44 protein-coding genes (1 of these 44 only partly in view) are annotated in these 57,297 nt (G+C 70.2%); 18 read left to right on the top strand and 26 right to left on the bottom strand.

The features are described 5' to 3' along the window. The first annotated feature begins 37 nt into the window (after positions 1-37). Positions 38-3,298 carry a cadherin-like domain-containing protein gene (locus D9R14_RS00005; RefSeq protein ID WP_210210788.1) on the top strand — a complete coding sequence of 1,087 codons (3,261 nt, stop codon included), beginning with the start codon at positions 38-40 and terminating at the stop codon, positions 3,296-3,298. A 71-nt stretch (positions 3,299-3,369) separates the two neighbouring features. Here the strand turns inward: D9R14_RS00005 and D9R14_RS00010 are convergent, their stop codons facing one another. The 3 genes from D9R14_RS00010 to D9R14_RS00020 all read right to left on the bottom strand — a co-directional run bounded on the left by D9R14_RS00010 (position 3,370) and on the right by D9R14_RS00020 (position 8,868). After that, positions 3,370-4,698, bottom strand: coding sequence for an HlyD family type I secretion periplasmic adaptor subunit (locus tag D9R14_RS00010; protein WP_121621253.1), 1,329 nt, complete (start codon positions 4,696-4,698; stop codon positions 3,370-3,372). Next, complete coding sequence (locus D9R14_RS00015) at positions 4,695-6,473, bottom strand: type I secretion system permease/ATPase (RefSeq protein WP_121621254.1); 1,779 nt, start codon at positions 6,471-6,473, stop codon at positions 4,695-4,697. Before D9R14_RS00015 ends, D9R14_RS00010 begins: the two co-directional genes overlap by 4 nt. 373 nt (positions 6,474-6,846) lie before the next feature. After that, positions 6,847-8,868, bottom strand: coding sequence for an aq_1923 C-terminal domain (locus D9R14_RS00020; RefSeq protein ID WP_121621255.1), 2,022 nt, complete (start codon positions 8,866-8,868; stop codon positions 6,847-6,849). A gap of 264 nt (positions 8,869-9,132) precedes the next feature. Between D9R14_RS00020 and D9R14_RS00025 the strand changes: the two genes are divergently transcribed. Both D9R14_RS00025 and cysG read left to right on the top strand, forming a co-directional pair. Beyond that, on the top strand, positions 9,133-11,415 hold the full coding sequence (locus D9R14_RS00025; protein ID WP_121621256.1) for an NADP-dependent malic enzyme: 2,283 nt from the start codon (positions 9,133-9,135) through the stop codon (positions 11,413-11,415). Between the two features lie 470 nt (positions 11,416-11,885). Continuing rightward, positions 11,886-13,379, top strand: coding sequence for a siroheme synthase CysG (gene cysG, locus D9R14_RS00030; protein ID WP_121621257.1), 1,494 nt, complete (start codon positions 11,886-11,888; stop codon positions 13,377-13,379). A 3-nt stretch (positions 13,380-13,382) separates the two neighbouring features. Here cysG and D9R14_RS00035 read toward each other — a convergent pair whose 3' ends face one another. The 4 genes from D9R14_RS00035 to D9R14_RS00050 all read right to left on the bottom strand — a co-directional run bounded on the left by D9R14_RS00035 (position 13,383) and on the right by D9R14_RS00050 (position 19,116). Further along, on the bottom strand, positions 13,383-14,381 hold the full coding sequence (locus D9R14_RS00035) for an MBL fold metallo-hydrolase (RefSeq protein WP_121621258.1): 999 nt from the start codon (positions 14,379-14,381) through the stop codon (positions 13,383-13,385). 255 nt (positions 14,382-14,636) lie between these two features. Further along, complete coding sequence (locus D9R14_RS00040) at positions 14,637-16,712, bottom strand: FAD-dependent oxidoreductase (RefSeq protein ID WP_121621259.1); 2,076 nt, start codon at positions 16,710-16,712, stop codon at positions 14,637-14,639. Positions 16,713-16,714: 2 nt separating this feature from the next. Then, entirely contained in the window at positions 16,715-17,923 is a 1,209-nt protein-coding gene (gene pcaF, locus D9R14_RS00045) for a 3-oxoadipyl-CoA thiolase (protein ID WP_121621260.1), read from the bottom strand. A gap of 44 nt (positions 17,924-17,967) precedes the next feature. Next, positions 17,968-19,116: an acyl-CoA dehydrogenase family protein gene (locus D9R14_RS00050; RefSeq protein WP_121621261.1), complete on the bottom strand. Its 1,149-nt coding sequence runs from the start codon at positions 19,114-19,116 to the stop codon at positions 17,968-17,970. A gap of 185 nt (positions 19,117-19,301) precedes the next feature. Between D9R14_RS00050 and D9R14_RS00055 the strand changes: the two genes are divergently transcribed. From D9R14_RS00055 to D9R14_RS00065, 3 genes are read left to right on the top strand one after another with little or no spacing between them, the layout of a single operon-like run. Then, positions 19,302-21,419, top strand: a complete 2,118-nt coding sequence (locus D9R14_RS00055; RefSeq protein ID WP_121621262.1) for an acetate--CoA ligase family protein — start codon at positions 19,302-19,304, stop codon at positions 21,417-21,419. Beyond that, on the top strand, positions 21,416-22,357 hold the full coding sequence (locus D9R14_RS00060) for a CoA transferase subunit A (protein ID WP_210210789.1): 942 nt from the start codon (positions 21,416-21,418) through the stop codon (positions 22,355-22,357). The genes D9R14_RS00055 and D9R14_RS00060 overlap by 4 nt, the downstream gene beginning before the upstream one ends. Beyond that, positions 22,354-23,118, top strand: coding sequence for a CoA-transferase subunit beta (locus tag D9R14_RS00065; RefSeq protein ID WP_121621263.1), 765 nt, complete (start codon positions 22,354-22,356; stop codon positions 23,116-23,118). Before D9R14_RS00060 ends, D9R14_RS00065 begins: the two co-directional genes overlap by 4 nt. 13 nt (positions 23,119-23,131) lie before the next feature. On the opposite strand, the gene D9R14_RS00070 is transcribed toward D9R14_RS00065, so the two are convergent. From D9R14_RS00070 to D9R14_RS00085, 4 genes are read right to left on the bottom strand one after another with little or no spacing between them, the layout of a single operon-like run. After that, positions 23,132-23,926 carry an enoyl-CoA hydratase-related protein gene (locus D9R14_RS00070; RefSeq protein WP_121621264.1) on the bottom strand — a complete coding sequence of 265 codons (795 nt, stop codon included), beginning with the start codon at positions 23,924-23,926 and terminating at the stop codon, positions 23,132-23,134. Next, on the bottom strand, positions 23,916-24,827 hold the full coding sequence (locus tag D9R14_RS00075) for an IclR family transcriptional regulator (protein ID WP_121621265.1): 912 nt from the start codon (positions 24,825-24,827) through the stop codon (positions 23,916-23,918). Before D9R14_RS00075 ends, D9R14_RS00070 begins: the two co-directional genes overlap by 11 nt. Before the next feature lie 7 nt (positions 24,828-24,834). Beyond that, positions 24,835-25,632, bottom strand: coding sequence for an IclR family transcriptional regulator (locus tag D9R14_RS00080; protein WP_121621266.1), 798 nt, complete (start codon positions 25,630-25,632; stop codon positions 24,835-24,837). A 19-nt stretch (positions 25,633-25,651) separates the two neighbouring features. After that, positions 25,652-26,434 (bottom strand): enoyl-CoA hydratase/isomerase family protein, encoded by a 783-nt coding sequence (locus D9R14_RS00085; protein WP_121621267.1) that lies wholly within the window; start codon positions 26,432-26,434, stop codon positions 25,652-25,654. 223 nt (positions 26,435-26,657) lie between these two features. On the opposite strand from D9R14_RS00085, the gene D9R14_RS00090 reads away from it, so the two are divergent. Beyond that, positions 26,658-27,644, top strand: coding sequence for a TAXI family TRAP transporter solute-binding subunit (locus D9R14_RS00090; protein WP_121621268.1), 987 nt, complete (start codon positions 26,658-26,660; stop codon positions 27,642-27,644). Positions 27,645-27,675: 31 nt separating this feature from the next. Further along, positions 27,676-29,655, top strand: a complete 1,980-nt coding sequence (locus tag D9R14_RS00095; RefSeq protein WP_121621269.1) for a TRAP transporter permease — start codon at positions 27,676-27,678, stop codon at positions 29,653-29,655. Positions 29,656-29,712: 57 nt separating this feature from the next. On the opposite strand, the gene D9R14_RS00100 is transcribed toward D9R14_RS00095, so the two are convergent. Genes D9R14_RS00100 through D9R14_RS00115 form a run of 4 tightly spaced genes read right to left on the bottom strand, consistent with a single transcriptional unit; the run spans position 29,713 to position 33,276 of the window. Further along, positions 29,713-30,843 (bottom strand): oxidoreductase, encoded by a 1,131-nt coding sequence (locus D9R14_RS00100; protein WP_121621270.1) that lies wholly within the window; start codon positions 30,841-30,843, stop codon positions 29,713-29,715. Position 30,844: 1 nt separating this feature from the next. After that, positions 30,845-31,993: an acyl-CoA dehydrogenase family protein gene (locus D9R14_RS00105; protein ID WP_121621271.1), complete on the bottom strand. Its 1,149-nt coding sequence runs from the start codon at positions 31,991-31,993 to the stop codon at positions 30,845-30,847. Beyond that, positions 31,990-32,475: a MaoC/PaaZ C-terminal domain-containing protein gene (locus D9R14_RS00110; protein ID WP_121621272.1), complete on the bottom strand. Its 486-nt coding sequence runs from the start codon at positions 32,473-32,475 to the stop codon at positions 31,990-31,992. The genes D9R14_RS00105 and D9R14_RS00110 overlap by 4 nt, the downstream gene beginning before the upstream one ends. A gap of 21 nt (positions 32,476-32,496) precedes the next feature. Then, on the bottom strand, positions 32,497-33,276 hold the full coding sequence (locus tag D9R14_RS00115; RefSeq protein ID WP_121621273.1) for an enoyl-CoA hydratase/isomerase family protein: 780 nt from the start codon (positions 33,274-33,276) through the stop codon (positions 32,497-32,499). A 262-nt stretch (positions 33,277-33,538) separates the two neighbouring features. Between D9R14_RS00115 and D9R14_RS00120 the strand changes: the two genes are divergently transcribed. The 4 genes from D9R14_RS00120 to D9R14_RS00135 are packed head-to-tail and all read left to right on the top strand — an operon-like array spanning position 33,539 to position 38,875. Next, positions 33,539-34,903, top strand: coding sequence for an acyclic terpene utilization AtuA family protein (locus D9R14_RS00120; RefSeq protein WP_121621274.1), 1,365 nt, complete (start codon positions 33,539-33,541; stop codon positions 34,901-34,903). A gap of 4 nt (positions 34,904-34,907) precedes the next feature. Beyond that, positions 34,908-35,240 (top strand): AtuA-related protein, encoded by a 333-nt coding sequence (locus D9R14_RS00125; RefSeq protein ID WP_121621275.1) that lies wholly within the window; start codon positions 34,908-34,910, stop codon positions 35,238-35,240. Beyond that, on the top strand, positions 35,241-36,875 hold the full coding sequence (locus D9R14_RS00130) for a carboxyl transferase domain-containing protein (RefSeq protein WP_121621276.1): 1,635 nt from the start codon (positions 35,241-35,243) through the stop codon (positions 36,873-36,875). Positions 36,876-36,877: 2 nt separating this feature from the next. Next, entirely contained in the window at positions 36,878-38,875 is a 1,998-nt protein-coding gene (locus D9R14_RS00135; RefSeq protein ID WP_121621277.1) for an acetyl/propionyl/methylcrotonyl-CoA carboxylase subunit alpha, read from the top strand. A 9-nt stretch (positions 38,876-38,884) separates the two neighbouring features. Here the strand turns inward: D9R14_RS00135 and D9R14_RS00140 are convergent, their stop codons facing one another. The 7 genes from D9R14_RS00140 to D9R14_RS00170 form a co-directional block, all read right to left on the bottom strand. Next, positions 38,885-39,628, bottom strand: a complete 744-nt coding sequence (locus tag D9R14_RS00140; RefSeq protein WP_121621278.1) for an SDR family NAD(P)-dependent oxidoreductase — start codon at positions 39,626-39,628, stop codon at positions 38,885-38,887. A 54-nt stretch (positions 39,629-39,682) separates the two neighbouring features. Then, complete coding sequence (locus D9R14_RS00145; RefSeq protein ID WP_121621279.1) at positions 39,683-40,099, bottom strand: VOC family protein; 417 nt, start codon at positions 40,097-40,099, stop codon at positions 39,683-39,685. A gap of 73 nt (positions 40,100-40,172) precedes the next feature. Continuing rightward, the gene (purF, locus tag D9R14_RS00150) at positions 40,173-41,651 is read right to left on the bottom strand and encodes an amidophosphoribosyltransferase (RefSeq protein WP_245420498.1); all 1,479 of its coding nucleotides are present in this window, start codon (positions 41,649-41,651) and stop codon (positions 40,173-40,175) included. A 223-nt stretch (positions 41,652-41,874) separates the two neighbouring features. Next, a complete protein-coding gene (locus tag D9R14_RS00155) occupies positions 41,875-42,465 on the bottom strand; it encodes a CvpA family protein (protein WP_121621281.1) in 591 nt (196 codons plus the stop codon). Positions 42,466-42,597: 132 nt separating this feature from the next. Beyond that, positions 42,598-44,076: a DNA repair protein RadA gene (radA, locus tag D9R14_RS00160; protein ID WP_121621282.1), complete on the bottom strand. Its 1,479-nt coding sequence runs from the start codon at positions 44,074-44,076 to the stop codon at positions 42,598-42,600. 92 nt (positions 44,077-44,168) lie between these two features. Next, complete coding sequence (locus D9R14_RS00165) at positions 44,169-45,149, bottom strand: magnesium transporter CorA family protein (protein WP_121621283.1); 981 nt, start codon at positions 45,147-45,149, stop codon at positions 44,169-44,171. A gap of 142 nt (positions 45,150-45,291) precedes the next feature. Next, the gene (locus D9R14_RS00170; RefSeq protein ID WP_121621284.1) at positions 45,292-45,504 is read right to left on the bottom strand and encodes a hypothetical protein; all 213 of its coding nucleotides are present in this window, start codon (positions 45,502-45,504) and stop codon (positions 45,292-45,294) included. Positions 45,505-45,820: 316 nt separating this feature from the next. Between D9R14_RS00170 and D9R14_RS00175 the strand changes: the two genes are divergently transcribed. Then, positions 45,821-46,423: a L,D-transpeptidase gene (locus D9R14_RS00175; protein ID WP_184759574.1), complete on the top strand. Its 603-nt coding sequence runs from the start codon at positions 45,821-45,823 to the stop codon at positions 46,421-46,423. A 300-nt stretch (positions 46,424-46,723) separates the two neighbouring features. On the opposite strand, the gene D9R14_RS00180 is transcribed toward D9R14_RS00175, so the two are convergent. Next, positions 46,724-48,187 carry an extensin family protein gene (locus D9R14_RS00180; protein WP_170168425.1) on the bottom strand — a complete coding sequence of 488 codons (1,464 nt, stop codon included), beginning with the start codon at positions 48,185-48,187 and terminating at the stop codon, positions 46,724-46,726. Between the two features lie 276 nt (positions 48,188-48,463). Here D9R14_RS00180 and D9R14_RS00185 point away from each other — a divergent pair, with 276 nt between their 5' ends. Then, positions 48,464-49,165 (top strand): HAD family hydrolase, encoded by a 702-nt coding sequence (locus D9R14_RS00185; RefSeq protein WP_121621286.1) that lies wholly within the window; start codon positions 48,464-48,466, stop codon positions 49,163-49,165. Between the two features lie 166 nt (positions 49,166-49,331). Further along, a complete protein-coding gene (locus D9R14_RS00190; protein ID WP_121621287.1) occupies positions 49,332-50,114 on the top strand; it encodes a DUF1499 domain-containing protein in 783 nt (260 codons plus the stop codon). Positions 50,115-50,239: 125 nt separating this feature from the next. Here the strand turns inward: D9R14_RS00190 and D9R14_RS00195 are convergent, their stop codons facing one another. After that, positions 50,240-51,868, bottom strand: a complete 1,629-nt coding sequence (locus D9R14_RS00195; protein WP_121621288.1) for an acyl-CoA synthetase — start codon at positions 51,866-51,868, stop codon at positions 50,240-50,242. Between the two features lie 326 nt (positions 51,869-52,194). Between D9R14_RS00195 and D9R14_RS00200 the strand changes: the two genes are divergently transcribed. Next, positions 52,195-54,111, top strand: a complete 1,917-nt coding sequence (locus D9R14_RS00200) for a propionyl-CoA synthetase (RefSeq protein ID WP_121621289.1) — start codon at positions 52,195-52,197, stop codon at positions 54,109-54,111. 116 nt (positions 54,112-54,227) lie between these two features. Here the strand turns inward: D9R14_RS00200 and D9R14_RS00205 are convergent, their stop codons facing one another. Both D9R14_RS00205 and D9R14_RS00210 read right to left on the bottom strand, forming a co-directional pair. Further along, positions 54,228-54,497, bottom strand: coding sequence for a hypothetical protein (locus D9R14_RS00205; protein WP_394096730.1), 270 nt, complete (start codon positions 54,495-54,497; stop codon positions 54,228-54,230). A 460-nt stretch (positions 54,498-54,957) separates the two neighbouring features. Further along, the gene (locus D9R14_RS00210; protein WP_245420439.1) at positions 54,958-55,287 is read right to left on the bottom strand and encodes a hypothetical protein; all 330 of its coding nucleotides are present in this window, start codon (positions 55,285-55,287) and stop codon (positions 54,958-54,960) included. A 484-nt stretch (positions 55,288-55,771) separates the two neighbouring features. Here D9R14_RS00210 and D9R14_RS00215 point away from each other — a divergent pair, with 484 nt between their 5' ends. Next, positions 55,772-56,500, top strand: coding sequence for an outer membrane protein (locus D9R14_RS00215; protein ID WP_121621292.1), 729 nt, complete (start codon positions 55,772-55,774; stop codon positions 56,498-56,500). A gap of 226 nt (positions 56,501-56,726) precedes the next feature. Beyond that, positions 56,727-57,297: the 5' portion of an MBL fold metallo-hydrolase gene (locus D9R14_RS00220; protein WP_121621293.1), read on the top strand. It continues 344 nt past the right edge of the window; only the first 571 of its 915 coding nucleotides appear in the window; the start codon lies at positions 56,727-56,729; its stop codon lies off the right edge, out of view.

Below are 57,297 nucleotides of genomic sequence, written 5' to 3' on the forward strand. Positions count from 1 at the left end.
CACGCTCACCTTCACGCTGACCGACAAGGAGGGCGACGTGACCCGCGCCTCCGTCGGCCTCACCGTGGCGCAGCCCAACCGCGCGCCGGTGGCGACGGACGACGCGCGCACCACGGCGGAGGACACGCCGCTCGTCGTCTCCGCGGCGGACCTGCTGGCCAATGACGGCGACCTCGACGGCGACACGCTGAGCATCATCGGCTTCGGCGGCGCCAGCGGCGGCACGCTGGTCTATTCCGGCGGCACCTTCACCTTCACGCCGGATGCCGACTATAGCGGCCCGGCCTCCTTCACCTACACGGTATCGGACGGCAAGGGCGGAACCGACACGGCGACCGTCAACGTCACCGTGACCCCGGTGAACGACGCGCCGGTGGCGGCGGACGATGAGCGGATCACGCTGGAGGACAGGCCGCTGGTGATCCCGGTTTCCGACCTGCTGGCGAACGATGGCGATGTGGACGGCGACACGCTCTCGGTGACGGGCGTCGGCGGCGCGGTGGGCGGGACGGTGTCGCTCGACAACGGCGCGATCACGTTCACCCCGGATGCGGACTTCAACGGCGACGCCTCCTTCACCTACACCGTCTCGGACGGAAAGGGCGGGACCGACACTGCGACGGTGGCGGTGACCGTCACGCCGGTGAACGATGCGCCGGTGGCGGTCGGCGACACGGCCACCACCGCCGAGGACACGCCTCTGGTGATCGCCGCCGCGGACCTGCTGGCGAACGACGCGGACACCGACGGCGACATGCTCTCGGTGACGGGGGTCAGCGGCGCGGTGGGCGGCACCGTGGCGCTGGACGACGGCGAGATCACCTTCACGCCGGATGCGGATTTCAACGGCCCCGCCTCCTTCACCTACAACGTCTCGGACGGCAACGGCAGGACCGACACGGCGACCGTGAACATCACCGTCACGCCGGTGAACGACACGCCCTCCGATCTCGCGCTCTCCAGCAGCCAGATCGCGGAGAATCTTGCCGGCGCCACCATCGGCACGCTCAGCGCGAGCGATCCGGACAGCGGCGACACCCTGACATATTCCATCCAGCCGGGCGGCGACGGCGCGCTGTTCACCATCTCCGGCAACGAGCTGCGGGTGGGCGAAGCGGGGCTGGACTATGAGGTGTCGGCGACGCGCTCCGTCACCGTGCGCGCCACCGATTCCAAGGGCGCCTATACCGAAGAGACCTTCACCATCGACGTGCTCGACCGGCCGGAGACCGTGCTCACCACCGGCGCGGACGTGTTCGAGGGCACCGCGGCGGATGAGCAGGTTTTTGTCCCATACTTCTTCGCTAATTACACACTCAATCCCCAAGACCGGCTCTCGGGCGGGGACGGCTACGATGTGCTGATCCTGGACGGGTCGGGTCAGTTTAATCTTTCCACTCTGGCGGAGTTCACGGGATTCGAAGAAGTGCGGCTCGTCAACAATCCCTTCGGAACTCCCGCCAGCGTGTTCCTGCGCGACGGCGTAGATATCAAGGTCAATGCCATCGATCGCACCAATTTCTATCTTTCAACCGGGCTTGAGACGATCACGGCCGGATCGATGGGCGGTTATTTCTATGTCGACCGTCCGGTCGAACTCTCGGCAGGCGATGTGCTGCATGGAGGCGGCGGTCAAGATTTTCTCTATTTGTCGGGTGGCGATACCATCGACCTCAGTGCCTCTGAGATCCGCTGGATCGAAACTCTCTCCATTCAGGGTCCGACCACAGCAATCGTAGACGACGCCGTCCTCGTCGATTTCACCGCCGTGGAGGGCTCGGGAAATGGTGCGAAAGTCGTCACAGGCGCTTCGAGCCTCGACCTTTCCGGCAAGGCGCTCGCGGCGGTCAGCGTGCTGAGTACTAACGCCTCCGGCACAACGTTCACCATCACCAGTCCGGCGGCCGGCTATTCCATCCTCGGCGGCCCCGGCAACGACACGCTGGTGGCCAACGGCTTTGCCTACACCGCCGAGCAGCGGGCGGTGATCCTCGCCGCCACCGGCATCGACAACATCCAGGACAGCAGCGGAACCTATATGCAGCCGGCGCGGCCAGTCGGAAGCTCCAGCCTGACGACAGCATCTGATGTCGTCACTGCCAGCGCCGACGACCAGACCGTCTACGGTACGTCAGGTACTCTCAATCCTGGAGATTCGCTCGCCGGCGGCGGGGGCACCGATGCGTTGGTCCTCCTGGGCGACGGGGTCTTCGACCTCGCCTCACTGGCGGCATTCAGCGGTTTCGAGGAGGTGCGGCTCGTCAACGACTTCAACACCGCGGGCGCCAGCCTCAAGCTGCGCGACGGCGTCGATCTCTCCGTGACCGGCAGCGCATCCGACGATGTTTTCATCCTCTCCACGGGCGCAGACAAGATCGACGGCGGCACGGGCTTCGATACATTCCGCATCGAAAGCACGGCCGATCTCACGACGGCAGATCAATTGCGGGGCGGCGACGATTTGGACTATCTTCTTCTGAGTAGCGACGAAACATATGATCTAACGGATATCGACTTCGAGGGCATTGAAATCCTATCATTACGTAATTATGCGACAGCCGTCGTTAACAATGACGTCCTCGCGAAGTTAAGCCTAGTGACCGTAGACTACTCCGGCATTTTTGGTGGAACGCTCAGCACGGCTGACTCGACGCTCGATCTCTCCGGCAAGGTCGGGAACGTCCCCTACATCGTCAGCACCAACGCCACCGGCACCACCTTCACCGTGGATACCGCCGAAACCGCGCGCTTCGTCAAAGGCGGCGCCGGGATCGACACTCTGGTCGTGTCCGGCCTAAGCCTCACGAACAGCCAGCGCCAGTCCGTCTTCGACAACGGCTCCGTCGAGATCATCCGCGACGCCACCGGAATCTATGGCGACGAGACCGCCAATACGCTCGTCGGCACCACCGCGAGCGAGATCATCAGCGGCGGCGGGGGCGCCGACGTGCTCACGGGCGGGGCGGGGGGCGACACGTTCGTGCTCTCGACCGAGGCCGGGGCGCGGATCAGCGACTTCAACGCGGTGGGCGGGCTGGTGGCCGACGACGACAGCCTCGACATCGGCGCGCTGATCTCCGCCTCCAGCTTCGTCGCCGGTGACGATCTCGCGGACTTCGTGTGGGTGGAGGACGCCGACGGCGACGCCGGCACCTCCAGCGCCTATGTCATGTACGATGCGGACGGCGCCGGCGCCGGGGCGGCGGTGCAGCACACCCAGCTCGACGGGCTCAATGCGGGGGACACGCTGCACCTCGCCTATAACGGCACCACCACGGACCTGATGGTCATCCTCTGAGCGGGGGCAGGGGGGGAAGGCGAAGCGGGGCACCCCGTTTCGCCTGCCCCGCTTTGCCTGCCTCGCCTTTCCTACCCCGCCCGGAAGGTGCGGCGCAGCTGGTCGGCCAGCGGCTTGAGCAGATAGGACAGGGGCGTGCGCTCGTGGGTGGCGAGGTGCGCCTCCACCGGCATGCCGGCCACGAGGTCCAGCCCGCCGAGGCGCGCGAGCGCCAACGGGTCGGGCACGATCTCCACCACATAGAAGCTCGCGCCGGAGCGCTGGTCGCGCGTCACGTCGGCGGAGACGCGCGTCACCGTGCCGTCGATCTCCGGCGTCGTCTCCTGCTGGAACGCGCTGAAGCGCAGGCGCGCCGGCTGGCCGGTGCGCACCTGGTCGATGTCGGTCGGCTCCACCTGGGCGGTCACCACCAGCAGGTCGTCGTTAGGCACAATCTTCATCACCTTGTCGCCGGCCGCCACATAGCTCTTCAGCGTGTGCACGGCGAGCTCGTGCACGGTGCCGGCGCTCGGCGCGCGCACGTCGAGGCGCGACAGCTGGTCGAGCGCGGCGACGCGGCGTTCCTGAAGCTCGGAGAGCTTGCCCTCCGCCTCGCGCAATTCGCCCAGCGCGTCGCCGCGCATCTTCTGGTCGATGGCGAGGATCTGCAGGGCGATCTCGGCGATGCGGCCGCGCGCGGCGGCGCCGGAGGCGCGCAGCTGGCCGAGCTCCCCCTCGATGCGCGCGGCCTCGCGCCGCACCGCCGTGGCGCGGGCGATGGAGACCAGCTTCTTGTCCGCCAGTTCCTCCATGGAGGCGAGCTCCACATGGACGAGGGCGATCTCCTTCTCCTTGGCGGCGGATTGCAGCTCCAGCCCCTTCACCTGCTCGTGCAGCTGGTTGATCTGCTCGGCGAGCTGCGACTTCTGCCCCTCCCGCATTTCCGCGCGGGCCGCGAGCAGGCCCGTCTCCCCGGCCCATACGGCGGCGAGGACCGGGCTCGGCTGATGCTCGGAGGGGAGCGCCGGCGCCGCGGCCATGGCGGCGGCGAGGCCCGCCTCCACCTTGAGCCGGGCGATGCGCGCCAGCAGTTCGTCGATCTGCTGGGTGACGATGGCGAGATTGGCCTTGGCGAGGGTGTCGTCGAAGCGCAGCAGCAGGTCGCCGGCCTGCACGCGGCCGCCCTCGGCCACCGCGATCTCGGCGACCGTGCCGCCGAGCGGCGGCTCGATGGACTTGACGGAGCCCTTCAGCGTCATGGCACCGCCGGCGATCACCGCGCCGGAGAGGGGCGCCAGCGCCGCCCAGGCGCCGCCGCCCACCACGAACAGCGCCACCACGATGCCGCCGACCGCGAGGTCGCGGCGCGCGCGCTGCAGCGGGCCGGGGCCGGCCGGCGCCTTTTCCAGGTCGGCGCTCATGGCCGGCCTCCGGCGAGCGGCACCAGCGTGGGCGCGGCGGCCTCGCTTTCGCCGGCGCCGCCCTGCCGGGCGAGGATCTCGTCGCGCGGGCCGAAGGCGGCGAGGCGTCCGTCGCGGATGGTCGCCACATGGCTCGCGGCGCGGATGACGCTGGCGCGGTGGGCGGCGACCACGACGATGCCGCCGCGCGCCTTCACCCGCTCGATCGCCGCCAGCAGCGCCGCCTCGCCCTCGGCGTCGAGATGGGCGTTGGGCTCGTCGAGGATGACCAGGAACGGCGCGCCGTAGAGCGCGCGGGCGAGCGCCACCCGCTGGCGCTGGCCCGCGGAGAGGGCGATGCCGCCCTCGCCGATCCGCGTGTCGTAGCCGGACGGCAGGCGCAGGATGAGGTCGTGCACGCCCGCCTCGCGCCCCGCCGCGATCACCGCCTCCGGGTCGCGCTCGGCGTCGAAGCGGGCGATGTTCTCCGCCACGGTGCCGTCCAGCAGAGCGACGTCCTGGGGCAGGTAGCCGAGATGGCGGCCGAGCCGGTCCGGCTCCCACTGGTCGAGGCGCGCGCCGTCGAGCCGCACCGCGCCCGCCGCCGGCGCCCACAGGCCGGCCAGCACCTTCAGGAGGCAGGTCTTGCCGGCGCCGGACTTGCCCACCAGCGCCAGCGCCTCCCCGGCATTGAGGGTGAAGGCGACGCCCTGGAGGATCGGCCGCCCGCCCGCCGGTCCGCTGCCCGGCGCGCCCACCGCGACGGTCTCCACGTCGAGCCGCGCCAGAGGCGCCGGCAGCGCGGTGCGCTCGGCGGCGTGCTGCGCGCGCAGGGCGGCGAGCCGCGGCGCCAGCCGGCGCCAGGCCTCGCGGGCGGCGAGGTAGCCCTTCCAGTGCGCGGCGGCCAGCTCCACCGGCGCCAGCGCCCGGCCCATGAGGATGGAGGCGGCGATCATCACGCCGCCGGTGGCGTCGCCGCGCAGCACCAGCAGCGCGCCGATGCCGAGCAGGAGGGATTGCAGCAGCGCCCGGAACGAGCGGGACAGGGCGGCGAGGTTCACCGAGGAGACCGCGAGCCGCTCGTTGCCGGCGCGGCTCTCCTGGTCGAGTTCGGCGAAGCGCGCGCGCATGTTGCCGACCATGCCCAAGGCATGGGCCGCCTCGGCGCCGCGCCGCGCGCCCTCGATGAAGCCGGCGCGGCGGGCGGCGACCTCGGTCGCGGCCTTCACGCGGGCCTTGGAGCGCGCCTCGCCGGCGAGCGCGAGGCCGACGATGACGATGGCGCCCGCGAGCGCGGTGAAGCCGAGCCAGGGATGCAGCAGGAAGCACAAGCCCACGAACAGCGGCACGAACGGCGCATCGAACAGCACCGTCGGCCCGGGGCTGGAGAGGAAGGAGCGCACCTGGTCGAGGTCGCGCAAGGCGGCGGTGAACTCCCCCGGCGCTCCGAGGCGCGCGGTGCGGTGCAGCCCGTCCGCGAACAGCTCAGGCGCGAGGCGCTCCTCCACCGTGGCGCCGAGCCGTGCCAGCAGGCGGCCGCGCGCAGCGTCGATCACGCCCTGCACCGCATAGGCGGCGATCACCAGTCCGGTCAGCGCCACCAGTGTCGGCAGCGAGCGCGAGGGCAGGGCCCGGTCGTAGACCTGGAGCATGTAGATCGCCCCGGCCAGCATCAGGATGTTGACCGCCACCGAGAACAGGCCGATGCCGGCCACCAGCGGGACGAGGTCGCGCAGGCCGAGCGGCGATGCGCCCGGCCTGCTTTCCGCAGCGCTGCCCCGCGTGCGCCGCGTCATGTGGGGCGCCGCCCGGCCGCGCCCCCGGCGGTCCAAAGCGCCCTTGGACAATCCCGAACCGCACCCGCCATCGGCCGATCCCCGCTTGGGCCCGCGCCCGCGACCCCGTCGTGCAAGGCTGTACCGCCGCCGTGCCCCAGCGCATCACCCAATTGGGGGGGTGGAACGGGCAAAAGGGCTCGGCGCGCGCATGCGGCCACTCCCCGGCATGCGCGCGGAGCGGGGGCTGGCGCGCATGCGTGAAACCGGAGTGCGCCAAGGTTCGGGGCGTCCGTGAAACCGGCAATCGCCCGAGACGCGCCGCCCGGGACGGGCGGGAGGCCCCAGCCGTCCCCTCTGCCGTTCCCTTTCCGCCCGTCCTCTGGCCCGACCCTCAGGGTCCTGCGGTCGCCGACAGGCTGAACGCCGACAGCGCGCCGAACGGCGCGTCGTTCAGGAACAGGGGCAACAGCGGCGTGTCGGCCCTGGGCGTCGCGGACAGCGTCAGGGTGCGCGGGGTTGCGAGGAAGCTCTTCACCGCCGCGGCGACGTCCACCACGTCGGGATTGACCTGCGCCAGCACGGCGGCGATCTCGTCCACCTGCGCCGAGAGGTCGGCGCGGATCTCGTCCGGGCTCACGCCGGCGGCCTCGGCGAGCTGCTGGAACATCAGCTCTGCGAGGCCGAGATTCTCCACCTTCAGCGTCAGCGGCCGCGCGGTGACCTCGCCGAGCGCGCCGAAGGCCGAGGCCGCGTCGCCGAAGGCCTCCTTGGGCACGTTGCCGATGCCGGCGTCGAGCGTGACCGCGAACGCCTTCTCCAGCCGCGCGCCGAGCGGGCCGACCTGAAGGTCGCGGCTTGCCGGATCGTAGGCGATGTTGAGCGCCGTGCTCATGGTCGCGCGGGTGATGCCCGCATTGGCGAGATAGACGAAGGGCTCGCCGTCGGCGGCGCTGATCGGGCCGCTCACGTCCTTCATCTCGAAGCGCAGAGTAGTGGGAATCTCGCCCAGCACGCTGCCCCAGCCGAGGGTGAGCGCGCCGATGCGCAGCGGCTGCCCGGCGGCGGCGTTGTCCCCCTCATAGGGCACCTCGACGCCGGCCGCCTCGATGCCGGACACCACCTTGAACAGGCCGAGCGCCGCCATGGGCGTCGGGGCGTCGGCCTCCCGCGCGAGGTCCGCCAGCGCCTTCAGATCGAGCCGCCGCACCACGAACTGGGCCGCCTTGACCGGACGCTTGTCGGCGTCCGTGCCGTCGAGACCCTCCAGCTCGAAGGCGTCGAGCACGCCCGCGGCGAACCCGTCGAGCCGCACCGCGGCGATGCGCACCGTCTCTCCCTTGCTGGTGGCGGAAAGGCCGGTCATGGAGAAGGTGCGGAAGGCGAGGCCGTCGATGATGCGGCGGGTCTCCTCCACCAGCGCGCTCAGCTCGGCGACGGAGAGATCCGGCCCCTTGCGGGTGAGCGCGTCCAGCTCCAGCAGCCGGTCGAGCGCGATGGCGGAGGGCTTGATGCCGACATGCTCCAGCAGCAGCGAATCGGCGCCGGCCGTGCTGCCGTCATGGTGCTTCACCCGGTAGGGACCGGTCACGACCTTGCCGTATATCGCCTGGTAGTCGTCCGGCTCCTTGCCGGGCGCGGTGCCGGTGAGCACGGCGAGGAAGGGCGCGGTGTCGAGGCGCGCGGCGACGATGCCGGAAAGCTCGCCGGTCTGCCGCGCGCCGCCGGTGGGCGCGGCATCCTGCGGGCTCCCCTCGACCGGCACCTCGTCCGGCCCGGAGAAGCGGAGCTTGTCCACCAGGAGGCTGCGCACCTTGCCGGCGGCGATCTGCTCGGCGGCGATGCCCTCATAGGCCAGTTCCACCGGTACCGCGCCGGCCTTCGCGGGCTGCTGGCGCAGGGTCAGGCTGGGAATCGTGACCTTGGCGGCGCTGGTGGCGGCGAACTGGCGCAGCGCGAATCGCGCGGCGCCGAACGGCCCCGCTTCGCCCGCTGGCGCGGCGAGCGGCACCACGGGGCCGCGATAGCGGTCGATCATCACCTTGGGGATGGCATAGACGAGGGTGCCGCCGAACGCCGCCGGCCCGGAGAGCGTGATCTCCACTCCTTCGAGGTCGAGCGTCTCGGCCTCGGCGTAATTGTCGCGCGGCGGCTGGGCACCGGTGGCGGTGAGCCTCGCGATCTTCACCGTGGCGTCGGCGCCGCCGAGCGCGACGCCGGTGAGCACGATCGACCGCGCTGCCGGGTCCACGCTCGCCTCCGCGAACTGCGCGACGCCGCCGCGGCGGCGGATTTCCTCGAAGGCACGCTCCACCTCGGCGCGGGCGGTGCGATCGCCGAAGAACCGCACGCCGAAATAGCCCGCGACCCCCAGCAGGACGACCGCGACGAGGCCGATGGCCAGCTTCTTGCCCATTGTCGAGAACCCTTGATTGCAAAGCCTCGCGGCCGGCGCCTTCGCCGCGAACATGATCCTGCGCGGCGACGCGTCGCGCCGCGCCACCATAGCGCATCTGCGCCCCGCGGCGCGCCCCTCCTCGCGCCGTCCATGGTGCACCCGCACCCGTTACCCCGCGCTGCAGCATGACGAATGCGTGCGCGAGCCGTGACATCGGCAAGCGTGGCGGCTACTTTCCGGCCCGCACCGGCGGAGAGCGTAAAACCACGAACGGGGGAAGGTATGGCGTCCTATATTTCCGAGGATCTGCGTTCCGGCGCGCTGGTGTATCACCGGCTGCCGAAGCCCGGTAAGCTTGAGATCCAGGCCACCAAGCCGCTGGGCAATCAGCGCGACCTCGCGCTCGCTTATACGCCCGGCGTCGCCGCCGCCTGCGAAGCCATCGCCGCCGACCCGCTCCAGGCCGCCGAACTCACCATCCGTGCCAACCTCGTGGGCGTGGTCTCCAACGGCACCGCTGTGCTCGGCCTCGGCAATATCGGCCCGCTGGCCGGCAAGCCGGTGATGGAGGGCAAGGCGGTCCTGTTCAAGAAGTTCGCCGGCATCGACGTGTTCGACATCGAGATCGACGCCGAGACGGTCGAGCGCATGGTCGAGGTCATCAGCGCGCTGGAGCCGACCTTCGGCGGCATCAACCTGGAAGACATCAAGGCGCCCGAGTGCTTCGAGGTGGAGAAGCGCCTGCGCGAGCGCATGAAGATTCCGGTGTTCCACGACGACCAGCACGGCACCGCCATCATCGTCGGGGCCGCGGTGCGCAACGCGCTGGAGATCGGCAACCGCAAGATCGCGGACCTGAAGATCGTCACCTCCGGCGCGGGCGCGGCGGCGCTCGCCTGCCTCAATTTGCTGGTGACGCTCGGCGCGAAGCGCGAGAACATCTGGGTCACGGATATCGACGGCGTGGTCTATGAGGGCCGCAACACGCTGATGGACCCCTACAAGGAGATCTACGCCCAGAAGACCGACAAGCGCACGCTCGACGAGGTGATCGATGGCGCCCACATCTTCCTCGGGCTCTCCGCCGGCGGCGTGCTCAAGCCGGAGATGGTGAAGAAGATGGCGGACAAGCCGCTCATCCTCGCCCTCGCCAACCCCTCGCCCGAGATCATGCCCGAGGAGGCCCGCGCCGCGCGGCCCGACGCCATGATCTGCACCGGCCGCTCGGACTTCCCGAACCAGGTCAACAACGTCCTGTGCTTTCCCTACATCTTCCGCGGGGCGCTGGACGTGGGCGCCACCGACATCAATGCCGAGATGAAGATGGCGGCAGTGGAGGCGATCGCCGCGCTCGCCCGCGAGACCCCGTCCGACGTGGTGGCGCGCGCCTATGGCGGCGAGACGCGGGCGTTCGGCCCCGAATCGCTCATCCCCTCCCCGTTCGACCCGCGCCTGATCCTGCGCATCGCCCCCGCGGTGGCGAAGGCGGCCATGGCGACCGGCGTCGCCACCCGGCCGATCAAGAGCTTCGAGGCCTACGAGGACCAGCTCGACTATTTCGTGTTCCGCTCCGGCTTCATCATGCGCCCGCTGTTCGCCCGCGCGAAGCAGTCCATGAAGCGCGTGATCTATGCCGAGGGCGAGGACGAGCGCGTGCTGCGCGCGGTCCAGGCGGTGGTCGAGGAAGGCATCGCCAAGCCGATCGTGGTGGGCCGGCCGAGCGTGGTGGAAAGCCGCATCAAGCGCTTCGGCCTCTCCATCAAGCCGGGCACCAGCTTCGAGATCATCAATCCCGAGGACGATCCGCGCTACCGCGATTTCGTGCGCACCTACATGGATGTGGCGGGCCGGCGCGGGGTGACGCCCGACGCGGCGCGCACGCTGGTGCGCACCCACCCGACCGTGATTGCCGCGCTCGCCGTGCATCGCGGCGAGGCGGACGCCATGCTCTGCGGCATCGAGGGCCGCTTCACCCGCCATCTGCGGCAGGTGCGCGACATCATCGGCCTCGCGCCGGGGGTGAAGGAGCTGGCGGCCATGTCGCTGCTCATCACGCCCAAGGGCAACTTCTTCATCTGCGACACGCAGATCCAGACCGAGCCCTCGGCCGCGGACCTCGCCGAGATGACGGTGCTCGCCGCCGCCCATGTTCGCCGGTTCGGCCTGGAGCCGCGCATCGCGCTGCTCTCGCACTCCAATTTCGGCAGCCACGAGACGCTCTCGGCCAAGCGCGTGCGCATGGCCGTGGAACTGCTGCGCGAGCGCGCGCCCATGCTGGAGGTGGACGGCGAGATGCAGGCGGACGCCGCTTTGGTGGAAGACATCCGCAAGCGCTCGCTGCCGAACTCGCGCCTGGAAGGCGCCGCCAACGTGCTGGTGATGCCCGACCTCGACGCCGCCGACATCGCCTACAACATGATCAAGGTGCTGGGCGACGCGCTGCCCGTGGGCCCCATCCTCATGGGCACGGCGAAGCCGGCGCACATCCTCGGCCCGTCCGTGACGGCGCGCGGCATCGTCAACATGACGGCGGTGGCGGTGGCAGAGGCCCAGGTCGAGGCGTAAGCCGCGGGGCCAGGAACGAGGGCGCAGCGGCCGGGTGCGCCGCCTGCGCGGCCTGCCCAAACCGCCGTCATGCCCCGGCTTGTCCGGGGCATCCACGCCCCCTCCTAGCCTCGCCTCCTGGCCGCCGGATGGGCCTCCGATCAAGTCGGAGGGCGACGGCGGGGACCGGGGAGACGGCGGGGAGGCTACTCAAGGCAGCCGCGCAATCCCTGTTGTCCCCTACCCGAACCACCGTCATGCCCCGGCTTGTCCGGGGCATCCACCGTGCCGCCTGCGGGCGTGCGAATGTGAAGCGCCGCCTGGCCGCCGCGTGGATCCCCCGGGCAAGCCGGGGGATGACGGCGTTTCCGGATCCCGCGCCGCACCGCCCCACAGTGCGTTGAAGCTGCGCGGCGCGCGCCCTAGATTGCAGTTCAAGACATCGCGCGGCGTGGCTCCCCGAGGCGCCGCCGCCAGGAGCACGCAGACCCATGGCCGAGGCCGGCCCCCTTGATCCCGCCCCCCGCGCCCCGCGGCAGACGGCGCATGCCCGCATGGAGCCGCTGGCGCGGCTGCCGGTGTTCTTCGCTCTCCACGGCCGGCGCGTGCTGGTGGCGGGCGGCGGCGCGCCGGCGGTGTGGAAGGCGGAGCTGCTGTCGGCGGCCGGCGCGCGCGTCGAGGTGATCGCGCACGAGGTCTGCGAGGACATGTGGCGCCTCGCGGGGGCGGCGCCGGACGGGCCGATGGCGATCCATGTGCGGCCCTGGCAGGCCGGCGACATCGACGGCGCCGCGCTCGCCATCTGCGACGCGGCCGACGACGCCGAGGCGCAGCGCTTCGCCGCCGCCGCCCGCGCTGCCGGGGTGCCGGTGAACGTGGTGGACAGGCCGGACTTCTGCGACTTCTCCTTCGGCGCCATCGTCAACCGCTCGCCGCTGGTGGTGGGCATCTCCACCGACGGCGCCGCACCGGTGTTCGGGCAGGCGGTGCGCGCCAAGATCGAGGCGCTGATGCCGGCCGGCTTCCGGGCCTGGGCGGAGGCCGCCAAGAGCTGGCGCCGCGCGGTGTCCGCGCTCGAATTGCCGTTCGCCGCACGGCGCGCCTTCTGGGAGCGCTTCGCAGCGCGCGCCCTCTCCGAGCCGAACCACGCGCCGACGCTGGCCGACCGCGACGCGCTGATTGCCGGCCTGGTCGCCGACGCCGCGCCCCATCGCGGCTCGGTGGTGCTGGTGGGCGCGGGGCCGGGCGATCCAGAGTTGCTCACGCTCAAGGCGGTGCGGGCGCTGCAATCGGCCGAGGTGGTGCTCTATGACGACCTGGTCTCCCCGGCCATCCTCGACTTCGCCCGCCGCGAGGCGAAGAAGATGCTGGTGGGCAAGACCGGCTACGGCCCCTCCTGCAAGCAGGACGACATCAACGCTTTGATGGTGGACCTCGCCAAGGAGGGCCGCCGGGTGGTGCGCCTCAAGGGCGGCGAGGCGATGATCTTCGGCCGCGCCGGCGAAGAGATCGCCTTTTGCCGCGCCGCCGGCATCGAGGTCGAGGTGGTGCCGGGCATTTCCTCGCCGCAGGGGGCGGCGAGCCGATTGGTGGCCTCGCTCACCCACCGCGACCATGCGCGGCGGCTGCAGTTCGTCACCGCCCATGCGCGCGACGGCAAGCTGCCGAAGGACCTCGACTTCAAGGCGCTGAGCGACCCGGCCGCCACCACCGTGGTCTACATGCCCCGCCGCACTTTGCCGGACCTCGTGGCGAACCTCGCCGCGGTGGGTGCGGACCTCGCGACGCCGGCGGTGGCGGTGTTCTCGGTGACGCGGCCGGAGGAGAGGATCGTGCCGGCCAGCCTCGGCACGCTGGCGGAAGCGGTGGAGCAGGCGGTGACGGAGGGGGCGGAAGGCCCCTGCCTCATCCTCTACGGCCACGCGCTGGCCGAGGCGACGGTGTTCGCGGCGCGGGCGCCGGAGGCGGTGCGCCTCGGCCTGTGATCCTCAGGCCCGCACGAAGGTCCACACGCCCCCCTCTTCGCCCTGAACCAGCAAGCCCCTGAAGACCAGGTGGCGCAGGTGTGCCAGCGCCTCGCTGAGGCCGAAGCCGGTCTGCTCCAAGGGCAGCGGGCGGAACAGCACCTGGAGCGTGTCCATGGCGGTGCGCGGCACGGTGCAGAACTCCATCAGCCGGTCGAGCCGCTCGGCATGATGCGCCTTCAGCGCCGCGATGCGCGCATGGAGCCCGTCGAACGGCGCGCCGTGGGAGGGCAGCACGTGCGTGTCCGCGGGCAGCACCTCGAACGTGCCGAGCGAGCGCAGGAAGGCCGCAAGGTTGTCGGCGCGCGGATCGGACGGCTGCACGCCGATATGGGGCGAGATGTGGCCGAGGATCTGGTCCGCCGCGATCAACAGGCCGCGCGCGGGCGAATGGAGGCACACCATTTCCGGCGCGTGCCCCTCGCCGATCATCACCTGCCACTGCGTGCCCGCCATTTCGAGCACGTCGCCGGCGGCAATGCGCATGTAGCGGCGCGGCAGCGGGCCGACCCACTTGGGATAGAGCATGCCGCGCTTCGGCAGAAAGTCGAGGAACGCCTCGGGCGCCCCGGCGCACCGGCAGTGGGCGACGAGGCTCGCCATCTCGGCCTCAGCGTCCTCCCGCAGGAACACGTTGGCCTGGAGCCACTCGGTGCGGCTCATGTGCAGCTCGGCGCCGGTGCGCTCCTGGAGGAAGCCCGTGAGGCCGATATGGTCGGGGTGGAAGTGGGTGACGATGAGCCGCGCCACCGGCGCACCGCCGAGCCGCGGGTCGGCCAGGACGCGGGTGAAGATGTCGCGCGTGCGCGCATCGTCCACGCCCGAATCGATCAGCGTCCAGCCGTCGTCGCCCGAGAGCAGCCAGGCGCTCACCTCGCGCGGCGGAAAGGGCAAGGGCACCTCGACCCTGAGGATGCCGGGCGCCACCGCGCTCAGCTCGGGCGCCTCACTCAAAACCGTCATTGTCGTCCCGCCTCTTCCCGCCATCGCGGCCGGAAAGCGGTCGTGACAGCCACCCGGGGCCAATCCGTTGCCCCGCACCATGCTGATTGCCGCCGGCAAGGCAACGTCAAATGTGCGCCGGCCGGTCACCGCGTGGTCGCCGCCTCGCCCGCGTGCCCCCTCCCGCCTTGAGCGGTTGTCCCCTCCCCAACCCTCCCCCGCACGCGGGAGAGGGAGCCGGGTCCGGGCAGCCCCCGTGCGCCAGCCCTCCGGGGCTCAGCCGCGCCAGTCGGCGAAGCTCCGTCCCGCGCGCGCGAGTTCCACCAGCAGCGGCGCCGGCTCCGATCCCGCTCCGCCGGCCGCGTGGGCCGCCTCCATCTCGCGGAGCACCGCGCCAAGGCCCATGGCGTCGGCGGCGAACATCGGACCGCCCTTGAGGCGCGGAAAGCCGTAGCCGTTGACGAAGACGAGGTCGATGTCGGAGGCGCGCAGCGCGATGCCTTCCTCCAGCGCCTTCGCGCCCTCGTTCGCCATCACGGCCAGCAGCCGGCGCTGGATCTGGTCCGGCGTGAAGGCGCGCGGCGCGATCTTCTTCTCCGCCCGCGCCGCGGCGATCATCGCGGCCACGGCTGGATCAGCCGAAGCCGCCCCTGCCGTGTCATAGGCATACCAGCCGGCGCCCGACTTGCGGCCGAGACGGCCCGCCTCCACCAGGTGGTCGGCGACCGCCACATAGCGCTCCGCCGGATCGCGGGTGGCCGCGCGGCGCTTGCGCATGGCGTAGCCGATATCGAGGCCGGACAGGTCGGAGACCGCGAACACGCCCATGGCGAAGCCGTAGGCCTGTAGCGCCGCGTCCACCTCCTGCGGCGACGCGCCGTCCTCCACCAGATATTCCGCGTGCCGCCGGTAGGCCGCATAGATGCGGTTGCCGATGAAGCCGTCGCCATTGCCGGCCACCACCGGCTGCTTGCCCATGCGCTTGGCGAGCGCCAGCGCGGTGGCGAGCGCATCCGGCGCGCTCGCTTTGCCGCGCACCACCTCCAGCAGCCGCATGACGTTGGCGGGGGCGAAGAAGTGCAGGCCCACCACGTCCTCAGGGCGGGCGGTGGCGGCGGCGATGGCGTCGAGGTCGAGATAGGAGGTGTTGCTGGCGAGCACCGCGCCGGGCTTCGCCACCTGGTCGAGCCGGCGGAAGATGTCCTGCTTCACCGCCATGTCCTCGAACGCCGCCTCGATCACCAGGTCAGCCCCGGCCAGCGCCTGCCAGTCGGGGGTGGCATTAATGGCGGCGAGGCGCCGGTCCGCCTCGGCCTGGGAGAGGCGGGCGCTCTTGACCGGCCGCTCGTAAAGCCCGCGCACGCGCGCGAGGCCGGCATCGGCGGCCTCCGCGTCGCGCTCCACCAGGGTCACGGCGAGGCCCGAATCGGCGAGCGACACGGCGATGCCGGCGCCCATGGTGCCGGCGCCGATGACCGCCGTTTGGGCGAAGGGACGTGCCTTGGCGCCGTCGAGGCCGGGCACCCGGCCCGCCTCGCGCTCGGCGAAGAAGAGATGGCGCAGCGCCTTCGCCGCGTCGCTCTCGCGCAGCCTGAGGAAGGTGGCGCGCTCGTCCGCCATGCCGTCCGCAAAGGCCGCGGCGCGGCTCGCGCGCACCACGCGCACCGCCTCGGCGATGGCGGGGACGCCCTTCGCGCCCTTCAGCGCGGCGGCGGCCGCCGCCTCTTCGCGCGCCGCATCGCCGGCGGGCACCGGAAGCTGCGACAGGCGCCGCTTGGGGGCGTGCGGCGCGCGGGCGATGGCGGCGGCGAGAAGGTCGCCCTCCACCACCTCGTCCACGATGCCCAGCGCCAGCGCCTCCGGCGCCTTGAGGATGCGGCCCTCGCTGACGAGCGCGATGGCCTCCGCGATGCCCACGAGGCGCGGCAGGCGCTGGGTGCCGCCGGCGCCGGGAATGATGCCGAGCCGGGTCTCGGTGAGCCCCACCAGCGCCTTCGGGCTGGCGAGCCGCAGGTCGCAGCCGAGCGCCAGCTCGCAGCCGCCGCCAAGCGCCGCGCCGTCGATGGCCGCCACCACGGGCTTGTCCAGCGCCTCGAAGGCCGCGATCACGTCGGGCACGAAGGGCTCGTCCGGCGGCAGGTTCATCTCGCGGATGTCGGCGCCGGCGACGAAGCGGCCCGGCCCGCCGCTCAGCACCACGGCGGCGACATCCGGGTCCGCCGCGAGCGCCGCCGCGGCGGCGGCGAGGCCGTCGCGCACGCCTTTCGAGAGGGCGTTCACCGGCGCATGGTCGATCGTCACCACCGCCACCGAACCGTGGCGCTCGATGCGCACGGGCAAGGTCGCCGCCATGTTCACACCCGCTCGATGAGGGCGGCGATGCCCTGGCCGACGCCGATGCACATGGTGGCCACCGCCCGCTTCTGCCCGCGCCTCTCCAGCGCGTTCACGGCGGTCATGGCGAGCCGCGCGCCGGACATGCCGAGCGGATGGCCGAGCGCGATGGCGCCGCCATGCGGGTTCACATGCTCCGCATCGTCCGGAAGGCCGAGCTGGCGCAGCACCGCCAGCGCCTGGGAGGCGAACGCTTCGTTCAGCTCGATCACGTCGATGTCGGCGAGCGCGAGAGAGTTCTTCGCCAGGAGCTTGGTGGTGGCCGGCGCCGGGCCGATGCCCATGATGCGCGGTGGAACGCCCGCCTGCACCACCGACACCACGCGGGCGCGCGGGGTGAGGCCATACTTTTTCGCAGCTTCGGCCGAGGCGAGGATCAGCGCGCCCGCGCCGTCATTGACGCCGGAGGCGTTGCCGGCGGTGACGGTACCGCCCTCCTTGCGGAACGGCGTCTTGAGCGCGGCGAGCTGCTCCAGCGTGGTGTCGCCGCGCGGATGCTCGTCCGCCTCCACGCGCACCACGGCGCCCTTCCTGCCCTTGATCTCGATGGGCGCGATCTCGCGGGCGAAGAAGCCCGCCTCCTGCGCCGCCTTGGTGCGCTGCTGCGAGCGGTAGGCGAACAAGTCCTGGTCGGCGCGGCCGATCTGGAAGTCGGCGGCCACGTTCTCGCCGGTCTCGGGCATGGAATCGACGCCGTATTGCGCCTTCATCAGCGGGTTCACGAAGCGCCAGCCGATGGTGGTGTCGTAGATCTCGTTCTGGCGCGCGAAGGCCTCGCTCGCCTTGCCCATGACGAAGGGCGCGCGGGTCATGCTCTCCACCCCGCCGGCGATCACGAGGTCGGCGTCGCCGGTCATGATGGCGCGGGCGGCGATGCCCACCGCGTCGAGCCCCGAGCCGCACAGGCGGTTGACCGTGGTGCCGGGCGCGCTGACCGGCAGGCCGGCGAGCAGCGCCGCCATCCGCGCCACGTCACGATTGTCCTCGCCCGCCTGGTTGGCGCAGCCGAACACCACGTCGTCCAGCGCCTCCCAGTCGACGCCCGGATGGCGCGCCGCGAGGACCCGGATGGGATGGGCGGCGAGGTCGTCCGTCCGCACGTCCTTGAGGGCGCCGGCATAGCGGCCGATGGGCGTGCGCGCGAAGTCGCAGATGAAGGCGTCGGTCATGGGTGTCCTCCGGCGCTTTGGGCGCGCTCAGCTCTTGGTCTTGCTCAGGTCTTCTTGCCCAGCAGCTCGCGGGCGATGATGAGCTGCTGAATCTGGGTCGTGCCCTCGTAGAGGCGGAACAGGCGCACGTCACGGAAGAACCGCTCCACCGCATAGTCCGCCATGTAGCCGGCGCCGCCGTGGATCTGCACCGCCCGGTCGGCGACGCGGCCGACCATCTCGGAGGCGAACATCTTGCAGGCCGACGCCTCGATGGTGACGTTCTCGCCCGCATCACGCTTGCGCGCGGCGTCGAGCACCATGGAGCGGGCGGCATAGGTCTCCGCATAGCTGTCGGCGAGCAGCGCCTGCACGAGCTGGAACTCGGCGATGGGACGGCCGAATTGCCGCCGCTCGGCGGCATAGCCGACGCCGAGCTCGATGAGCCGCGTCGCCGCACCGACGCACACCGCCGCGATGTGCAGGCGGCCCTTGTCGAGCACCCGCATGGCGATGCGGAAGCCCTGGCCCTCCGCGCCGATGATGGCCTCGGCGGGCACCACGCAGTCCTCGAACATCACGTCGCAGGTGTGGGCGCCGCGCTGGCCCATCTTGCGGTCGAACGGGCCGAGCGAGAGGCCGGGCGCGCCGCGCTCGACGAGGAAGCAGGAGATGCCGCCCGCGCCCGGCGTGTCGGAGGTGCGCGCCATGACGGTGAACAGCCCGGCCTCGGGTGCGTTGGTGATGTAGCGCTTGGTGCCGTTGATGACCCAGCTGCCGTCGTCGCGCCGCACCGCGCGGGTGCGCAGCGAGGCGGCGTCCGAGCCGGCGTCCGGCTCGGTGAGCGCGAAGGAGGCGACGAGGTCGCCGCTGGCGAGGCGCGGCAGATAGCGCGCGCGCTGCGCCTCGGTGCCCGCCAGCACGATGGCCTGCGATCCGATGCCGATATTGGTGCCCACCGCCGAGCGGAAGGCCGGCGAAGCGCGGCACAGCTCCATGACGATCTCCACCTCCTCGGCCATGGAGAGGCCGAGGCCGCCCCACTCCTCGGGGATGGAGAGGCCGTAGAGCCCCAGCTCGCGCATCTGCGCAAGGATGGCAGGGTCGATGGCGTCGGCCTCCGCCACGGCGGCCTCGGCCGGGATCAGCCGCTCGTCCACGAAGCGGCGCACGGTGTCCTTGAGGAGCGCGAAGGTTTCTTGATCCAGCGCCATAGGGCGCCCTCCCCGTGATGCTGGGTTGGAGGTGCGGGGTTTTCCTTTGGCGGAAGGGGTATCGGACTTTGCTCGCCAAGTCCAGATTCTGATCCGTTATGCGGAACGCATTTTTATTTTGTTGATTTCAGTCCAGTCCCGATTATCAGTTTGTCATCACGCCGCGCCAGCCGGAAGGATGCTCCGTGTCTCTCGCCAAGCTGATCGACCCTGACACTATCGCCATCGTCGGCGTTTCCACCCGGAAGGCCGCCTTCCAGGTGGGCGGGCGCGCCATCTTCGATCACTTGCGGCTGCACGGCTACGACCGGCGCATCGACCTCGTGACCCGCGAGAAGGCGGTCATCGACGGCGTCGAGACGATCACCAGCCTTTCCGAACTCTCCCATGTACCGGACTGCGTAGTGGTCTCGGTGCCGGCGGATGACGTCTACGCCACCGTCGAGGAGGCGCTCGGCCTCGGGGTGCGGGCGTTCATGGTGATCACCGGCGGCTTCTCCGAATCGGGCGAGGAGGGCGCTACCAAGCAGGCGCGCCTCGCCGCCCTGGTGCGTCGCCATGGCGCGGCGATGCTCGGCCCCAACACCACCGGCTTCGTCAATCTCGGCCGGCGTGTCGCCATGAGCTCCACCAGCCGCATAACCGCGAGCCTGCCGCGGCCGGGTGTGGTCGGGCTCGTGGTGCAGAGCGGCGCGCTCGGCAGCGCGCTGATGGAGGAAGCCGAGCGTGCCGGCATTGGCCTCAGCCACGTCATCTCCACCGGAAACGAAGCCGCGACCGGCGTCGCCGACTTCGTCCAGTTCCTCACCGACGATCCGGCAACGCGTGCCATCGCGCTCTATGTGGAAGGCATCCGCGAGAGCAGCCGGCTGCTGGCCGCGGCACGCAGCGCCCATGCCGCCGGGAAGCCGGTGGTACTCTACAAGGCCGGCCGCTCGGAAGCCGGACGGCGCACGGCGGCGGGCCATACCGGCGCGCTCATGGGTGCGCGCGGCGCATATGAGGCGGCGGTGCGCCAGCTCGGCTGGGTGGACGTAGCCGCCATCGAGGACCTTCTGCCGGTGGCGCAATATGTGGCGACTGCCGGCGTCACCCGCAGCCTCGGCATCCTCACCGTCTCCGGCGGCTACGGCGGCTGCGTTGCCGATGCGCTGGAGAGCAGCGGCGCCGTCACCCTCCCCTCGCCTGCCGAGGCGACGGTGGCGCGCATGCGCAGCGACATCCCGGCCTTCCTCTCCACCCGCAACCCGGTGGACATCGCGGGCACGCCGTTCCGCCGCCCCGAGGGCTTCGCCACCTGCCTCGACGCCTTCGCCGACGATCCCGCTTTCGACGGCATCGCGGTGGCGAACACCCCCATCATTCCGCCTTGGGCGGAGGCCGTGGCCGACGCAATGCTCGCCGCCGGACGACGTACCGGCAAACCGATCTCGCTGGTCTCACCGTCGGACATCTTCAACGGCGCTCAGCTGGGACGGCTGCGCCAAGAGGGAGTTCCGGTATTCACCCGCATCGACACCTTCGTGGCGGCGGTGGCGGGCGCCGCCACGGTCGACGCGGCGCGGCGCGCCCCCTCCCGTCTGCTGCGCGAGGGCCGGACCGGGAGCGAGGCGCCGCGCCTCGACGGCGCACCGATCCCACTCAGCGAAGCCGCGAGCAAGAAGGTGCTGAAAGATCGCGGGCTCGCCTTTCCGCGCGAGGCATTCGTGCCCGGTGCTGACCCGGCGGCGCTCCTCCTCGCCGCCCGCGAGGTGGGCTACCCGGTGACGCTGAAGGGCATGGCCGCCGGGGTGGTCCACAAGTCCGAACTCGGCCTCGTAGCGGTGGCGCTGCCCGACGCGGCGGCGCTCCAAGCGAGGCTCGCGACGATGCTCCAGAGTGTCGAGACGCACGCCCTGACGCTCGAAGGGTTCCTCCTGGCCGAGACCGTCCGCCCGCAGGCCGAGGTGATCCTTGGCCTCGGCCTCGACCCGGAGTTCGGCCCCACCCTCACCTTCGGCGCCGGCGGCATCTATACCGAGATCATGCGCGACGTGGCGGTGCGCCTTCTGCCCCTGGACCGCGAGGAGGTCGCCGCCATGATCCGCAGCTGCCGCATCTCGGCGCTGCTTGAGGGCGCGCGCGGGCTGCCGGCGCTGGACATGGAGGCGCTCATCGACCTCACGATCGCAGTCGCCGACCTGGCACCCGGCCTCGGCGAGGACTTCGCCGGCCTGGAGCTCAATCCGGTCGGCGTAGGACGCGCCGGCGAAGGCGCGTGGATTCTCGACGCCACTGTGTTCCGCATGGGCGCGCTTTCGTGAGCGCGCCGGCCAACAGGCGCGAGAAGCGCATTGCCGCAGAGGAGGCAGGCGCGCTGATCGCGCGTGCGCTCGCCGACGGCGACCTTCTCGCCATCGGCGGTCTGTTCAAACAGGGGCGCCCCATGGCCCTGGTCCGCGAGGTGATCCGGCTCGGGCGGCGCGACCTGAAGCTCGTCTCCTCGCCCGGCTCCGGCTTCGACGTCGACCTCCTGATCGCGGCCGGCTGCGTGGCGGAAACATTCCTGCCGGCGGTGACGCTGGAGGACCGCATGTGCCCGGCCTTCCGCGGCGCGGTGGAGGCGGGCACGCTGACCGCCCACTGCGTCGACGCGCTCTCGATCATCGGCGGCCTGCTGGCGGCCGCGAACGGCGTACCGTTCCAGCCGGTGGCGGCCTGGAAGGGATCGGACGTGCCGGCGCACAATCCGCTCGTCGCGCCCATTCAGTGCCCGTTCACCGGCGCGGCGCTCTACGCCACCCGCGCGATCCGGCCGAAGCTCGCGCTGCTGCACGCCCAGGAAGCGGACGTCTACGGCAACGTGCGCCACCTCGCCACCATGACCTATGCCGACCAGTTGATCGCCCGCGCCGCCGAGACGGTGATCGTCAGCGTCGACCGCATCGTCCCACCGGACGAGATCGTCGCGCGCCCGCGCGAGACCTCCATCCCCTGCATCTATGTGGATGCGGTGGTGGAGATTCCCTATGGCGCTCATCCCACCGGCAGCTTCCCGCTCTATTCCATCGATGAGGCTCATATCGAGCACTATGCCGACTTGGCAGAGGCCGCCCGCCGCGGCGTCGACGGCGCGCGGGACAGGCTCGCCGACTACATCGCGGCCCAGGTGCACGCGAGCCCGCGCCAGGAGGACTACATCGCCCGCGCCGGCGGGGCCGCCCGCATGCGGGCTCTGGAGGACGAGGCCGCGACCCTATGAGCCTCGACTGCACGCCGGCCGAGCTTCAGGCCGTCTACCTCTCCCGGGACCTCGAGGACGGCGAACTCGGCGCCGCCGGGGCGTCGGCGGCGATCCCAATGGCTGCGATCCTGCTCGCCCGCCTCACCCACGCGCCGAACCTGCAGATCGCCGGCGAGATGTTCGTCAATCCGCGCCCGCGGCGGTTGTGGAACTCCATGCTGGACGACCGGGCGCTCGGCGCCTGCGAGGCGTCGGAGACGTTCCTCGAACTGTTCGGGCACTCCCACCGCGGCCTCGACTTCTTCTTCCACAACGGCATGCAGGTGGACGCACGCGGCAACATCAACCTGCATTTCGTCGGCGGCACCCTTGAGCGACCGAAGATGCGCGGCCCGGGCGCGGCCAACATCTCCTACGCCGCCATGTCGAAGCGATTCTACATCTGCACCACCGTGCATTCGCCGCGCACCTTCGTGGAGAAGGTCGATTTCGTCACCTCGCCCGGCTTCCTCGACGGCCCGGAGAGCATGAAGGCGGCGGGTCTCAAAGGCGGGCCGCGCTTTTGCATCACGCCACTCGCGGTTATGGACTTCGACCCCGCGACCCTGCGCATGCGGCTGAAGAGTGTTCATGCCTGGAGCTCGATCGAGGAGGTGGCGGCGAAGACTGGCTTCGCCCTCGGCATCCCCTCCGACGTTCCCATCACACCGCCCCCCACCGCGCGCGAGCTGGAGCTGCTGCGCGGCACCGTGGACCCGGAGGGACTGCTGCGCAGCTGAACGCGGCCAGGCCTCACGCGCCGCCGGCGCGCGGTGCGAGCGCCGCCGCGAGCGCCTGATCGTGCTCGGCGCTGCCATGGGCGGCCGCCTGCATGGCGGCGGCGGCGGCGAGGAAGTCCTGGAGGTGGGTGCGCTCCGCCATGCGCAGCAGGCGCTTGGTCATGCGGATCGCCGGCGCGGACTTGGCGGCGATCTCTCCGGCGAGCGCGAGCGCCCGCGGCAGAAGCTCCGCGTCGGGCACCACTTCGAGCACGAGGCCAAGGCGCAGCGCCTCCTCGGCCTCGACGGGCCGGCCGCGGAAGCTGATCTCGCACGCCCGCTGGTAGCCAAGATGGCGCACCAGGAACCAGCCGCCGCCGTCGCCGGAGACGATGCCGAGATTGACGAACACTTCGCCGAACCGCGCGGTGCTGGAGGCAAGGCGCATGTCGCACATCAGGCTGAGGTCGCAGCCCGCCCCCATGGCCGGGCCGTTCACCGCCGCGATGGTCGGGATGTCGAGCCGCTGCATGATCTGCGGGATCTGCTGCACGCCCGACAGATAGGCCTCGGCGATCTCCACCCCCGTCCCGGAGAACATGCCGGCCTTGGCCTGCATGTCCTTGACGTTGCCACCGGCGGAGAACACCGGCCCGGCGCCGGTGATGACCAGAACCCGGACGGCGCCATCCTGCTCCACCTGCCGCAGCGCTGCCACCAGGGCGTCGAGCATGCAGCGATCGGAGAGCGGGTTGCGCCGCGCCGGATCGTTCAAAGTGAGGAGGGCGACACCGTCGGGCCGGCGGTCGAGGAGAATCTTATCGGACATCGGACAGTTCCTGGACGCCGGGATGGGCCATGACGTCGCCGTCCAGCAGGCGGCGCTCGATCTCGCGGGCGATCTGCACCAGGCGCTGGCCGATCTTGCGCTGCTTCCAGCCCGGCAGATGCCGGGCCGGGGCGCCGCAGGCAAGCGCGTAGACCGGCGCACCGCCGGGGAAGACCATGGGCACCGCGACGCCGTTGATGTCGGTGTCCCAGCTCGCCGAGGCGGTGGTGAAGCCCTGCTCGGCGACCTCGCGCCGCCCGGTCTCGATGCTGGCAAGCAGGCTGTCCCAGCGCTTGGCATGGCGCTCGCGCAGCAGACCGAGGAGATAGTCCAGCTCCGCCTCGGGCAGCGGCGCGATCAGCGCGTGGCCGGTGGCGGTGCCCGCCAGCGGGATCCGCGAGCCCACTTCGAGCCGCAGAGTCATCAGCGTGTTGAGGGAGTGGCACACTTCGAGCTCGATCACGTCGAGCCGGTCGCGCGCGGCGAGCGAGGCGTGGACCGCAAAGGTGTCCGCCAGCTCTTTCAGATAGGGCCGCACCAGGTCGCCGAGGCTGAACGGCTCGCGCGCGGCGAAGCCCAGCGCCAGCACCGCAGTACCGATGCGGAACTGCCTGCGGCGCGGGGAATAATGCAGATAGCCGAGTCCGGCCAGCGCCTGGAGCAGGCGCGACGTGGTGGGCTTGGGCAGGCCCACCTTCTCCGCCACCTCCATGCCGCTGAGCCAGACCGACTGGGTAGTGCCGAACGCCTCCAGCACGATAAGGCCGCGCGCCAGCGCGTTCACAAAGTCGCGGTCCTGCGCGATCACCCCGCGCTGGCGCCGGCGCCGTACCCGGTCACGCGGCGCGGCCGCCTCCTCGGCAAGGTCTTTGGCGGTGTGCTCGTCGGTCTGCTCGTCCATGGGAAGGTCAGTCGCCCCAGAAGCTCGCGCCCAGTTGATCCATGCGGTGGCCGATCTCGCTCGACATCGCCATCAGCTCCGGCCCCAGTTCCTCCTGGAACCGGGCCGGATCGAGGTCGCGCCGCCGGGTGCCGCAATTGAGCGCGAGGATGGTCTCGCCGCGGTCGAGCCACACCGGCGCACCGACCGCGAAAATCTCCCGGCGCCAGTCGCCGAACGAAACCGAAAAGCCGCGCCGGTCCACCTCGGCGATCGCCTCGCGCAGGCCCGCCTCCACCGCGTCGGCGGACCCTCCGGCGGCGGCGCGGATCGCCGCGACGTGGGCCTCGCGTGCCGCTGGCGCCAGCGCCCACATGTAGGCGCGGCCCATGGCCGACTGGGCGATGGGCACCAGGGCACCGACGTGCAGGCGCATGGTGATGGTCTCGGGACCCGAGCAATAGTGCAGATAGATCATGTCCGCGCCGTCGCCGATGCCGAGCGCCACCGACATTTCATGCCGGTCGGCCATGGCCTGCATCAGCGGCCCGGCCACCTGGCGCACCGAGAGTGTGCGCAGCACCGTGTAGCCGAGGGTCGAGACCTTGTCGCCCAGATGGTACTGCGCGTGCGGCCCCACCTGCCGAAGATAGCCCATGGCGCACAGCGTGTAGGCAAGCCGCGCCACGGTCGCCTTGGGCAGCCCGGTGCGCTCCGCGATCTCCTTGTTGCCCAGCGGCGCATCGATGGCGCGGAACGCCCGTAGGATGGCAAGCCCGCGCGCCAGCGATACGACCTCAGTGGCCTTGTCCTTGGATGGCGCCATGATCTGCCCCGGCCCGCCGCTAGGTCCCGGTCCAGACCGGCGCTCGCCTCTCGGCGAAGGCGCGCGGTCCTTCCTGGGCGTCGCGGCTGTCGTAGACGGAGCGGTAGATGCGCTTGGCCTCGGCCAGCCCGTCGTCGCAGCCCAGGCTCATGGCCCTAAGCAGCGACTGCTTGCCAGCGGCCACCGAGAGCGGCGCATTGGCGACGATGACGCGAGCCAGTTCCCGCGCCCGCGTCAGCACGGCCTCGGCGGTCGGCTCCACATGGTTGACGAAACCCAGGGCGTGGAGACGCTCGATGGGCTGGCTCTCGCCGGTGAGGACCATCTCCATCACCACCGGCTGGGGCATCTGCCAAAGCAGCGGCACCGCCCAGGGCGAACCGCGCCCGCGCTTCGCCTCGGTGATGCCGCCGCTGGTGCCGGCGACGCCGATGCGAATGTCGGCATTGAGCGCAAGCAGGAATCCACCAGCCGCGAAGTGCCCGGTCATCGCGGCGATGATGGGCGCGCGCACCCGCCGCATGCGCTCGTGGAACGGGTCGCGGATCATCTCCAGCACGTCGCCGCCCTCGGCACCGATGCTGCTCGCCTCCTTGAGGTCCATGCCGGCGCAGAACGTGCCGCAGGGCGCGGCGGTGAGGATCACGGCGCGGATATCGAGGCGCCGGTCGACCTCCTCCCAGAGGTCGAACAGCCGCTCGGCGGCGGCGACGGAGAGCGCGTTGCGCCGCTCCGGGCGGTTCAGGGTGATGGTGGCGAGGCCGCCTGAAACCTCGAATTGCACAATCTCGTCGGGAAGCATCACCGATTCCGTTCCTTGCCGAATGATGGCACGGACGTGAGGCTACATCAAAAAATCACTGTGCGGAACGAATTTTCAAAATGTGTTGTGCTTCCCTCCGATCTGTGCGACTCTCAGCACCATCGGGGCGACCGGACCGGCGCGTGCGCAAGCGCTGGCGGCATTCGTCCCGTGACCGCCGGCGCCAACCGGGGTCCGAAAAGAAAAACCTTGGAGGAACGACATGCGGGGACTCTTCTCGCGCGCCATCGGGCTTCTCACGGGCCGCGGCAGCGCGTCGCCCCTGTTCTGCGGCGGGGCGTTCGCCGTGCTCCTGGCGCTGCCGGCGGGGGCGGAAACCCTCACGCTCGGGGCCACCAACGCCACGTCGAGCCACTACCAGGTGGCCGTCGGCATGGCGCAGGCGATCGAGAAGGGAAATCCGGGCACCACAGTCACCGTCGTCGAGACCGGCGCCAGCGTCGACAACGTGCGCCGGCTGGTACGGGGCGAGATCGACCTCGGCCTCGTCGCCGGCGACGTCTTCGTCCAGGCCAAGCAGGGCACGGGCCAGTTCGAGGGCAAGGCGGTGAACGACCTGGTCGCGCTCTACCCGTACGACGATTCCATCATCAACATCGCCGTGCGGGCCGACAGCGGCGTCACCGACCTCGCGGGGCTCTCGGGCAAGAACTTCACGCCGGGTATCCGCGGCAGCGGCGGCGAACTGCTCATCACCCAGAGCTTCAACCTGCTCGGGATCAAGCCGCGCTATATCTACGGCACGGTCAACGATGCCATCGAGGGCGTCAGCAACAACCAGCTCGTGGGCTACTCCAAGTACGCCGCCGCCTCGCGCGTCGACGCGACCCTGCGCGAGCTGATGACCAAGGTGGACATGCGCATCCTCGGCTTCACCAAGGAGCAGCAGGAAAAAGTGCTCGCCAAGATTCCCGGGGTCAGCTTCGTCACCATCCCGGCGGGCTTCATCAAGGACAATCCCGCCTTCACCACCCCCTCGGTGCCGATCGTCTATGCGACGCGCCTGTCGCTGATGAACGACTCGACGGCCAGGAAAATCGCCGAGGCCATCGACAAGAACCGGCAGATTCTCATCAACGTCTGGCCGCAGTTGAAGGTCTACGACTTCAAGAAGTCGCTGCTCGGGACCATCGACATCGGCATCGACGTCCATCCCGGTGCGCTCGCCTACTGGAAGTCGGCGCAGTAATCCCCGCGGCTCCGAACGTCCGAGGCACGTGATGGCAGAGGGCACCATGGACCGCTGGCTCGACAAGGGAACGATGCAGGCCTTGCGGATCATCCTCATCGGCTTCGCCCTGTTCCAGATCTACACCTCGTTCGCGGGGATGATGGAGCCTCTGGTCCAGCGAGGACTGTTTCTCGGGCTCGGGCTCGGGTCAGTGTTCCTGCTCGCGGCGGCCGACGGCAGCCGCGGCACCTGGCGCCGCATGGGGGACATCGCGCTCGCTCTGGCCGGCTACTACGTGTGCTTCCACGTAGCGCTCAACAACCAGCGCCTGTCCGACTTCATGGCCGAGCTGACGTCCTTCGACATCGTGCTCGGCTTCCTCGCGCTCGCCCTGGTGCTCGAGGGGGCGCGCCGGACCATCGGCTGGTTCCTGCCGCTGCTCGCGCTTGCAGGCCTGCTCTATTTCTATCTCGGCTACGGCTATGTGAGCGGGCCGTGGCAGCCGCCGCGCGTCTCCACACTGACCCTGATCGAGACCACCTACGCCTCCACGGAGACGATCTTCGGCTACATGGTCGACATGGGCACGCGGGTAATCGCGGTGTTCATCATCTTCGGCGCCCTGCTGCTCAGCACCGGGGCGACAGAGATATTCATCAAGCTCGCCACCCTGATCGCAGGACGCAGTTGGGGCGGGCAGGCCAAGGTGTGCACTGCCTCCTCGGCGCTGTTCGGCACGGTGACCGGATCGGCCGTGGCGAACGTGATGGCGCTCGGTCCCATCACCATCCCCACCATGCATCGGGCGGGCTACACCAAGAGCTACGCTGGCGCCATCGAGGCGGTGGCCTCGGCGGGCGGCCAGATCATGCCGCCGGTGATGGGCGCCGGCGCCTTCATCATGGCCGAGATGCTGGACATCCCGTATTCCAGCGTCGTCGTCGCGGCGCTGATCCCTGCCCTCCTCTATTTCCTCACGATCTGGTTCAGCGTCGGCTTCCGGGCGCGCAAGATGAACATCCGCCCGCTGGAACGCTCCGAGATGCCAGCCGCGCGAGAGCTGCTCGATCCCTACACCGCCTTGCCCATGTACCTTCCGGTGGGCGTCCTCATCTTCATGCTTGCCATGGACCTCACGCCGACGCTCGCGGGCGCGACGGCAGTGGCGACGCTGATCGGGACACAGGTAATCCTGCGCGGCGCCCAATGCCTGATCGAGGGCCGCTCGCGCGACCTCGGCGCCACCTACCGCGAATATCTGCGCCAGGTGCTGGAAGGCCTCTACGAGGCCGGCAAGGCGATCGCCATGATCGCAGTTCTGCTGGCCTGTGCAGCGATCGTGGTGAAGGTCCTCACCGCCACCGGGGCGGGCGTCAAGGTCTCAAGCTTGATCCTGTCGCTGTCCGGCGAGAACATCATCTTGGTGCTGATCCTCACCGCGGTGCTCGCAATCGTGCTCGGCATGGACGTACCCACCACCGCCTCCTACATCCTGGCGGCGGCAGTGGCGGCGCCCATCGTCATCAAGCTCGGCGTCGCTCCGCTGAACGCGCACCTGTTCATCTTCTACTTCGCGATCCTGTCCGCCATCACGCCGCCGGTTTGCGCCAGCGTGTTCGCGGCGGCATCCATCGCCAAGGTGAACTTCTGGAAGGTCGGTGGCCACGCAGTGGTGCTGGCGCTTGGGCTTTACCTGATCCCGTTCCTATTCATCTTCCGCACGGGCGTGCTGATGGAGGGGTCCTGGCTCCAGATCGCCTATGACACAGGCGTCACCAGCATCGCCATCATCGCCATCACGGCCGCCTCCACCGGCTATTTCTTCGGCCCGCTGAACTGGCCGCTGCGCATCTTCGTCTATGGCGCGGCGGCGCTGCTGTTTTACCCGGCAGCCTGGAGCGACATCGTCGGACTTGCCATGATCGCGGCGCTGGCGGCGGTGAGCCACTTTCGCGAGCCCCGGCCGGCCGACGCCGCGGAAGCCCAGCCGGCCACCTTCAAGCTCACGGGGCGTGTCGGGTCGGAGTGAGCGCGATGGAAAACCCCGACACCGCTCATTGATAGGTTCATGAGATCGATGCCGCGATCAGGAGCGATTGGAGCCGTCCTGAGCCGAACGGCTGGCGGCACGGGAGCGCCGCGCCAGCCACCAGCCGAATGGCTTTGGCCAGAGGTCCCATCCCGGTGCGCCTAAGAGCACGTCGGCGGCGTGGAGCGCCCAGTTCGGATTGGCGAGCATCTCCCGGCCGAGGGCGACGAGGTCGGCGTCCTCCCGCGCCAGCGCCGCCTCGGCCTCAGCCGCTTCCGTGATGCCGCCGACGGCGATCACGCATGCCCCGGTCGTCCGCTTCAGCCGGCTCGCGAACGGCATCTGGAAGCCCGGGCCGCGGGGCACCATCATGTCGCTGCGGGGCAGGATCATGCCGCCGGAGGAGCAGTCCACAAGGTCTACCCCGGCGGCGATCAACGCCGTCACGAGCACCTGCGAATCCTCCAGCGACCAGCCGACGCCGATCCCATCCACGGACGAGATCCGGCAGGCGAGCGGCTTGTGCGGCGGCCATGCGGCCCTCACCGCTGCCACCACCTCCAGTGGCAAGCGCATGCGCCCCTCGATCGGGCCGCCATAAGCGTCGACCCGGGTGTTGGACAGCGGCGAGAGGAAGCTGTGCAGCAGATAGCCGTGGGCCATGTGGATCTCGACCAGGTCCACGCCCGCCGCATCGGCACGCCGGGCGGCCGCCGCGTAGGCCTCAACAATCCGGATCCTGTCGGACGGACCCAAGGCGCGGGGGACGTGAGCGCCCGGCGCGGCCGGCACATCCGTGGGTCCGAGCACGTCTGCACCAGCGGGATCCGACACCGGCCGGAAACCCTCCCAGGGAGCGGAGGTCGCCGCCTTGCGCCCGGCATGTTGGAGTTGCACCCCGAACGCCGCCCCGCAGGCGTGCACCGCCTCTGCGACTCCTTCGAGCGCGCGCGCCTGCGCATCCTCCCAGAGCCCGAGATCAAGCGCCGTGGAGCGCCCTTCAGGGGTCACCGCGGTGGCCTCCGCCATCACCAGCCCCGCCCCGCCGAGGGCGAAGCGCGCCAGATGCGCCTGGTGCCAAGGCGTCGCCAAGCCCTCGGGCGCGCTGTAGGTCTGCATGGGCGAGACCACGACGCGGTTCTTCAGCCTCAGGCCGCGCAGGTCGAGCGGCTGGAACAGCCGGGCCATCTCAGCCAAGGCCCTGGTGCATGCCCTTGGCGATGATGGTGCGCTGGATCTGCGAGGTGCCACCGCCGATGGTGCTCTGCATGCCCTCGCGGAAATAGCGCTCCATGTCGGAGGCCGGGAGCATGGAGTGCCCGCCGAGAATCTGCATGCCCATGCGCGAGACGGTCTGGAGCGTCTCGGAGGCGAACAGCTTGCCCATCGCCACCTCCTTGGCGCAGGGCTCGTGCCGCGAGGCGAGCTCGGCGGCGCGGTAGACCAGGAGCCGCGCGGCGTCCACCTGGGTCTGCATGTCGGCGAGCATGTGGCGGATCACCTGGAAGTCGAAGATCGGCCGGTCGAACTGCTCACGCTCGTGGGCATAGACGAGCGCGTCGTTCACCGCGGTCTGGGCGTTGCCCACATAGGCGGCCGAGACCGCGATGCGCTCCAGTTCCAGGTGATCGGTGATGATTTCCCAGCCCTGCCCCTCGCGGCCGAGCAGGTTGGCGGCGGGCACGCGCGCGTCGTCGAGGAAGATCTCGGTGGTGCCGGTGGCGCGCCGCGCCAGCGTCGGCAGGCGGCGGATATCCACGCCGGCCGTATCGTTGGGCACCAGCAGCACCGAGAGGCCCCTGTGCTTCTCGGTCTGCGGATCGGTGCGCACCAGCATCTGGATGGTGACGTTGCGCGCCGCGGCGCCGCTGCACCAGAGCTTCTGGCCCTTGATGATGAACTCCTCGCCGTCGCGATGCGCGCGGGTGCGCGTGCTCGCCGCGTCCGACCCGGCCGAAGGCTCAGAGATGGAGATGGAGAAGCGCCGCGCGCCGCTCATGAACGGCTCCAAGTATTCCGCCTTCTGCGCGTCGTTGCCGAACTTCACGATATTCATGGCGGTGAAGGTGGGCACCAGGACGGCGGTCGCGAAGTCGAAGCCGAACTTGCCGAGCCCCTCGCACATGAGCGCGTAGTCGAAGATGTCGCCGCCATAGCCCCCATGGTCTTCGGGGATCAGCAGGCGCAGCCAGCCTTCCTGCGCGATCTTTTCATACCCCTCGTACGGATAGGTACGCGCTTCATCCTCCTTGCGGATGTACTCGCGGGTGATCTCCTTCTCCATGAAGCGGTCGACGGTGTCGCGCCAGGCGCTCTGTTCGCTGTTGAGGAAATTCATTTCGCCGCGGGCTCCGCAAGGGTGAAGGGATCATTGGCGGGCGGCAGCAGCCGCGCGCCCCGGATGAGCAGGCTGAACTCGCAGCGCATGACGTGCTCCCGGCGCTGGTTGGCGCCGACCAGTTCGAGCGTCGCCACCCCGCCGCCGCCGTCCTTCGCGCGTAGCGCGAGGATCTCGGCGCGCGCCCACAGGGTGTCGCCGATGAAGGTGGGCCTGAGAAAGCGCAGGCGGTCGACGCCGTAGAAGGCGTCAAGCACGCTCGAATCGAACGGCAGCAGGGCGTTGACGATTGAAAAGACCAGTGAGCCCTGCACCACCCGCCGGCCGAAGCGCGCGGTCTTGGCAAATTCCTCGTTGGCGTGGATCTCCAGCCAGTTGCCGGTGAGCATGCAGAAATTGACCACGTCGGTCTCGGTCAGGGTGCGCCCGCGCGAGACCTTGGCCTGGCCTACCTTCAGTTCGGGAAACGGCTGGTCGATCATTTTTCGCTCATCCTTTCCTGGTCACCGGCCCTGCCAGACCGGCGGGCGCCCTTCGGCGAAGGCCCGCGGGCCTTCCTCGGCATCGGCGCTGGCATAGACCGCGCGATGCAATTCAGCGCCGCGGACCAGCCCGGCCGCGCAGCCGAGGTCCATGCCCGCGGCGAGCGTCGCCTTGGCGGCCAACACCGAGAGCGGCGCGTTCCGGACGATCGCGGCGGCGACGGCGCAGGCGCGCGCCAGCACCGCCTCCGGCGTCGGCTCCAGATGGTTGACGAAGCCGTGGCGCCACAGCTCCTCCACGGGCACGGGCGCGCCGGTGAGCACCATCTCGCTCAGCACCGCCTGCGGCAGCATCCACAGCAGCGGCACCGCCCATGCGGTGCCGCGACCGAACCTCGCCTCGGAGATGGCGGCGCGCGATCCGGCGAGGCCGACGCGGATGTCGGCGCCCATAGCGAGCAACATGCCGGCGCCGCTGAAATGCCCGCCGAGCGCCGCGACCACCGGCTTTTGGACCGTCCGCAGGCGCGCCTGGAACGGGTCGGCGATGCGCGCGAGGAGATCGGCGCCACCTGCCCGGACAGCCGCCATCTCCTTGAGATCCATGCCGGCGCAGAAGGTGCCGCAAGGGGCGGCGGCAAGCACGACGGCGCCGATCGACGCATCGGCATCGATGCGCTCCCAGGCGGCGGTGAGCGCGTTCGCCATCGAGGCGCTGAGCGCATTGCGGCGTGCGGGCCGGTTGAGGGTGACGCGCGCGATGCCGTCGGCGACGGCAAACTCGACCTCTTCCGCCTCCATGGCGAGGGGCCCTTCCTCCAGGACTGGCCCAATGGCGGGCCGGGGCGCTCGGCGGCGTCCTTCTGTCTCCGGAGCTTAGAGCCGGGGCCGGCGGCGGGTCAAACAAAAATCCATCTTGCGGAACTCATTTTCGAAATATGCTTGACTTTCCCCTCGGCCGCGACGCACCCTCCGCCAGGATCCGGATCCTGCGGGACCTGCCCCGGCGCGGCGCGGCCTCCCTTGGGCGTTGCGGGCGAACGTTTTTTCGGGAGTGGTGCGGATGAGGCGGTCGCTGAGGCTCGGGGCTGGTTCCGGCTTCTGGGGAGATGCCCTCGACCCGGCGGTCGAGCTTCTGGAGCGGGGCGCGCTCGATTTTCTGTCCATGGACTACCTCGCCGAGCTCACGATGGCGCTGCTCCAGCGCCAGCGCCTGAAGGACCCAGAGGCGGGATACATTCCGGATCTTCCCGCGCACCTATCCGTTCTTCTTCCGATCGCGCGCGCGCGCGGGACGCGCATCGTCTGCAATGGCGGCGGCGCCAACCCGCGCGCGGCGGGCGAGCGCATCCGCGAGCTCGCCCGCGAGCTCGGCCTTGCCGGCCTGCGGATCGGCGTGGTCGAAGGCGATGACGTGATGGACCGGCTCGACGATCTGATCGCGGCCGGCACCGACCTCACCAACCTCGACACCGGCGACACCAACTTCTCCGCCATCCGCAACCGCGTGGTGGCCGCCAACGTCTATACCGACAGCTCGGGCATCGTGGAGGCGCTCGCCCAGGGGGCGGACGTGGTGATCGCCGGCCGGGTGTCCGACAACGCGCTCTATGTGGGCCCGGCGATGCATGCGTTCGGCTGGCGCTACGGCGCATCCGATACCGACCGCATCGCCGCCGCCATTACAGTGGGCCATGTGGTGGAGTGCGCGGCCGCCACCACCGGCGGCATGTCCTCCCGCTTCGACGAGATGCCCAACATGGGCCGCGTCGGCTTTCCCATCGTTGAGCTTGACGCCGACGGCACCGCGGTCATCACCAAGCTCGACCACACCGGCGGGCGGGTCGACCGCTTCACGGTCAAGGAGCACCTGGTTTACGAGATCGGCGATCCGAACCGCTACCTGATGCCCGACGGCGTCGCCGACTTCACCCGGGTGCATCTCGAGGAGATCGGGCCGGACCGGGTGCGGCTCACTGACATGGGCGGCGGCCCGCGCCCCGAGACGCTCAAACTGGTGGTGGGCTATGAGGACGGCTGGATCGGCGAGGGCATGATGTTTTTCCCTTGGCCCGACGCATTGGGGCGCGCCGAGAAGGCAAAGCAGACACTGGGCGAGCGCTTCGAGCGGCTGAAGCTGAAGGCTGACGCGGTGCAGTTCGACCTCGTTGGCATCAACATGCTGCACGGGCCGGCGTCACCCATGCCGGACTACGAGCCGGCCGAAATCGGGCTGCGCGTCGCGGTCCACACCGCCAGCCGCCAGGAGGCGGAGAAGGTCCGCCGGGCCTGCGCCCAGCTGTGGATCATGGGTCCGGGGGGCACCTCGTTCGGCACCCCCATGAAGCCGCGCCCGGTCTACGGCGTGTGGCCGACCCTCGTGCCGCAGTCCGTGGTGACGCAGCGCGTCTCGATCCTGGAGGCCTGAAGCCATGCCCCTGCTTCGCGACTTCGCCTATGTGCGCTCGGGTGACAAGGGCGACGTGGTCTCGGTCGGCGTGATCGCCCGCCGGCCGCAGGATTATCCGGTGCTCCTGGCGAGCCTCACGCCCGAGCGCGTCAAGGCGCTGTTCGGCGACTGGGTGCAGGGCGCCGTCGAAATCTATCCCATGGACAATATCGAGGCCGTGGTGGTGATCATGCGCGGCGCGCTCGGCGGCGGGGCGACCCGGACCCTGCGCCTCGACCAGACCGGCAAAGCCATGGGCAACGGTCTGCTGCGCCTGGAAGCCGTGATGCCGTCGGGCGGATCGGAGGCCGCCTGAATGACCGCCCCGCCGGACGGCCCCGCGCCGGAAGCCGAGCCGGAGCCCAGGCCGGAAGCCGCGCGCGAGCCCGCGGCCGACAATGCCGAGGCGTTCCGCCGCCAGTGCGCGGCGGTGGAGGCGGCGCGGTGCCTCGCAGCCGCCGGAGGACCGGCCGAGGCGGTGGCGCGGCATCAGGCGCGTGGCAAGCTCACCGCGCGTCGGCGCATCGCTTTGCTTCTCGACCCGGCGACTCCATTCCTGGAGATCGGCGCGCTCGCCGCCCACGGCGTCTATGACGAGCCGGTGCCAGCGGCGGGCATCGTCACCGGCGTCGGCAGCGTCGGCGGGCGCCTCGCCATGATCATGGCGAACGACGCCACGGTGAAGGGCGGCACCTATTACCCGCTCACGGTGAAGAAGCAGGTGCGCGCCCAGCAGGTGGCGCGGGAGAACGGCCTGCCCTCGATCTATCTGGTGGATTCGGGCGGCGCCTTCCTGCCGCTCCAGGAGGAAATCTTCCCGGACGCGCACCATTTCGGCGCCATCTTCCGCAACATGGCCGAGATGTCGGCGCTCGGCCTGCCGCAGATCGCCGCCGTCATGGGTTCGTGCACGGCGGGCGGCGCCTATATCCCCGCCATGGCAGATGAGACGGTGATCGTGCGCGGCACTGGCACCATATTCCTCGGCGGTCCGCAACTAGTGCAGGCGGCGACCGGCGTGGTCGTGGATGCCGAGACGCTGGGCGGCGCTGACCTGCACACCAGCCGGAGCGCGGTGGCTGACCACCTGGCGGACGACGACATCGCGGCGCTGGCAACGGTGCGCGCTATCCTCGCCCGCGCGCCCGCATTGCCCTTGCCTGGTCCCGATCTGCCCCCGGAGCCACCGCTCCGCCCGGCGTCGGAGATCGCCGACCTGATCCCGCAAAGCCCACGCCAGCGCCTGCCCGCCCGCGAGATCCTCGCCCGGCTGATCGACGGCGGCCGGCTCGACGAATACCGCGCGCGCTATGCCCGCACCATCATCTGCGGCACCGCTGCCATCGAGGGATACCGCGTCGGCGTGCTGATGAATGACGGTGTGCTCTATGCCGAGAGCGCGCAGAAGGCGGCGAACTTCATCGAGCTGTGCTGCCAGCGCCAGGTGCCGCTGCTGTTCCTGCACAACATCAGCGGCTTTATGGTGGGCGAGGAGTACGAGGCGGGCGGCATCGCCCGGCACGGGGCCAAGATGGTCAACGCGGTGGCGACCGCCGCGGTGCCGAAATTCAGCCTGCTGGTGGGCGGCAGCTACGGCGCCGGCAACTACGCCATGTGCGGGCGCGCCTTCGGCCCGCGGTTGATGGCCATGTGGCCGAATGCGCGCACCTCGGTGATGGGCGGGGAGCAGGCGGCGACCGTGCTCGGTTTGGTGCGCGAGGAGCAGTTGCGAAAGGCCGGCCAGAGCTTCGACGCCGACGCGCGGGCGCGCTTCGAGGCGCCGATCCGCGCCACCTACGCGACCTCGAGCCACCCGATCCACGCCGCCGCCCGCCTGTGGGTGGACGCGGTGATTGAGCCGGAGGATACGCGCGCCTTCCTCGCCCTCGCACTCGCCATGGCCAAAGGCGGCCCGAAGGGGGAGACGCGCTTCGGCGTGTTCCGGATGTAGCCATGAGCGGCAGCCTTCCGATCCGCAAGCTCCTGATCGCCAACCGCGGCGAAATCGCCCGCCGCATCGGTAGAACCTGCGCGCGGCTCGCGCTGCCCTATGTGGCGGTCCATTCCGACGCCGATCGCGGCGCGCCCCATCTTGACGGTGCGGCGCAGGTGGTGCGCATCGGCCCGGCGCCAGCAGCGCGCTCCTATCTCGACGGGGCGGCGCTGATCCGCGCGGCGCGCGAGACCGGAGCGGACGCCATCCATCCCGGCGTCGGCTTCCTGGCGGAGAATGCCGACTTCGCCGCCGCGGTGGAGGCGGCGGGCTTGATCTTCGTCGGGCCGCGACCCGACACCATCGCCGCGCTCGGCGACAAGGCGCGCGCCAAGGCGCTGATGGCCGCGGCGGGGGTGCCGGTGGTTCCCGGCGCGGACGCGGCCTCCGACGAGGTCGAGGAGGTGGTGCGGCTGATCGCGGCCACCGGCCTGCCGGCGCTGCTGAAGCCCGTGGCGGGCGGCGGCGGCAAGGGCATGCAGGTGGTCGACCGGCCCGATGCGCGCGCCGAGATCGCCTCGGCGATCCGCACCGCGCGCTCCAGCTTTGGCGACGGGCGCGTCCTGGTGGAGCGCCTGATCGAACGTCCGCGCCATGTGGAGGTGCAGGTGTTCGGCGACGGCGCGGGCGGCGCGGTTCATCTGTTCGACCGCGAATGCTCGCTCCAGCGGCGCCACCAAAAGGTGATCGAGGAGGCGCCCGCCACCAGCCTGCCCGACGGGCTGCGCGCCCGCCTTGCGGAGGCGGCGGTTGCTGGCGCAAAGGCGGTGAAGTACCGCAACGCCGGTACCTTTGAGTTCATCGTCGGTGCCGACGGGGCCTTCTACTATCTGGAGGTCAACACGCGCCTGCAGGTGGAGCACCCGGTGACGGAGGCGATCACCGGCCTCGACCTCGTGGAATGGCAATTGCGCCTTGCCGCAGGCGCGCCGCTGCCGCTCGTCCAGGAGCAGATCCGCGCCCACGGCCACGCCGTCGAGTGCCGGCTTTATGCCGAGGATCCCTCCGCCGGATTCCGGCCGGCGCCGGGGCGCATCACGCATCTGGCCTGGCCCGCCGGCGCGCGCATCGACAGCGCAGTCGAGGCGGGAAGCCACGTACCGCCCCACTACGATCCAATGATCGCCAAGCTCGTGGTCGCCGCGGACGACCGGCCGCAGGCGCTGGCGCGCATGCGCGCCGCCCTCGCCGGGACCACGGTGATGGGGGTTGCGACCAATCTCGGCTTCCTCGCCGCGCTCATGGCCCGGCCGGAGGTCGAGGTAGGCGCGGTCCATACCCGCTTCATCGACGACATGCTGCCGCAGCTGCTGGCCGAGGCCGATCCCCTGGCGCATGCCGCCGTGGCGGGCGCGGCGATTCTCCTCGAGGCGATGGGGACCGGCGACAACCCAGCCTCGCCCTGGCACTCGCCCTGGCAGCCCAGCGGGCAGCCTTACGGCCGCCGCACGCTCGCGGGAGGCGGCTTGGGCGAGATGGTGCTGGAGGCGGCCGGCGGGCGGGTGACCGTCAATGTACTCGCGGTGCAGGGCGGCACAGTGCGCCTGGAGGCCGAGGGCTTCGGCCGGCGCCGCGCGATGGACGTCGTGGGCAGGCGCGCCGCCGGCGGCCTGCTGAAGGGCACGGCGAACGGGAATGACTGGCGTGCCATGGTACACCCCGACACCGTGGAGGTGATCCTCGACGGCGCGCGGGCGGAGGTCGCGCGCGCGGTCAGCAGCGGTCCGGACGCGGCGCAAGCCACCGACTGGGCCGGCGCCGAGATGCCCGGCCTCGTCGTCGCAGTGGCGGTGCAAGACGGTATGCGGGTGGCGCGCGGCGACCTGCTGGCGGTGGTCGAGGCGATGAAGTTCGAGAACCCCGTCACCGCACTGCGCGACGGGATCGTCGCCGAGGTGGCGTGCCGGGTGGGCCAGCAGGTGGAGGCCGGCCAGAAGCTGGTGCGCCTCGCGCCGTGAGCGCCCGCCTCAGGCCGGCATCTGGAAGTCGAGGAAGCGCTTGGTGGGGAAGTCGTAGAGGCGCCCCGTCTCCTCGCAGGCCGGCAGGCACAAAGGCACGATGGCGGCGGCGGCGGCCTCCGCGCTCGGCAGCGTCGCCGGGTCCTCGCCCGGGAACGCCTTGGCCCGCATGCGGGTGGCGATGGGGCCGGGATTGAACAGGTTCACCTTGAGGTTGGCGTTGGCATGCTCGGCCGCCCAGGTGCGCGCCAGCACTTCGAGCCCGGCCTTGGTTATGGCGTAGGGCCCCCAATAGGCGCGCGCCTTGTGCGCCGCGCCGGAGGAGACGAACACCGCGCGCGGCGTGGTGGACAGGCGCAGCAGCGGGTCGAACGAGCGCACGCAGCGCCAGTTGGCAGTGAGGTTCACCGCGACGATGTCGTCCCAGTCCTTGGGAAAGACATGGCCGAGCGGGGTCAGCGGCCCGAGCACGCCGGCATTGCCCACGAACACGTCGAGCCGGCCGTAGCGCTCGTAGAGCGCGCCGCCGAGCCGGTCGATGCCATCGACGTCCTTCATGTCGAGCGGCACCAAGGTGGCGCTGCCGCCCACCGCCTTGATGGCGTCGTCCAGTTCCTCCAGCGCGCCCTCGGTGCGGCCGGTGGCGATCACGTGGGCCCCGGCGGCGGCGAGCGCCACGGCGGTCGCGGCGCCGATGCCGCGGGTGGCGCCGGTGACGAGGGCGATCTTCTCGGAAAGCGGCCGGTCGGGCACGATTGGATGTCCTTTTACCTGGGAACTGAGCGTCTTGGACCGAGCGTCTTGGGCTCAGCTTGTGGCCCGGATCTCCACCGAGGGCGCGGAGCGCTCGGCCGGCCCGTGATACACCGCCTCGATGTTGTTGCCATCGGGGTCGAGCACGAAGGCGGCGTAATAGTCCGCGTGATAGGGGCGCAGGCCCGGCCCGCCATTGTCCGTGCCGCCGGCCGCAAGGGCGGCCTCATGGAAGCGCTGCACGGTCTCGCGGTCCGGCGCCTGGAAGGCGATGTGGGCGCGGCCGGTGAGCGGCTCGCCCGCGCTCACGCACAGCTCGTCGGCGAAGAAGAAGCCGTCCGCATCGAGGATCGGCACGCCGAGCACCTCCAGCACGGCACCGTAGAAGCGGCGCGCGGCCTCCATGTCGCGGACGACGAGCTGGATGTGATCGATGAGCCGGCCCCGCTGCCAGCTGTTCATTTCCACCATGGCGCGTCTCCTTCCGTAGCGGCAGATTTATGCCGCCGCTCCGGAGACGCCGCAAGGTGAGGGGGTGGTCCCCTCAGCTCGCCTCGGCCAGCAACGAGAGCTGCTGCGACGACACCTGGCTGGAGCGGTCGGTGAGCGGGGTCGGATAGTCGCCGGTGAAGCAGTGGTCGGTGAATTGCGGCCGCGCCGGGTCGCGGGCCTCGAAGCCCATGGCGCGGTAGACGCCGTTCACCGACAGGAAGGCGAGCGAATCGGCGCCGATATAGCGCCGCATGCCTTCCAGATCATGGGTGGCGGCGAGCAGCTTGTCCCGGTCCGGCGTGTCGATGCCGTAATAGTCGGGGTGGGTGATGGGCGGCGAGGCGATGCGGAAGTGCACTTCCCGCGCCCCGGCGTCGCGCATCATCTGCACGATCTTCACCGAGGTGGTGCCGCGCACCAGGCTGTCGTCCACCAGCACGATGGACTTGCCCTCCACCACCGAGCGGTTGGCGGAATGCTTCATGCGCACGCCCTGGTCCCGCACCGACTGGGTCGGCTGGATGAAGGTGCGGCCCACATAATGGTTGCGGATGATGCCAAGCTCGTAGGGGATGCCGGAGAACTGGGAGAAGCCGATGGCCGCCGGCACGCCGGAATCCGGCACCGGCACGATCACGTCGGCATTGGCCGGGCTTTCCTGCGCCAGCACCTGCCCCATGGTCTTGCGCACCTGGTAGACCGAGCGCCCACCCACCACGGAATCGGGCCGGGCGAAGTAGATGTACTCGAAGATGCAAGGGCGCGGCGCCATCTCCGGGAACGGCTTGAACGAGGTCACGCCCTCCTCGTCGATGACGATCACCTCTCCATTCTCCACGTCACGCACGTAGCGCGCGCCGATGATGTCGAGAGCGCAGGTCTCCGAGGCGAGAATGGGGGCGCCGTCCAGCGAACCCAGAACCAGCGGGCGGATACCGAGCGGGTCGCGGGCGCCGATCAGCTTCTTGTTGGTGAGTGCCACCAGCGAATAGGCGCCTTCCAGCGACCTTATGGCGTCGATGAAGCGGTCGATGAAGCGCGGCTTCTTGGAGCGCGCCACGAGGTGCAGGATCACCTCGGTGTCGGTGGTGGACTGGGTGATGGCGCCCTCGCGCACCAGCTGGCGGCGCAGGGTGATGCCGTTGGTGAGGTTGCCGTTGTGGCCCACCGCGAAGCCGCCGGCGTCCAGCTCGGCGAACAAGGGCTGCACGTTGCGCAGCAGCGTCTCGCCGGTGGTGGAGTAGCGCACGTGGCCGACGGCGCTGTCGCCCGGCAGGCGGGCGATGACCCGGGAGTCGGAGAAGGTATCGCCGACCAGGCCGAGGCGCCGCTCGGAATGGAAGCGCCGCCCGTCGTAGGAGACGATGCCCGCCGCCTCCTGGCCCCGGTGCTGGAGCGCATGGAGGCCGATGACCGTAATGGCCGCCGCCTCGGGGTGATTGTAGATGCCGAACACGCCGCATTCCTCGCGGAGGCGATCGCCGTTCAGGTCGAGATCCAAATCCGAACGCGCCGGATAGGTCGCGGACATATGGTCCACACCTTCCGACGCCGCCTCGTTGTGCGCGTCCATTCCAAAACCTCCGCGGCCCTCGGCCGGTGCCGCGCATCGCTCGGCCGGCGGGCAGGTCCCGCCGCCTTCGTGGTGCCCCCACTGCGGGTCCGGGGCGGTCGGATCGGCAGGATCCGGCCACTCGCACCCCTGCCCAAGAGCCGGGCCGCCCCTCCCCGCACGCGGGCGAGGGACAAAGCGCCTAGCGCCCGCTTCCCGAGGGAGCCGGCGCGGTCGGGGCGGCGGGCGCGGCAGGCGCGTCGCCCTCGTCGCCGGCGGGCGACTTCTTAAGCTTGTTCAAAATGGTGTTTTCAGGGTCATCCGGCAACTGGCCCATAAGCCAATCCCCCGCACTTTGCAGCGCCGGGCGCGATTTGGCGTCCAGAACCCACGGCGGCTGGGTCTTGGCCGGGACCAGCCAGTTGAAGAACATGAATGCGACCACCATGACGAGAAGGCCGCGCGCCAGGCCGAACAGGAAGCCGAGGGAGCGGTCCACCGGGCCGATGCGGCTGTCCAGCACCATGTCGGAGATTCGCGCGGTGATGATGGAGGCGATCAGCAGGGTTCCGAGGAACAGGATCGCCACAGTCGTCGCGGTCGCGGCCATGTCCTGCGTGATGTAGGGCTTCACGTAGGGCAAGGTCGACTTGTAGAAATAGAGGGTGACGCCGGCGGCGACGACCCAGGACAGGATGCTGAAAACCTCGCGCAGCAGCCCGCGAACCATCGCGAGGATACCGGAAAGCAGCATCACCGAGATAACAATGATGTCCAGCAAAGTCACAGGCATCGGTGCTATGATCCGTGGTGGGCGCCGACCCCGAAGGCGTCCGCGCGGGACACGACCTCACGCCCCCCGAAAGGACGAGCCGCGCGGGTCATATAGCCCGCGCCGCGGGCGGCGTCATCTCCGCAGATCGCCTCAGCTTTCCGAACCGAGCATACGGTGCCGCTCGTCGCGCTCGCGGTCCCGGGGCAGGTCCTGCTGGCCGCCGCCGCCCTGCGTCTCGCGCATGGGAGCACGGCGCGGCGCGCGGGCGGCAATCTGCGCCACGAGAGCCGCCAGGGAGGCAACCGGTGCCGTGGCGATGCCCTCAACCCCCTCCGCCCCGCCCGACGGCACCACCGCCTGGCCGAAGCCGAGCTTCGCCGCCTCCTTCAGGCGCGCCGGCCCCTGTGCCACCGGACGCACCGCGCCGGTGAGGCTCGCTTCGCCGAAATAGACCGCATCCGCCGGCAGCGGCGCTCCGGTGAGCGCCGAGACCAGCGCCGCCGCCACCGCGAGGTCCGCGGCCGGCTCCGCGATGCGGAAGCCACCGGCGACATTGAGATAGACGTCGTGGCCGCCGAGCCGCACCCCGCAGCGGGCATCGAGCACCGCCAGCACCATGGAGAGCCGCGCCGGATCCCACCCCACCACCGCGCGGCGCGGCGTGCCGAGGGACGAGGGCGCAACCAGCGCCTGGATCTCCACCAGCACCGGCCGGGTGCCCTCCATGCCGGCGAAAACCGCCGTGCCGGGCGCGCCCGCGTCGCGGTTGGAGAGGAACAGCTCGGAGGGGTTCGCCACCTCGTTGAGCCCGGCGCCCGTCATCTCGAACACGCCGATCTCGTCGGTCGGGCCGAAGCGGTTCTTCTGCGCCCTGAGGATGCGGAACTGGTGGCCGCCGTCCCCCTCGAACGAGAACACCGCGTCCACCATGTGCTCGACCACGCGCGGGCCGGCGATCTGCCCGTCCTTGGTGACGTGGCCCACCAGGATCACGCAGGCTCCGGTCTGCTTGGCGTAGCGCACCAGCAATTGGGCCGAGGTGCGCACCTGCGTCACTGTGCCGGGGGCGGATTCGACGCTGTCGGACCACATGGTCTGGATCGAATCGATCACCGCGAGGTGCACCGGCGGGCCGGCGGCGAGGGTGGCGAGGATGTTCTCGGCATTGGTCTCGGCGGCAAGCCCGACCGGCGACTGGGCGAGCCCGAGGCGCTGGGCGCGCAGGCGCACCTGGTCCACCGCCTCCTCGCCCGAGACATAGACCACCTTGAACCCGCGCCGGGCGAGCGCGGCCGAGGCCTGGACCAGAAGGGTCGACTTGCCGATGCCCGGGTCGCCGCCGATCAGCAGCACCGAACCGGGCACGAAGCCGCCGCCCGCCACCCGGTCCAGCTCGCCAATGCCGCAGACGAGGCGCGGCGCCGGCTTGCCTGCGCCTTCGAGGCTCTCCAGCGCCACCGCCCGCCCCTTGCGGCTGGCCCGCTGGGCGGCCGGCACCGCCTGGGCGACGGCGGCGGCCTCCTCGGCGATGGTGTTCCAGGCGCCGCAGGCGTCGCACTTGCCCTGCCAGCGGGTATAGACCGCGCCGCACGCCTGGCAGGCAAAGCTCGTCTGGTCACGCTTGGCCATGGCTGCGCACGTCTCCCGCCGGCCCCGCGAATCCGGGGCCGCCGCGGCAGTCTAATGCGCGAGCGCGCCGCCCGTCTCGCCGGTCGCCGCCCTCACAGCCAGCCGCGCCACTTGAAGATGAGGTAGGGGAAGATGGCCGAGCACAGCATGAGCCCGAGCGCCATGGGATAGCCCAAGGCCCAGTCCAGTTCCGGCATATCCTTGAAGTTCATGCCGTAGATCGCGCCGATCAGGGTCGGCGGCATGAGCACCACGGTGATGACGGCGAAGATCTTGATGATGTTGTTCTGCTCCAGGCCCACCATGCCGATGGTGGCGTCGAGCAGGAACTGCAGCTTGTCGCCGATGAAGGCGGCATAGTCCGACAGGCCGGCCACGTCGCGGCTCATGGACTTGATGGAGGCCCGGTGGTCCTTGGTGACGGACACGCCGTCGGTCTCGGTGCCGAGGAAGGACAGCATGCGCTGCAGCGAGGCGAGGCTCTCGCGGGCGGAGGAGACGAGCCCCTCCTTGCGGCCGATATGGGACAGGATGGCCCGGTAGCGCTGGTTGGCGCTCTCGCGCGCCACGCGCTCGCGCCGGAAGATGTTGTGCGAGATGCGCTCGACGTCCGCGCCGATCTGCTCCAGCACGTCGGCCGCCCGGTCCACCACCGCGTCGAGCAGCTGGATCAGCACGCTCTCGCCGTCGAGGCTCAAGGGGCAGGCCTTGCCGAGCCTGTGCTTGACGGTGGTGAAGGGGCGTGGATCACCGTATCGCACGGTTACGAGCCTGGTGCCGGCCAGGATGAAGCTGATGGCCGCGACGAACGGCGTCTCGGTCTCGGCGCCGCAGAGGATCGCCGCGGTCATGTAGCGCGCATTGTCTTCTATATAGAGGCGGCTCGACTGCTCGATCTCGCCCATTTCCTCGCGCGTCGGAATCTCGATGCCGAGCGCCTGCTCGATGATCTTGTCCTCTCCCTCAGTGGGCGAGACCAGATCGAGCCACACGAAGCCTTGCGGCAGGGCCGCCAGGTCCGTGACGGGAACCGCGGTCAGGCTGCCGTTGGCAGGAACATAGGCTGTGAGCATGGCAAGACTCTCGGGCCGCGGGGAGCGCTCTTACTAGCTCGCTCCCGGTCCGGAGGAAATCGGCTGGCGGCGCCCCCGCGCACGCTTCGCCTCCGTCCGATCACGCCCACGGCGGTATGGTCCGCCGGGGGCCGCCTGCCGCTCAGGCGGCGAAATACTCGATGTCGCGAAGGGTTACGATGCGCTTCTCGGCATTCTTCATCTCGGCGGCGCGCTTCTCGCTGCTCTGGTGCGCGGCGGCAGCCACGGCCGAGATTCCGATCGCGCCCCACTGGGGCACCTGCTGGGCCTGCGCCCGCTTCAGTTCGGCCTCGCTACGCTGGCTGAGCCCCTGCGACGGCTGGTCGGTAGACATATCCCTCTCCTGATCGCACGCCCCGAAACTTGAGGCGCTTACTGCAAGACCTCTCCTAGATGGCCATCGACTGCGTCAAAACTGTGCAATCGCTGCGGCCCCTACGAGGTCATTCCACGATCAGGCCCCCAAATGCTTGCGAATTCGCGAATTCGCTGCACAAAACCTAAGCCGTGCGGCATTTCTGCAACGCTGGGTGAGAACACGCGGGCGACGCAGCGGCATCCCCTTCAAGACGGTGGAGGCTTGGGGTAATTCATTTCTCGATCCTTTTTTGATTCCTCCGCGGGGAGGAACAGACATTTATGAGGCACAGATGAATTGGCGGGCGGTTGGGGCACTTCTGCTCGGTGTGGCGCTCAGCGGCTGCGTCTCGGAGACCATGTCTCCCACGCCGGATTCCGTTCTGAACCCGCGCGACAAGCAGCTTCTCGCATCCGCCCCTTATGCGAAGGTGCGGCCGGAAGGGCGTCTCGCCCGGCACTTCGTCGATTATCCGTCCAACAAGAAGCCAGGAACGATCATCGTCGATACGCCCAACAAGTACCTCTATCTGGTCGAGAAGGACGGCAAGGCGATCCGCTACGGCGTGACCGTGGGCGAGGAGAGCCTGGCGTTCCGCGGCCAGGCGAAGGTCGGCCGCAAGGCCGAGTGGCCGAGCTGGACCCCTACCCCCGAAATCCACCAGCGCATTTCCGGCCTGCCGTCTTATGTCGGCCCGGGCCCGCACAACCCGATGGGCGCCCGCGCGCTCTACCTTTACCAGGGTAGCCGCGACACCCTGTTCCGCATCCACGGCACCAACCAGCCTGAACTGCTGGGCCAGGCCATCTCCTCCGGCTGCATCCGCATGCTGAACGAGGACGTGATCGACCTCTACAATCGCGCCCCGATGGGTGCCGACGTGGTGGTTCTCTGACCCGATCCACGGGAAACGCTTTGAGGGCGCGGCTTCGGCCGCGCCCTTTTTGTTTGGGCATCGGCTGCACCGCAACGGCTGCACCGCAGCGCCGGCGGCCGGGCCGTGGCGGCTGTTCTGCATTCGGGTCCCCTCCACCGGAGCCGTACGGGCGCCGGTGGCCAGATCATCGGACCAGATGACGGCTGGGTGATCGGCAGGGTGTTCCGCCGCTCGGCCCATCGCCGACGTGCTGCGTTTGCCGCCGACGGCCGGCCCTTCGCGGGCACGCGCGTAGGGCGGCCCGCGCAAGCGAAACCTTCAGCCGCTCTTGTCCTTGCCGGGGCTATCGCTACCTGACGTGTCAGGGCCGGGCTTGCTCTGCGACGGCTTGCCCTGAGATGACGTGCCCGTGGCCGGCTTGCCGGAAGCCGGTTTGGCGTCCGATGGCTTGGCAGTGGCGGGCTTGGCAGTGGGGGGCTTTGCGTCCGCGGGCTTGGTGGACGGCGGTTTCGTGCCGGTGGTTTTCGCGCCGGACGCGGCAGCCCCCTGGGACTTGCCGGCCGGCGCCCTGCTGGCCTGGCCCTTTGGTGCGCCCCCCTTCGCGGCGGCGGCGGGCGCCTCTTCCGCATCCGCCTCCGCCGGCTCTCCCGTGGCCTCCTCCTCCTGCGCCCCCGAGGCCGGGGCCGCCGCGCCTTCGGCAGGCTTCGGCGCGGGCACGGGGACGGGCGCGGCCACCTTGGGCTTGTCCGCGGTCTCCCAGCGGCAGAGCTTGTAGTCGCCGCGCCGCTGGGCGATGTCCACGTGGATGTGATCCTCGTGATAGCCGTCCGAGCCCGGCCCCAGCACCGTGGAGAAGCGCCGGCACGCACTGTCCTTCATGAGGTTGCGCAGGCTGAGCGGAAAGCCGCCGCCCTCCACCTCCAGCTTGCGCCGGTCCGTCACCTCGAAGCCGCCCACGTCGAGCGCATTGCCATAGCCGTGCTCGCTCATACGGGCGCCGAACACGCGGTTGCGCGAGCGGCAGTCGTAGGAGGCGGCCACCTTCACCGCCTCCACCTTCGCGCCGAGGGCGGCCACCGCCGGGGCGATGTCCTCGCGCACCCATGCCGCCACCGCCAGCACGGTCTCGCAGCGCAGGATGGCTGCCGGCTTGAGCGCCGCCATCCTGCCGTCGCCGAGGCGGATCGCGGTCAGCCGCACGGGCTCCGCCAGATCGCAGCCGGGCTTGGCGACGAAGCCGGCGTCGATCTCGGCCGCCACGGCGCCCGACTGCACCAAGGCCGCGCAGGCCGCGGGAAGGCTCGCCGGCCGGACGGGCGCCGGCGTGTCCGCCCCCGGCGGCGGAGGTGGCAGCGGCGCGGAGGCCGGCGCGGCTTCCGGCGCCGATGGGTCGGACGGCGGATCGGCCAACGTCGGCGAAGGCGTCGGCCCGAACAGCGGCGGAAAGGCGAAGGGGGGCGCCGGCTCCGGCACCGGTGGGGCGCTCGCCTGCTGCTGGCGCTCGGCCTCGGCGTCCAGCTCCAGCAGTTCAGGCGGACGCGGCCGCGGCAGGGGCGCCGCCGCGATGGGAAGACGTGGGCGGGCCGTCGGCGCCGCGAGGGCTTGGCCGCGGGGCGCCGCCGAGGGGGCCGGCGCGGGGGCGGGCACAGGAGCGGGCGCAGATTCCACAGATGATGCGGCAGGAGGACGCGGCTTCACCGGCGGCAGCGGCACCTGGGCCACCGGCACCTGGGCCAGCGCCAACCCCGTGCCGGCGCTGGCGAGCGCCAGCGATGCCAGCACCACCCCCCATGAGGCGGCCCGACACCGAACTGCGGCACTTCGCGATGTCTCTGGCGCCATACGGGAAACCTGAATCGCATCCATGAAGATGGCAAGGTGGCGGACGGTGGTGCGCTTCCTGTGGCCGGCGTGCGGCAAGGCAAGGGCGCGTCACTGGCACGGATGCGGCCGGCTGGCCACCGGCAAATGCGCGGCCCGCCCTACACGAACGCGGCAAGCCGGGGTATCCGGTCGGCGGGCGCCCGCCAGGGGGCGCGCCATCCGGAGACGTTGACGATGCGGGATCTGAAGGCGCTGCTGCTCGACAAGGACGGCACCCTGGTGGACTTCGACCGCACCTGGGGTCCCGCCGCTGGCTACGTCATCCGCACCCTGGCGGAGGGCGACGCCGAGGCCGTCGCGCGGCTGGAAGCGGTGAGCCACTTCCTGCCTGACGAGCAGCGCTTCCTGCCCTCCTCGCCCCTGGTGGCGGGCTCCTCCGCCCATTACGGGCCGCTCTGGGCGCAGACCCTGGGCCGGAGGGCGAGCGCGGACTTCCTTGGCGAGGTGGACCGCCTGTTCGCGGAGGCAGGCCTCAGGCACCTTACCCCCATCGGCCAGCCGGGGGCGGTCCTCGGAACCCTCCATGGCCGGGGCATCGACCTCGCCATCGTCACCAATGATGCGGAGGCGAACGCGCGCCAGCAGGCCGAGGCCCTCGGGCTCGCCCCGTACCTGTCGCTGGTGCACGGCTACGATTCCGGCTTCGGCTCGAAGCCGGCGCCGGGCATGGTGCTGGCGGCCGCCGAAGCGCTCGGCCACGATCTCGCCGCCGTGGCCGTGGTGGGCGACAGCGCCCACGACCTTGCCGCCGCACGCGGGGCGGGCGCCCGCTTCATCCTGGTGCGCTCCGGCCCGGCACCGGTGGAGCATCTCTACCGGGATGCCGACGCGGTGGTGGACAGCATCGACGATCTGCCCGCTCTGCTCGCCCCGTAAGAGCACGGGCGCACCGGCGCCACCCCTGCCGCGATGGCCTATGCCGCTGCCAAGGCCCTCTCCAAGGGTCTTGCCAAACGACCGCCCGGGCGCGCAAAACCTTGGCTCGGAAGCGGGATCGTCCGGGCGGCAGCGCCGCCGGGACGCCTTCGGACACAGGGACGCGATGATAAAACGCCGGCTCTACCAGGAGGAGCGCCAGTCTCCGCTCGCGCAGTGGAGCTTCCGGCTCGTCATATTCTCGGTGCCGGTGATCGTGCTCGCCGCGGTGCTCTACCGCTTCGGCCTGCTGGAATTCCGCCCGGCGGTGACGACGCTGCTGGTGGGGCTCGGCCTCGCTTTGGCCGGCGGCATCCTCGGCACGGTGGCTTTCTTCATCATCTGGGAAAGCGGCTGGCGCGGCATCGGCAAGGCCATGGCGAGCGTCGCGATCGCGTTCCTGCTGGTGGCGGGTCCGGCGGCAGTCCTGGCCCGCGGCCTGATGCTGCCGCGTCTCGCCGACATCACCACCGACCTTGAGGACCCGCCGCGCTTCCATGCGCTGGCGCTCGCCCGCCCGCGCGAGGCGAACCCGGTCGCCTACCAGCCGACCAGCCCGCCCGGCGCGCAGCGCACCGCCTATCCCGGCATCAAGCCGCAGGACCTCAACGCGACGCCGGAAGAGGCGTTCAACGCGCTGCTGGGGCTGATCCAGAAGCGGCGCTGGCGCATCATCGACGCCACGCCGCCGCGCGGCGCGCGGCGCGACGGGCGCATCGAGGCGGTGGCCACCTCGCCCATCATGGGCTTCCGCTCGGACGTGGTGATCCGCATCCGCTCCACCCCGAAGGGCGCGCGGGTGGATGCCCGCTCCACCTCCCGCTACGGGGAGCACGACCTCGGCGGCAATGCGGAGCGCATCGAGAGCCTGCTCGCGGACCTCTCGGTGGAGCGCCGCAAGCTGCGCTGAGGCGGGCGCGCGGCAGAACGGCGCCGCTCGCCGCCGTCACCCTCCGGCTTGGCCGGAGGGTCCATTCCCGGAGCGCCGCCCTGGGCGCTCCGTCAGGCCGGAGCACGACCGCGCAACGGCTCGGCTCAGGCCTCCTTGGCCATCTCGCGCAGGCGGAACTTCTGGATCTTGCCGGTGGAGGTCTTGGGGATCTCCGCGAACACGATGAGGCGCGGGCACTTGTAGCTCGCGAGCTGCTGGCGGCAGTGGGCCATCAGTTCCTCGGCGGTGGCGCTCACCCCTTCCCGCAGTTCCACGAAGGCAACCGGGGTCTCGCCCCATTTCTCGTCGGGCTTGGCCACCACCGCCGCCGCCGCCACCGCGGGGTGCTTGTAGAGCGCGTCCTCCACCTCGATGGAGGAGATGTTCTCGCCGCCGGAGATGATGATGTCCTTGGAGCGGTCCTTGAGCTGGATGTAGCCGTCGGGATGCTTCACGCCGAGGTCGCCCGAGTGGAACCAGCCGCCCTCGAACGCCTTGTCGGTGGCCGAAGGGTTCTTGAGGTAGCCTTTCATCACCACGTTGCCGCGGAACATCACCTCGCCCAGGGTCTCGCCGTCCGCCGGCACCGGGACCATGGTCTCCGGGTCCAGCACGTCGAGCGCCTCCAGCGCGCCGTAGCGCACGCCCTGGCGCGCCTTCTTCACCGCCCGCTCCTTGGCCGGCAGATCGTCCCACTCGGTGTGCCAGTCGTTCACCACCGCCGGGCCATAGACTTCGGTGAGGCCGTAGACGTGCACCACGTTGAAGCCGGCATCCTGCATGGCAGCCAGCACCGCCTCAGGTGGCGGGGCGGCGGCGGTGATGAACTCGACGCGGCCAGGGAGCGCGCGCTTGTCCGCCTCCGGCGCATTGAGCAGGGTCGACATCACGATGGGCGCCCCGCACATGTGCGTGACCTTGTGGTCGGCGATGGCGTCGAACATGGCCTTGGCGCGCACCTGGCGCAGGCACACGTGGGTGCCGGCCACCAGCGTGATCGACCAGGGGAAGCACCAGCCGTTGCAGTGGAACATGGGCAGCGTCCACAGATAGACCGGATGCTTGCCGAGAGCGCAGGTCACCACATTGCCCACCGCGAGCAGATGCGCGCCGCGATGGTGGTAGACGACGCCCTTGGGATCGCCCGTGGTGCCGGACGTGTAGTTGAGGGCGATGGCGTCCCATTCATCGGCCGGCGGCTTCCAGGCGAACTCGGCGTCGCCGGTGGCGAGGAAATCCTCGTATTCCATGGTGCCGATGCGCTCGCCCGCGCCGGTGAATTCCGGGTCGTCATAGTCGATGACGATGGGCTTCCTCACCGCCATGGCGAGCGCCGCCTTCATGACCGGCGAGAACTCCCGGTCGGTGATGAGCACCTTGGCCTCGCCATGGTCGATGGTGAAGGCGAGGATGGCGGCGTCGAGCCGGGTGTTGAGCGAGTTCAGCACCGCCCCGGTCATGGGCACGCCGTAGTGCGCCTCCAGCATGGCCGGCACGTTCGGCAGCATCACCGCCACCGTGTCGCCGACGCCGATGCCGAGCTTGTCGAGCGCCGAGGCGAGGCGCCGGGCGCGGTCGTAGAACTCCCCATAGGTCCGGCGCAGGACGCCATGGACGATGGCCACGCGGTCGGGGAAGACGCGCGCGGACCGCTCCAGGAAGCCCAGGGGCGTCAGCGGCTGGTAGTTGGCCGGGGTCCGGTCCAGATGGAAATCGTAGATGGTGCCCGACATGGTGCCCCCCTCGGCCGCTGGCGGAGCGGTATCGCCGCTTCCCGGGACCATATGTCGGCCCCAGGCGCGACGCGAAGCCGTCTCGCTTGAAGAACTGGGGAGCCCGCCGCGGTCTCCTTTTCGCGGTCTTCCGCCGCGCGGGTCGATGAAGCGGGCTCCAATGGCGCGCGAAATCTAGCCGAGCCACGATGTCGGAGGCAATCGCGGCGAGACGCCGGAAGGTCTCGCACGTATCCTACGATCGTAGTACGCATTTCTTCGATCTTGCGCTGTGAAAAGATGATCGGCTCTAACCCGCTCAAATCAAGCCGACGAGGGAAACGCCCATGCAACAGTCCGGCACCAGCCGCTACGCGGAAACCTATGCCCTCTGGCGCGACGACCCTTCCGCCTTCTGGGGCGCGGCGGCGAAGGACATCGACTGGATCAGGCCAGCCGCGACGGTGTTCGATCCCGATGCGGGCGTCTATGGCCGGTGGTTTTCCGGCGCTTCCGCCAATACCTGCCACAATGCGGTGGACCGCCACGTGGCCGCCGGCCGCGGCGCGCAGGCGGCGCTGATCTATGACAGCCCGGTCACCGGCGCCAAGCGCACAATCTCCTATGCCGAACTGCAGGACGAGACGCGCGTGCTCGGCGCGGTCCTCGCGGACATGGGGGTGAAGAAAGGCGACCGGGTGGTCATCTACATGCCCATGGTGAGCGAGGCGGTGATCGCCATGCTCGCCTGCGCGCGCATCGGCGCCATCCATTCGGTGGTGTTCGGCGGCTTCGCCGCCAAGGAGCTGGCCACCCGAATCGAGGACGCCGAGCCGAAGGTGATCCTCGCCGCCTCGTGCGGCATCGAGCCGTCGCGCGTGGTCGCCTACAAGCCGCTGCTCGACCTCGCCATCACCATGTCGGCGTTCAAGCCGGACGGCTGCCTGGTGCTCCAGCGGCCGGAGGGGCCGTGCACCCTGGTGGAGGGCCGCGACCTCGACTGGGCGGCGAGCTGCGCCGCCGCCCGCGCCGCCGGCAAAGGCGCCGACTGCGTTGAGGTGGCCGCCACCGATCCGCTGTACGTGCTCTATACCTCCGGCACCACCGGCAAGCCGAAAGGCGTGGTGCGCGACAGCGGCGGCCACATGGTGGCGCTGCGCTGGAGCATGGAGAACCTCTACGGCATCGCGCCAGGCGAGGTGTTCTGGGCGGCCTCCGACATCGGCTGGGTGGTGGGCCATTCCTACATCGTCTATGCCCCGCTGCTGATGGGCTGCACCTCCATCGTCTACGAGGGCAAGCCGGTGGGCACGCCCGATCCCGGCGCCTTCTGGCGCGTGATCGAGGAGCACAAGGTGGTGGCGCTGTTCACCGCCCCGACCGCGCTGCGGGCGATCAAGAAGGAAGACCCGGACTGCACCTTCAGGCAGGGCCGGGACATGGGCCACTTCCGCACCCTTTTCCTCGCCGGCGAGCGCGCCGATCCCGATACCGTGAAGTGGGCCGAGGAGAAGCTCGGCGTGCCGGTGGTGGACCATTGGTGGCAGACCGAGACCGGCTGGGCCATCGCCGGCAACCCGGTGGGCCTTGGCCTCTTGCCGGTGAAGCTCGGCTCGCCCACCGTGCCCATGCCCGGCTACGACGTCCAGATCGTCGACGAGGCGGCCAAGCCGGTGCCCGCGGGCACCATGGGCTCGATCGTCATCAAGCTGCCTTTGCCCCCCGGCTGCCTGCCGACGCTGTGGCAGCAGGACGAGCGCTTCACGGAGAGCTACCTCGCCGACTATCCCGGCTACTACAAGACCGCGGATGCCGGCTTCATGGACGATGACGGCTACGTCTTCGTCATGGGCCGCACCGACGACATCATCAACGTCGCCGGCCACCGCCTCTCCACCGGCGGCATGGAGGAGGTCATCGCCTCCCACCCGGACGTGGCGGAATGCGCCGTCATCGGCGTCAAGGACGAGCTGAAGGGCGAGGTGCCCTGCGGCTTCGTGGTGCTCAAGGCCGGCGAGCGCCGGGCGCCGGACGTGATCGAGAAGGAACTGGTCGGCCTGGTGCGCGACCGTATCGGCCCGGTGGCGGCCTTCAAGCTCGCCGTCACCGTCAACCGCCTGCCCAAGACCCGTTCGGGCAAGATCCTGCGCGGCACCATGAAGAAGATCGCCGACCACGACGCCTGGTCCATGCCGGCCACCATCGACGATCCGGTGGTGCTGGAGGAGATCGAGGGCGTACTCAAGGAGCGCGGCATCGGCTGAGCGGGCGGCGGCCCGCGCGCGGCGCCCGCTTTTCGCGACACGAAGGCACCCCGGGCCGCGCTGCGGCCCGGCACCCTCAGAATACGCTCAGCGCTTCCCGCCGCGCCGTCGCCGCCTCAGTTGCGGCCGCCGCCGCGGAACGGCTCGAAGCAGGTGAAGCCGACATAGCACTGCTTCACATCCCGCGTCGGCACCCATTCCGGCCTCAGCTGCTGGTCGTAGAGGCAGAAGCTCTGGTCGCGCACATAGCGGTCATAGAGCGTCGGCGACGTCGCCATCACCACCGCGCCCCGCTTCTGCACCAGCTCCGCCGCCTGGGCGCATGTCAGGCTCGTGCTCTTGGTCATCGCGTGCGCGGCCCCGATGCTGGCCACAAGGAGCGCCACGCTCAACATCCCGGTGCGTCCCATCATAGGCGTCATCCTCTTCTCCGGCCCTCGCGGCGAAGACCTCAACCGCGCGGGGCGCCGACGGGGCACCCCGGGGCACTCTCTCTATACGCATGGCAACGGGCCTGGGACCAATCCGATCCCCCACATCGCTTGCGTGCGTGATCCGGCGACCCGGTGCCGTCACCGGGATCGCTCTGGGTTGGTCCAGGTGCGGCCTCTCGCGCTTCCTGCGCGGCCGCTCCGGCCAGCGCCGCGGGCAAAGAAAAATGCGCGGGACACGGCGCCCGTGGCGGGCGGGGATCACAAGTCCTTACCGCAAAGTTAAAGTATTCGTGACCCCGCACCTCAGACTTATCATGTAACCACCTCCCGCAGCGGCAGGGCAGGCATGCCCTCGCCCGGCCGGATTCCCCGGACGCCGCCGGCACCCGACACGGCCGCTGCCCCCCCACGCTCACGGCACCCAATTGTCCCGCGACGGCACGAAGCAGGTGTAGCCGATGAAGCATTGCGGGTTGTCGCGCGTTGCAATCCACTGATTTTTCAGAACTTCGCCGACCGAGCAGTAATTGGCCGCGCTCACATAGCGATCGAACGTGGTCGGGCTGGTGGACAGCAGCACCGCGCCCTTCGCCCGCACCAGCGCCGCCACTTCGCTGCAGCTCATGGAGGGCGCATAGGGGCGGGACTGGGCCGAAGCCGGCGCCGCGCCCCCGGCGCAAAGGGCGGCGGCGAGCGCCGCGGATGCGGCGGCATGGCGGGTCATCACTGGCAGATGTCGCATGGCTTCCTCGTTGCCGGAACGACCCGGCATGCTCCCCCTTTAGGCCAGCGCGCATGAACCGGCGGTGAAAATCGCCCAGGCCAGCGAAGGGCGTGTTCCGGTCGCCCGGTCATGGCGCCAGGAACAGCAAGACCTCTTGGCTCGCCTGCGCTCGGCAAGCACGGGCGAATCGCGATGCCCGATCGCCAGGCCAACCCGCACAACCACTTGGCGAGTGGCCACGAGCGGCGGTGGTGCAAGCCCCATTTCGCCGGACGGAGCGGTAGCCCCGGATGCGCTTGTGAAATCCCCCCTGGGGGGCGGTATTTTGGTGCGTTTTCAACGGCTAGCGTCGCCGCGTTTTGGTTGCAAGTGTGGCAGGAATGATACGGCTTTTTGGCCCCACCCCTGCTAGACAGAGGGCACTGGACGAAGCGACTCGTTTGGCGTGCATGGCTGGCGAGTTCAAAGCAAAGCAGTTGTACCAAGCTTAAGGGGGTTTCTCATGAAGCGGTTCCTTCTCGCCACTGTCGCGCTGGCGGCGCTCTCGGCTCCGGCCGCGGCTGCTGACCTGGCGACGAAGTATCCGGTCAAGGCGGTTGCCGTGCCGGTGTTCTCCTGGACCGGTTTCTACATCGGCGCCAACGTCGGCTACGGCGGCGACTCGTTCAACTACAGCGTGAACGACACGCTCGGCTTCGTCTCGGGCACCCCGGGCCTCGAGCTGGCGAACCTCGGCCTGAACTCTTCCGGCTTCTTCGTCGGCGGCCAGATCGGCTACAACTACCAGTTCGCCAACAACGTGGTGCTCGGCATCGAGACCGACCTGCAGTGGTCGGACATCTCGGGCAAGGTTGACGCCAGCATCGTCGGCCTGCCGATCCTCAGCTTCGGCTCGTCGGTGGACTACTTCGGCACGATCCGCGCCCGCCTCGGCTACGCGATCGACCGGTTCCTGCCCTACATCACCGGTGGTGTGGCCTACGGCAAGACCGGCACCAACCTGAACTTCCTCGGCGTTCCGGTGTTCTCCGACAGCTCCACCAGCTGGGGCTGGACCCTGGGTGCGGGTGGCGAGTTCGCCATCACCAACCACTGGACGTTCAAGGCCGAATACCTCTACGTCGACCTGGGCAACAGCGACGTGGACGCCACGGTTGTGGCTCCCGGCGTGGTGGTCGGCAACGACTCCAAGTTCCACACCTTCAAGGCCGGTGTGAACTACAAGTTCTGATCGAAGCCCCGCTTCGTTCAAGACCCGCTGCCGAAAGGCAGCGGGTTTTTCTTTGTCCGGAGTTCGTCTGGCCCGGATGTCCGCACCGTCCCGGAGCCGGCTTCGTCCGGCTTTCCTTGCGCCGCGATCTGGCCCAGCCTAGGGACCTGACCGCCGTGCCGAGGGACCTGCTCCCCGGCGCCGCCTTTCCTGCGTGCGAGCCGCGCCTCAACTCTTCCGGGATGCCATGAGCGAGGACATCACCTTCGACCGCAGCTTCGATGCGCCCTCAGGCCGGGTGGTGGACGTCTCGCCTCTGGTCCGCCGCATCGTCGCGCCGAACCCGTCGCCCTTCACCTTCACGGGCACCTGCACCTACATCATCGGCCGCGGGAGCGTGGCCATCCTCGATCCCGGCCCGGACGACCCGGCCCACATCGCCGCCGTGCTCGACGCGGTGCGCGGAGAAGAGGTCTCCCACGTCTTCATCACCCATACCCATCGCGACCATTCCCCCGCCTGCCCGGCCGTGGTCGCCGCCACCGGTGCCGTCACAGTGGCCGAGGGGCCGCACCGCCCCTCGCGCCCCATCGAAGTGGGCGAGGGGGCGCGGCTCGATGCCAGTGCCGACATGGACTTCCGGCCCGACATCGCGATCGCCGACGGCGCGACCCTCGCCGGCGCCGGCTGGACGCTCACCGCGATCGCCACGCCCGGCCATACCGCGAACCACACCGCCTTCGCGCTGAAGGAGGAGGACCTCCTCTTCTCCGGCGACCATGTGATGGCCTGGGCGACCTCCATCGTCGCGCCGCCGG

The organism is Xanthobacter tagetidis (genome assembly GCF_003667445.1).
In the GTDB taxonomy this organism is placed as follows: Bacteria; Pseudomonadota; Alphaproteobacteria; order Rhizobiales; family Xanthobacteraceae; genus Xanthobacter; species Xanthobacter tagetidis.

What these genes read in the sequence shown, in the direction of transcription:
- D9R14_RS00120 (WP_121621274.1), top strand. Translation starts at nt 33,539, where the DNA reads ATGAGGCGGTCGCTGAGGCTCGGGGCTGGTTCCGGCTTCTGGGGAGAT.
- D9R14_RS00130 (WP_121621276.1), top strand. Translation starts at nt 35,241, where the DNA reads ATGACCGCCCCGCCGGACGGCCCCGCGCCGGAAGCCGAGCCGGAGCCC.
- purF (WP_245420498.1), bottom strand. Translation starts at nt 41,651, where the DNA reads ATGTCCGCGACCTATCCGGCGCGTTCGGATTTGGATCTCGACCTGAAC.
- D9R14_RS00040 (WP_121621259.1), bottom strand. Translation starts at nt 16,712, where the DNA reads ATGGCGGCGACCTTGCCCGTGCGCATCGAGCGCCACGGTTCGGTGGCG.
- D9R14_RS00105 (WP_121621271.1), bottom strand. Translation starts at nt 31,993, where the DNA reads ATGAATTTCCTCAACAGCGAACAGAGCGCCTGGCGCGACACCGTCGAC.
- D9R14_RS00035 (WP_121621258.1), bottom strand. Translation starts at nt 14,381, where the DNA reads ATGACGGTTTTGAGTGAGGCGCCCGAGCTGAGCGCGGTGGCGCCCGGC.
- D9R14_RS00155 (WP_121621281.1), bottom strand. Translation starts at nt 42,465, where the DNA reads ATGCCTGTGACTTTGCTGGACATCATTGTTATCTCGGTGATGCTGCTT.
- D9R14_RS00175 (WP_184759574.1), top strand. Translation starts at nt 45,821, where the DNA reads ATGAATTGGCGGGCGGTTGGGGCACTTCTGCTCGGTGTGGCGCTCAGC.
- cysG (WP_121621257.1), top strand. Translation starts at nt 11,886, where the DNA reads ATGGCCGAGGCCGGCCCCCTTGATCCCGCCCCCCGCGCCCCGCGGCAG.
- D9R14_RS00125 (WP_121621275.1), top strand. Translation starts at nt 34,908, where the DNA reads ATGCCCCTGCTTCGCGACTTCGCCTATGTGCGCTCGGGTGACAAGGGC.
- D9R14_RS00195 (WP_121621288.1), bottom strand. Translation starts at nt 51,868, where the DNA reads ATGTCGGGCACCATCTACGATTTCCATCTGGACCGGACCCCGGCCAAC.
- D9R14_RS00200 (WP_121621289.1), top strand. Translation starts at nt 52,195, where the DNA reads ATGCAACAGTCCGGCACCAGCCGCTACGCGGAAACCTATGCCCTCTGG.
- D9R14_RS00115 (WP_121621273.1), bottom strand. Translation starts at nt 33,276, where the DNA reads ATGGAGGCGGAAGAGGTCGAGTTTGCCGTCGCCGACGGCATCGCGCGC.
- D9R14_RS00080 (WP_121621266.1), bottom strand. Translation starts at nt 25,632, where the DNA reads ATGGCGCCATCCAAGGACAAGGCCACTGAGGTCGTATCGCTGGCGCGC.
- D9R14_RS00070 (WP_121621264.1), bottom strand. Translation starts at nt 23,926, where the DNA reads ATGTCCGATAAGATTCTCCTCGACCGCCGGCCCGACGGTGTCGCCCTC.
- D9R14_RS00215 (WP_121621292.1), top strand. Translation starts at nt 55,772, where the DNA reads ATGAAGCGGTTCCTTCTCGCCACTGTCGCGCTGGCGGCGCTCTCGGCT.
- D9R14_RS00095 (WP_121621269.1), top strand. Translation starts at nt 27,676, where the DNA reads ATGGCAGAGGGCACCATGGACCGCTGGCTCGACAAGGGAACGATGCAG.
- radA (WP_121621282.1), bottom strand. Translation starts at nt 44,076, where the DNA reads ATGGCCAAGCGTGACCAGACGAGCTTTGCCTGCCAGGCGTGCGGCGCG.
- D9R14_RS00100 (WP_121621270.1), bottom strand. Translation starts at nt 30,843, where the DNA reads ATGGCCCGGCTGTTCCAGCCGCTCGACCTGCGCGGCCTGAGGCTGAAG.
- D9R14_RS00210 (WP_245420439.1), bottom strand. Translation starts at nt 55,287, where the DNA reads ATGCGACATCTGCCAGTGATGACCCGCCATGCCGCCGCATCCGCGGCG.
- D9R14_RS00020 (WP_121621255.1), bottom strand. Translation starts at nt 8,868, where the DNA reads ATGGGCAAGAAGCTGGCCATCGGCCTCGTCGCGGTCGTCCTGCTGGGG.
- D9R14_RS00075 (WP_121621265.1), bottom strand. Translation starts at nt 24,827, where the DNA reads ATGGACGAGCAGACCGACGAGCACACCGCCAAAGACCTTGCCGAGGAG.
- D9R14_RS00050 (WP_121621261.1), bottom strand. Translation starts at nt 19,116, where the DNA reads ATGGCGCTGGATCAAGAAACCTTCGCGCTCCTCAAGGACACCGTGCGC.
- D9R14_RS00185 (WP_121621286.1), top strand. Translation starts at nt 48,464, where the DNA reads ATGCGGGATCTGAAGGCGCTGCTGCTCGACAAGGACGGCACCCTGGTG.
- D9R14_RS00085 (WP_121621267.1), bottom strand. Translation starts at nt 26,434, where the DNA reads ATGCTTCCCGACGAGATTGTGCAATTCGAGGTTTCAGGCGGCCTCGCC.
- D9R14_RS00145 (WP_121621279.1), bottom strand. Translation starts at nt 40,099, where the DNA reads ATGGTGGAAATGAACAGCTGGCAGCGGGGCCGGCTCATCGATCACATC.
- D9R14_RS00110 (WP_121621272.1), bottom strand. Translation starts at nt 32,475, where the DNA reads ATGATCGACCAGCCGTTTCCCGAACTGAAGGTAGGCCAGGCCAAGGTC.
- D9R14_RS00135 (WP_121621277.1), top strand. Translation starts at nt 36,878, where the DNA reads ATGAGCGGCAGCCTTCCGATCCGCAAGCTCCTGATCGCCAACCGCGGC.
- D9R14_RS00025 (WP_121621256.1), top strand. Translation starts at nt 9,133, where the DNA reads ATGGCGTCCTATATTTCCGAGGATCTGCGTTCCGGCGCGCTGGTGTAT.
- D9R14_RS00170 (WP_121621284.1), bottom strand. Translation starts at nt 45,504, where the DNA reads ATGTCTACCGACCAGCCGTCGCAGGGGCTCAGCCAGCGTAGCGAGGCC.
- D9R14_RS00090 (WP_121621268.1), top strand. Translation starts at nt 26,658, where the DNA reads ATGCGGGGACTCTTCTCGCGCGCCATCGGGCTTCTCACGGGCCGCGGC.
- D9R14_RS00065 (WP_121621263.1), top strand. Translation starts at nt 22,354, where the DNA reads ATGAGCCTCGACTGCACGCCGGCCGAGCTTCAGGCCGTCTACCTCTCC.
- D9R14_RS00015 (WP_121621254.1), bottom strand. Translation starts at nt 6,473, where the DNA reads ATGACGCGGCGCACGCGGGGCAGCGCTGCGGAAAGCAGGCCGGGCGCA.
- D9R14_RS00165 (WP_121621283.1), bottom strand. Translation starts at nt 45,149, where the DNA reads ATGCTCACAGCCTATGTTCCTGCCAACGGCAGCCTGACCGCGGTTCCC.
- D9R14_RS00010 (WP_121621253.1), bottom strand. Translation starts at nt 4,698, where the DNA reads ATGAGCGCCGACCTGGAAAAGGCGCCGGCCGGCCCCGGCCCGCTGCAG.
- pcaF (WP_121621260.1), bottom strand. Translation starts at nt 17,923, where the DNA reads ATGACCGACGCCTTCATCTGCGACTTCGCGCGCACGCCCATCGGCCGC.
- D9R14_RS00190 (WP_121621287.1), top strand. Translation starts at nt 49,332, where the DNA reads ATGATAAAACGCCGGCTCTACCAGGAGGAGCGCCAGTCTCCGCTCGCG.